The following is a 53,623-nucleotide window of genomic DNA, read 5'->3' as shown; positions in this document are numbered from 1 at the left end:
TTGGCGACTTATCTGATCGCTCATTTCACACTGAGTTCCCTTCGCAGGTGATCTACACTTCGGAACAGCTATTTAGTGCACAGTTAATTGATAAACCAGAAGTCAGATACGTTGACTACACTTTAGTCTGTGCCTCAGTTAAGCGGCTAGACAAAGGAAAGTCCATGACATTTCTGCGATATCTGGCATTGCTCCTAACCCCTTTAGCCTTCAGCTTGCCGCTATCGGCAGAGGTTGTCCATTTAGTTGCGGGAGAAAGGGAACCCTATATAGGTAAGCGCTTACAGAATCAGGGCTATGTCAGCGAAGTAGTCACGGAAGCATTTGCGCGCACAGGGATTCAGATCGATATCACCTTTTACCCATGGGCAAGAGCACTGGCGCTGGTGAAACAAGGGAAAGCAGATGGGATAGTGCCAATCTACCAGGAAGCTAACCAAGATAATCTACTGTTTTCAGCACCTTTTCCCGGCGACGCATTGGGGCTATTAAAACGTCGCGACAATCCCTTCCAATATCAAGCGACTAATGCTTTGCAATTAGAGCAACTGTTACTGCCGCTACGACACAGTACGGTCGGCATTGTAAGAGGAGGCTTGAGCCTGCCGCAACTCGGCCATTTGGTACCGACAGAATATGCAAATTCGGATCTGCAGAACATCGATAAACTTTATTATGGCCGCTTACCCTACATTTTGATCGATAAATACACCGCCGTTGACCTGATGGTTGGCCACCGACCGCATTACATCGGGGAACTGGAGTTTCTGCAGCCAGCGTTAGCTGAAAAGTCATTCCATGTTGCCTTTTTCTCAAAAGCACCACATGTCGCCACGCTGCTAGAAGCATTTAACCACGGACTAGCGCAGATGCGTTTGGATGGCACATTATCAAGACTAAGAGCCAAGAATGGACTATTGCTCGGTTCGGATCCCCTCCCCCATAAAGTAAAACTCACTATCGGCTCAGTCGACAATCCAGACATGCGTATTATGCAGCGACTCGGCAAACTCTTTGAGCAGCAGAATCCCGATATTGAGTTGAATTGGGTATTTCTGGAAGAACGTATTCTCAGGCGCAGGTTATTAGGAGATTTGGCGATTGCTGATGGTCAGTTCGATGTGATGACCATCGGTAATTTCGAGGCCCCAATATGGGCACGTCGCCACTGGTTGGTACCGCTGGAAAATTTGCCAGACAGTTATGATGTTGCCGACATCATTCCTGTTGTTAAAAATGCATTGTCGTCTCAGGGACTGCTGTATGTACTGCCGTTTTATGCTGAAAGCGCCATGACCTTTTATCGAAAAGATTTATTTGCCAAAGTGGGACTTAACATGCCGCCGAAGCCCAGTTTTACCGATATCGCAGCGTTAGCAGCTAAGCTAAATAATCCTGAAAAACAGATATATGGCATCTGTCTTCGTGGCGATGCTGGCTGGGGTGGCAATATGGCGCTGCTTACCTCATGGGTGCATGCCATGGGAGGCCGCTGGTTTGATGAACATTGGCAGCCACAACTACGAACGGCCGAATGGGTTCAAACGCTGCAGCTCTATCAGCAGCTGTTACAGCAATACGGGCAACCCCACGCCACCCGCACTGGCTTTACTGAAGTGTTACAGCTATTTGCCAAGGGGCACTGCGCAATCTGGATAGATGCAACCGTCGCCGCGGGCTATTTGTATGATCCAGAGGTCTCTAAAGTTGCGTCAGTCACCGGTTTTGCCGCACAACCCACAGGAAAGCTTCCCGCACAATGGCTGTGGGTTTGGGCGCTCGCGATACCCGATTCATCTAAAAATAAGACCATTGCTCAACGCTTTATCGCGTGGGCGACGTCCAAAGAATATATTGGGTTAGTCGGTGAACATGAAAGTTGGGTAGCAGCACCACCTGGAACGCGCATGTCGACTTATCATCGCCCCGAATACCAACAGCGAGCACCTTTTGCCAATGAGGTATTTCAAGCCATTGCACAGAGTCGGCGGGATGAACGCACACTAAAACCCGTCCCTTATAACGGTACCATTTTTGTCGGCAGCCCCGAATATGCGGCCTTTGGTACCCGAGTGGGCAATAGGGTGGCGGAAGTTGTAGATGGCAAAATCAAGATTGATCAGGCACTACAGCAGTCTCAAGATATAGTACTAAAACAGATGCAGGATTCAGGCTATCTCAACCCAAACCGCAATCCAGCGCCCGAGACAGAAAGTCAGCACCAGCCGTAGCTAAGGACAGCATCAACAATGTCCAACAACAGCGATTAGGCAGCGCATGAATTAGCATGCTCGGCATGCTTTTTATGACCGCGCGTTCAGGAAGAAAAAATACGCCGTGGCGTTCAAACTGCTTAACGCGCAGAAATAGTGATGACAGCAGCAGCTTAAAGCCACTGTAGTAAACCAAAACGAACGTACTGGCACCGAGTAGCTCCAACATTGTGGACAGTTCCATCAACAGCAGCAAATCAGAGCCAGCTAATATCAACACCAAGCCTATCGCTACAAGTTTCCAACCACGCTGATAAAGGCGACGACTCAGTGAATTTAAAAAACGGTATAATGGCCCGTTCACTTTCTGCGCTCCTTGCTTATTTATGTTGACCTTATCTTAGTCAGGATTTGCGTTCAACAACTCTGGGCGCGCGCTTTTTAGGTTTCTTCAACAAAACCATCATCAACAACATCAGTACACACAAATACATCATGATGCGGAAATCCTGCAGATAGCCCATTATTGATGCCTGCAGTGTGACCGCACTATTGAGTTTTACCAGACCGGTGGTTGATGAAATATTGGCGGCCCCCAGTTGTACCGCTTCCTGCAGCGCTTTATTAAATGGGGTAATGTACTGTGCAAACGCAGCATGATTAATCTGTACCCGTTGTGATAAGTAAGTAGTCACTGCCGATATACCAATACTGCTACCAATATTCCGCACTAAACTGTACAGTGCAGTACCTTCATTGCGATACTGCGGTGCCAGCGTGGAAAAACTAATGGTCGACAATGGGACAAAAACAAGCCCCATGCCAAAGCCTTGGATAATACCGGTATAAATGATTTCCCAACGGCTCACCTCCACGGAAAAGCAGGTCATTTGCCATAACGATAAAATCATCAATAGCAGTCCTACAGTGATCAAATAACGTAAATCTACCTTACTTGCCAATTTGCCCACTAGCATCATCCCAGCCATCGTGCCAAACCCTCTGGGAGTCAGCAGTAGCCCAACATCAATCACCGGATATCCCATCAGATTTTGTAAGTAAGGCGGCAGTAATGCCATGGTGGCTAATAGCACGATGCCGATAATAAAGATGAACAGTAAACCAATGACAAAATTTCGATCGCGGAACATTTGTGGTTCGAGAAAGGGATGTTTAGCGGTAAACATATGGACCAGAAACATATACATGGTCAACACAGCTAACGCAGCCTCAATCACGATTTCAATACTGGCAAACCAATTTTGGGACTCGCCACGATCCAGAAACATCTGCAGACTACCGATAGCAATCGCTAACAATGTAAATCCGAACAGGTCAAACTTACGACTACGATCCAGCGGTGTCTCTTTGACAAAAGACGCAATCCCCAACCAGGCCAACACGCCAAACGGAATATTGATATAAAACACCCAGCGCCAATTGTAATACTCGGTCAACCAGCCACCGAGGGAAGGCCCCAAGATAGGCCCGACCATTACCCCAACGCCCCACATCGCCATTGCCGAACCATGCTGTTCCGTAGGATAGGTATCCAACAAAACCGATTGAGACAAAGGCACCAGACTGGCGCCAAAGATCCCCTGCAACAAACGAAAAATCACGATTTGATCGAGTGATTGTGCGGCGCCACATAATGCGGACGTGAGGGTAAACCCGACGACTGACCATAAAAACAGATTCTTACGACCCATTCTGGCAGCAACAAATCCCGTCATTGGCATTGCAATAGCCGCGGCAACGATATAAGACGTTAGCACCCAGGACACCTGATCCTGAGTAGCGCCCATAGCCCCTTGCATATGTGGTAAAGCGACGTTAGCAATGGTGGTATCCAGTGCCTGAATGATAGTGGCCAGCATCACTGACACAGTGACTAGACCGCGGTTCACGCCCTGATTTTCAGAATAAGTCACGTCTGGCCCCGGGTTATAACGTCAGATGTCGAACATGCTTAGTGTCAACCGTGACTTCGGCACTTAATCCAGCTCGCAGTTGCGGTGCCCCCGGCAGCGGCTCTATCTGAATGCGGATCGGCAAGCGTTGGCTTATTTTCACCCAGTTACCTGTCGCGTTCTGGGCTGGGATAACTGAAAATTCTGAGCCAGTTGCCGGGCTTAAACTACTGACCACACCGTGCCAGGTATAGTCGGGCTGATAATCGACTTTAATCTCAACATCTTGTCCGACCTGCACATAGGTAAGGTCTTTTTCGGTGTAGTTCGCTTCAACCCACAGATGACTATCTGCTACCAGCAGCATCGCACTACTGCCCGGCGTAACGAATTCACCATCCTTTACTATATGAGTGACGATGCCACTCGATGGCGCGTAAATATCCACATGTTGAACATCGTTACGCGCCTTATCTAAGGCAGCTAACGCCTTTTTGTACTTAGCATTCGACTCTATTGGTGCATTAACGTCGCCACCTAAACCTTCTACCGCCAATTTTAACTGGGTGTAGAGAGCCTCAATCTGCAGTTTTTCCTGCTCAGTATCCTGCCTGGCCGCATCGTAGTCCGAATCTGAGATATAGTGCTGCTGCAACAGGTTTTGCTTACGTTGCTGTTCCCGTAACAGGTACTGATATTGACTCTTGGCGGCTGCAATACTGGCCAGTTTGGTTTTGACATTAGCCTTGAGCACATTGAGTAAATCCGCAGTATCTTTCAGGCTGGCTGCAGCTTCTGTTTCGGCAATCTGGTAGGACTTTGGATCGATTTGAAACAGCAATTGTCCCGCGGCTACCGGTTGATTTTCTTTCACCAGTACTTTGATCACCTTGCCAGCAACTTCACTGCTGATCATCGTCTTATCTGCTTTAACATATGCATTGTCTGTCTCGACATAGCGCCCGCCATGCAAGTAGAAAGCAACGGCGGCACCAACCCCCAGCACGGGTACAACAAACAACAAAATCAGACGTTTCATTTTGCGGCGGGAATTATTAGATATTTGATTTTCATCGATGGCGTCTGTGGCAGACATAAAAATATCCTGCTTATTCTTTTGATAAATTATTGTGGATGGTTTGCAGCACCAGAACAAAATCATCGACTTGCTGTTCTGTTAGTCCCTCCAATGCATGGCCCCAGATTTCCTGGGACACCTCCAGCACTTTATCCTGGATAGGTTTTGCTGCTGCAGTGGTATGGATCAAATGTGCTCTGCGATCTGCCGGATCGCGTTCTCTGACCAGAAATCCTGCGTCGACTAATTGGTCAATTACTCGCACCAGCGTCATTGGTTTAATATCCAGACGCTCGGCAAGCTCGACCTGCCGGATCCCTTCATGCAACGATGCACATTTAAGCGTACGCGCTTGTGCCAGTGTTAAGCAGCTCAGTTGCGAATGTTCCTGAAAAGTTCTGCGTAGCAGCCGCATTACATCGGCCATGAGGTAGCCAATACTTTGTTGTGGCATAAGGCCTCCAACCATTGCTCAAGGAGATAATGGGTGGCAAATAGTAAGCATTACTTATTATATGTCAAGCTGACTAATTCACCTGACGTGACAGTCGCGGTGAATCCGCGCAACAATCTCAATGATAATTACGGCCAGACAATCAACAGCACTGCAAGCATGTACTCAAGGTGAAATGTTAAAATTTTTCTGAGACACATTGTGGAAATTGATATCAGTGGGGATAAGTAGCAATAGTGCGATTCCCTCAGTTATTTTTATTTCAGCTGTCAACCTCAGACAATTAGTTAACATAAATAACTCATTTTTATTTACATTTTTTTCGTTCACTTTTTTATATTGCCCATTCTTTACGTTAACTAACATTTCCTGAATTGCGTTTGAAACAGCACTCTGTATTATCAATAATGATAAAAATCAATATAAAATTATATTGTTAATTAAAATATAAATTAATTTAAATGATTGTTTTTGCACTGACTTATTCGATAAAAACATGCTAATTATTGACAGTAATAATAATTTTAAGTAATTGATTTATGTTATTTTTATACAGAAAATCATTATACATAATTTAGCAAATGCAATTCCAACACAAGTAAGAATTATATTGATGAATTTTTCCTCTGCCGATCAAAATAGCCATCTATACCACGCTGCTTTTTTTAAAGAAGAGCTTAGTTTCGATCCGCTTACAAAAAGCAGAAGGCCATCATCAGAAATTGCTAAACAAGAACAACAATGGCGTAATTTCATCCATGATTTCAAATTACCGCTAACACTATTGCAAGGGGAATTAGAAGCAATTCAGGATGGTATCAGACCATTTACACCTGAAAAAATTTCCCTGTTACTGCATGAAATAGAACAGCTGAACGAATTGCTCGACAGTGTGCCCACATTGCCGCGAAAAAGCATACCAACGTCTCATCGGTTGTGTAATGCCTCGGCTACGCTACTTAGCACCTTACAACACCATGAAGCAGAGCTCACTGCCAAGGGGCTAATCCTCAAACAGGAGATTGAACCCGCCAGGTTTATTGAAGGTACGACGGCAGCTTTGTCTCGTATATTTCACAATCTTATGAGCAACAGTCTGAAATACACTGAGGCATCGGGTCTAATTCAAATATCACTGACAACCACAGCAGACAAGTTACTGCTGCAATGGCAAGATTCTGCGCCCGCCCCCCAGCAAGATGAGTTAATTAAGTTAACCCAGACGGGATTTCGAGCCAGGTTGCCGATGACACACGCAGCTAAGGGTTGTGGCTTAGGACTCGCCAGTATCAGCCAACTGGTACAACAGCTACGTGGTAGCATTGAATTTACTCACAGTGAACTCGGTGGACTGAAAGTCACGATGCAACTTCCCCTGGCTCATCGGGAGTAATAGTGAATTCTGCTCACTTGGTGTTGTTGGTTGAAGATGAACCCCGAATAGCATCACTGGTTCGAGATTACCTTAACGCAGCAGCGATACCCATGGTGTGGGTGACCGATGGTAACGATGCGCTGGCAGAATTTCAGCAGCAACCATTTGACATGGTGCTATTGGACATTAACCTGCCACATGTCAGCGGGTTAGATATATGCCGCCAAATCCGTAAAACCTCGACCGTCCCTATCATCATGTTAAGCGCGATGTGTGATGAAGCCGCTCGCCTGGAATGTTTGGCTATTGAAGCTGATGATTTTATCAGTAAGCCCTTTAGCCCAAGAGAACTGGTAGCCAAAATTCAGGCATTGTTACGAAGAACCACTGGCCAGTGGTCAATGACGCTACAGCCTTCGGTTACAGCAGCACTCATTATTGACGAGGCGGGGTATGAGGCGTGCTTATCAACGGCTGCCGTATCATTGACCAAAATCGAATTTAAATTACTGAAGACGTTGTCGCAACATCCAGGACGGATCTACTCGCGTAATCAATTAATGAACGCTATGTACGGTGATTTTCGTGTTGTCTCTGAACGAACAATTGATAGTCATATCAAAAAGCTACGTAAAAAGCTGTTACAACTTGAGCCGACTACTGAACTGATTGAATCCTGTTATGGTGCTGGCTATCGCTATCGGGGGCGAGCGCCAGAATTACGTCAAATCGACTAACTTTTTCTCAACTTTTATTATCACCGGAAACAGCATTCACAGCATATTCCACGGGAGACTCCCCAAGTAAACTGGTTGCACCGACTTCCAGTAAAGAGCCAAATGCACCTAATGCGCCGCCATAAAGAGTACTACCCGCCACTTGAGGTACAAAGCCTATCTGATCCCCGGTGAGATTTCGATAGTAGTAATTGAGTATCGGAATATGTTGCAGCGGGTTGATCACATCCAAAGCGTCCCCAAAGCTAAAGCTTTGTCCATCGGCGAAAGGCGTGATATCACTGCTATCAGTGGTGGTTGAGCCTCCTACAGAGACCGTGCCGGAACTATAAGTGGGAACTGAGCCACTAGTACTCGAAGATGTAGGTTCAGTATTCAGTTCATTAAACACATCAGCAAGGCTGTTGCTCACTTTGGACTGATAAAATGACGTTAGTAAGCCGCCAGCCAAGCCTTCCCCCAACAGTCCCATGCTATCCACTGTGCCAGAGGTAGCACTGGCAACGGTGGTTACACTTGATGAGACTTTACCTAACGCATCTTGCATTACCTGTCCAAACAGCGAATCCAATCCAGACGAAAGATCCACACTGCTGCTACTGCTGGATGCGGTAGATGCAGAGGCGTTGCTAAACCATGAAGGGATCAGGTCACTCATTTCCATAGTCAGTTCCAGAAATTATCCAGTTGCACAACATCACGGATTTGGATTCCCAGTGGCATATTGTTATTTATCGGTACCAGTTGGCTATGATCCGGATAGACTTTTACGACTTCAAATTGTACTTGTTCATCGCTGAAATTAGCGTAGTTCACGCCTTGTTCATCGACATAGTTGTATTGGTATTGCAGTTTAAACATGTCGCCAACTTTGACGCCCTGGCGTCCACCCATTGCAACTTCAAGCGTATTGGCACCGATGCGAATAATGCGGGATTTAGGGTGGGCACATTTAAGTAAATCACTCATATCCTCAACCGCAGTCTTTAGTATTCGCGTCACTTCCAGTCCGTAATCTGACTGCCAAAGCTGGTCGCTCCCAGGGGCGACACGGTCCGTTAAGGAAAAAGGCCAATAAGTACGTGAATGGTAGTTTTTTGTCATAATTGGTAAGCCAGATACTCCGTCAATCAAGTACACAGTGAGACCAAACTCTCTCACCAATTTATCACCACTGAGCAAGCTACCATCTACTTTGCCCATAGAGAGGTCGGTAATTTTTCCCATGATGATATATTGAGTACGCGACGCTTCAGACAAGTATTGCAACTGTTGTTGGTCATCATTGGACATCCGATCAGGGTCGACCGCTAACGGATGCGTCATCAAACTTTTCGCTAAAAAATCCGCTTTGGCCTTATCAAATTCAGCAAACAGTCGTTGTGAGACTTCCTGTGAAATGTCCTCTAATCCGCCATAAACAGCATACTGTTTGTCGACCAATACCAATGGCGCCATGATGATCGACTTGCTAGTCAGATGCTGGTTTTCGCAGAGTGCACCATCGTTCCAAATATCAGCACGTAGGGTCACTGTCACCCGATCATCTTTGGTGTATTCATCCAATTTTTGAATTTGGTTCACATGGCCGTTAGCGCGTACCTGAAAGGCGTTACCATTGAGGCTACCTTCGTCAACTTCGGTTAGGAGCGATACCGAGGCCCCCGCCTGCAATATGGCATCACGTAACGCAGCTCTCGCAGCCTGTTCCTTAGCATAGTCCTCATTACCATTAATAATTGGCGCAGAACCAACACCTTTATACCAAGCCGCATAAACGGGGGCAGGCAATAACATCAGCAGCAACAGCGCTCTCAGTACCACCATTTATTTTCTGTCTCCACCGGCTTATTTTCGACGGACCCCAGATCTGCCAGAACCTTGGTATCCAGAGACAGTTCGGTAGTATAAAACTCTCCCTGAACGCTTTGATTGACGACTTTTGCCCCCCGCACAACCCCCTGCACTTTGGCATCCATAGTCTTACGGCTGGTGGTTTCCCCGGTCATGCGGGTATAAGCACGTAATTGCTGGCCATAGAGTTGTTCGGCTAACCGCCGATAGGCATCCAATCGTGACGCTTCCATCGCCTGCATCAGTTTCTCTTCATAACTCGGGCCGGTCTGAGAAGCAATCGGCGCGTAGCCGGTTGCCTGCAATACTTGGGCATTATTCGGCGCAACTAACTCATAGCGCACTAGTTGTTCATGTGTGCAACCCGATAAGAGTAAAACTGTTATCAACATGAGTAATTTACGCATCAGAAAGGCCACACCGTCGGGTTATTCAATTTGTCAGTTAACCATCCCAAGCGTTGGCTATTGGCCAATTCACCATTACCTGAATATTCAATACGTGCGTTAGCGATTTTAGTTGAAGGCACAGTATTGTCTGGCAGGATATCCTTGGCGCGGATAACACCCGTTAATCTAATGAATTCTTTACCATTATTGATCAATAGCCATTTATCACCACGGATCAGTAAATTGTTATTTTTCAACACCTTCATTATGGAGACGGTTATTTCACCCTCAAAGTCATTAGACTGGCTGGAATTGCCGTCGCCTTTGAATTTCTGTTGCTGACTTAAATCAAGATTGACGTCCTTGCCGGCAATTTTGAGGTTGCCGCCGGGAACCGCAATGGGATCTAAGGTGAAATCGGTACTTTTGTTTAATTGAGTAGAACCACTTTTACTGGCCTTAGTGGACTCGGCTAACTTCACAGAAATAATGTCACCCACCCGAAAATGGGACTGTTCAACATAGAGACTTTGCGCAGCATCGACATTAAAGATAGAACCGGTAGGGATTGCATGCAGCGGTTCATCGTTCGGTTCTACAGAAGCGTAATATGGGTCGTTAGGATCCGCATCGTCCATCTGTTGCACAGGCGTGCCTGCCGGAGGGAATACCTTGGATCCGGAGCCATTGGTACCTGCAGTGTTTTGCCCACTACTAGCACATGCGCCCAGCAAGAGCGTCATCGCCAGCACGATCATCGTCTTGGTATGCATTGCCTTAAGTCCATGCAGATTTCTATTGATGCAATCGAATGAAATCTAAAGGCAGAAATTGCAAAAAAACGACAAACATTATGCAAACATTATGGAACAGCCGAAAAGTGTGAGATCACGCATAAAAAAGTCGAGTGCATTGCACTCGACTCTCTCATCCAACCGATGCTGATCCGCACACACTGGGTAAAGGTACTTAATCTAAACAGACCGCCACGCGCGGCGTTAGTTTGGTCACTAATTCATAGGCAAAAGTACCAATTTTCTCGGCAACTTCTTCTACCGGTAACTGCGGGCCCCATAAAATGGCATCATCGCCTACTTTATCGGTGGCGCCGGGACCGAGATCAACCGTCAGCATATCCATCGACACATGCCCAACGATAGGTACCCGACGACCATTCACCAGCACTGGCGTCCCCTGCAACGCGTTACGTGGATAGCCGTCACCATAACCAATCGCGATAACACCGAGACGTGTATCATGCTCTGCTCGCCAATGACCACCATAGCCCACCGTATCTCCGGCCTTATGATCACGCACCGCAATCAATTGAGAAACCAACGTCATTGCCGGGATCAATCCATGCTTCGCGCCACGATCACCGTCGACCGGAGACACACCATACAATGCGATCCCCGGACGGATCCAATCAGCCTGGCTCGATGGCCAAAATAAGGTCCCAGCAGAGTTAGCCACGGTCCGTTCACCTGGTAATCCGACAGTCAGCTCGTTGAAAATGGCCAGCTGTTTTTGGGTATAATCTTTCTCTAATTCATCAGCACAAGCAAAGTGCGTCATAAAGTTGATTGGTTTGGCAACTTGAGGACAGCGCATTAATCGCTCATAAACTTCATGAAATTGCGCGGGGGAGAAACCCAGGCGGTGCATCCCGGTGTCTAACTTCATCCATACAGTAACCGGTTTATCCAACCGACTCTGTTCCAGCATTTGCAGTTGGAATTCATGATGAACAGCGGTGTCGATGTTATGTTGCACCAGTAAAGATAGGTCTTCTTGTCTAAAAAAGCCCTCTAGTAGCAGTAACTTAGCATTGACGCCACCAGCACGCATTTCTAATGCTTCTTCCAAACGTGCCAATCCAAAACCATCGGCATCAGGTACACTATTAGCAACATTTAACAAGCCATGGCCATAGCCATTAGCTTTAACAACCGCAATCACTTTACTATGAGGAGCAACTTCTCGAAGGCGCGTTAAATTGTGCTTAAGTGCCTGACTGCTGATTTCTGCTCTGGGAAAGGGTTTCAATTAATACCTTCATTAACGAATAAATTTGGAGCGGCATCTTCCGCTCCGGAATGGTCGGGCGGAGGTTAGTCCTCGTCGAATTGTGGCCCGGCATAATTGTCAAAACGAGAATATTGTCCCTGGAAGGTCAGTCTGACCTTACCGATAGGTCCATTACGCTGTTTACCGATGATAATCTCAGCAACGCCTTTGTCTTGAGAATCTTCGTGATAAACCTCATCACGGTAGATAAACATGATCAGGTCAGCATCCTGTTCGATAGAACCGGATTCACGCAGATCCGAGTTAACCGGACGCTTATCGGAACGTTGTTCCAATGACCGGTTTAACTGTGATAACGCGATTACCGGGATTTCCAATTCCTTTGCCAATGCTTTCAATGAACGCGAAATTTCAGCGATTTCTAACGTACGGTTATCCGCCAGCGCAGGCACCTGCATCAACTGCAAGTAGTCGACCATGATCAGCGACAATCCGCCGCTTTCTCTGGCAATCCGTCGCGCCCGGCTGCGAACTTCTGTAGGCGTCAGACCGGAACTATCATCAATATACATTTTGCCTTTTTCTAGCATCAGGCCCATGGTGGACGATACTCGCGCCCAATCATCGTCGTCCAGCTTACCTGTACGGATGCGCGTCTGGTCAACCCGTCCTAACGATGCCAGCATACGCATCATGATCTGTTCTGAAGGCATCTCCAAACTGAAGATTAACACCGGCTTGTCTTCATTAAGCGCGGCATATTCACACAGATTCATGGCGAAAGTGGTTTTTCCCATAGAAGGGCGAGCTGCAACAATAATCAAATCGCCAGCCTGAAAACCCGCAGTTTTGTCATCAAGGTCGGCAAAGCCCGACGACACACCGGTCACGCCGTTATGCGGGTTATTGTAGAGTTGTTCAATTTTATCGACGGTCTTTTCAAGAATGCTTTTAATGCCCTCTGGACCTTCATTGGCATTAGCGCGCTGTTCGGCAATTTTGAAAACTTTGGTTTCTGCCAAATCCAACAATGCCCCGGAATCGCGCCCCTCTGGGTTGTAGCCAGCGTCGGCAATTTCATGCGCGACACGGATCATCTCGCGCACCACCGCCCGTTCCCGCACGATTTCAGCGTATGACAGAATATTGCCAGCACTCGGAGTGTTTTTGGCAATTTCCCCTAAGTAAGCAAAGCCTCCAGCATCTTCCAGCTCATCGGTTAATTCCAGTTGCTCAGACACTGTGATTAGATCTATCGGCTGACCACCATCGACCAACCGCTGCATTGCACTAAAAATCAGCTTGTGCGAACGAGAATAGAAATCCTCTTTCACTAACACTTCGGCCACTTTATCCCAGGCTTCCGCTTCCAGCATCAAACCACCCAACACAGATTGTTCTGCTTCTATAGAGTGGGGAGGCAACTTGAGCGCATCAACCTGCGCCTCTTTACGTTTGTCACCTCGGGCTTTGAAAGCACTTTGCTGTGGCATAAATCTGGGGATCTCCAAAGATTGTGGAAGAATGCACAAAAACTAATGGCAGTGTTATTAGCCAATTACGATTATCGACATCAAATCTCAGTCAATCCTGCCTTACACAACTCAAGCGAAGGCTCATCTTGCTAAGGGATATTGAATAGTAACGACAGAATCAACAAAGCTGATATTGCTCATTATTGTACAGCTTGATAGCAACAGTAAAAAGGAAGAATACAAACAACCTCGTCGCCCATAAAGACAAATATGATATCTATCACTGACAGACAACATCATTAACACAAAAAATATAAAACTAGCTCACACATTTACAATTTATTAATCAGTCACAAATTTACAAATTAACATAAAATTTTGTTTGTATACCCCCCCTATAAATGCAACACTAACAATGCTTTTGCAACATTTGCTAAACAACAAACCTAAAATAAAACCAAATTGTAACAAGGAAGGATAATGATGAAGAATGTTACTTTCAGGCGGACGTTGGTTGCTGCCTCAGTATCGGCTTTGTTTGCAATCTGCACTCCTGCTTTTGCTGCCAGTAACACTGACGGTTCAATCCAGGGAGCAGTTGTAACCACTGCTGACGCCCCACTGGGTAATGCTACTATTGTCATCAAAAATAAAGACACAGGATTGACTCGTAGCGTTACTACTGACTCTGCGGGTAAATACCGTATTCCCCGGCTTCCCATCGGTACATATACCGTCACAGTTTCAGCAGAAGGGTATGACGATAAGGTCATTAATGACATTGTAGTGACCATCGGAAGTAATGCTAATGTGACCTCTGTGCTCAATCAGACAGGTATGGAAAGATTATCTGTAGTCGGAAGTCGTGTTGCTGCGATCGATACCACCTCTTCTGAATCATCGCTGGTGATTGGACAAGAAGAGATTGAACGACTGCCAATGCCAAAAGATGTTACCAGTGTGGCCCTGCTGGCACCGGGTACCACCCGTGGTGATAACCGTTTTGGTAACTTTGCCTCCTTCGGTGGCGCTTCTGTTGCGGAAAACGCTTTCTATATTAACGGTCTTAACGTTACCAATTTCCGTAACGGTCTGGGCTTCTCCAATGTGCCATTCGATTTTTATGACCAGTTTGAAGTTAAAACCGGCGGTTATGGCGCCGAATTTGGTCGTTCAACCGGTGGTGTAGTAAACGCCGTGGTAAAACGCGGTAGCAATGACTGGCATTTCGGCGGTAACGTGGTATGGCGCCCCGATTCATTATCAGAAAATTCACCAAACAGCTACAACTCTGATGGCGACCTGTACATTGATAACTCCAACAGTACCTACGATAAGATTGAAGGCAACGTCTATGCTTCCGGTCCAATTATCAAAGATAAACTGTTCTTCTACGCTATGTATCAGCCGCGTAAGATTTCTCAGGACGATATCACTGAAGAAGGTACTGCTAAACAGGAAAGTACATCTGACAACCCATTCTGGGGCGTGAAACTGGACTGGAACATCGCCGAAAACCACACGTTAGAGTTCTTAGCCTTCTCAGATAAGAACAACGAAGACATCGACAGCTACAAAAATGTTGATGGCAGCTGGAACTATCTATCAACCACCACAAATAAAACCGGCGGTGACAACTATGTAGCCACCTACACTGGCCAGTTGACAGATGACTTCACTGCCAAGCTGACCTATGGGGTCAACAAGTATAATCTTTCAACCGTCAGCAACTCCTCTGGACTGTGTAACCTCATTATTGACATTCGTGACTCTGCCACTTCGCGCTATCCAGGCTGTGCCTCAACGGCTGACTACCGTCTAGAAGCTGGTAACGATGAGCGTAAAGAGTATCGTGCTGATTTTGAATGGGTGATTAACGACAGTCATACCTTGACATTCGGCTATGATCTAGAAAAGGACACCTCTTTCTCTGAGCAGTACTATTCTGGTCCGAACGGAGTCTACTGGTATTACTACAGTGTGGATGACCCAACTGTGGGAACAGATTTGGCTAATGGGGCTACCACACCAGTTGGCGTTACCGAATATGCCCGTGATCGTCAACGTACCGTAGGTGGTAGTTTTGAAACCATATCCAAAGCGATCTATGTAGAAGATACCTGGTCAGTCACTGATACAGTTACTGTAAATCTGGGGCTGCGTTGGGATTCTTTCGACAACAAAAATGCCGAAGGGGCTTCCTTTGCGAAAATCGACAACATGATCGCGCCACGAATCGGCGCTTCATGGGATATCAACGGTGACGGTGAGTCCAAACTGTTTGCTAATGTCGGCCGCTATTATCTGCCGGTAGCCAGTAACACTAACGTACGTCTGGCGGGTAACGAATATGACGTCATGAACTATTATGTACTGGAAGGGACTCAGGATGAAGTGATTAATGGTGTCTCCGTACCGACACCAATCCTCGGTGATCAAATTGGCTCTCCTATAGTTAATGCCGATGGTACTGTTCCAAATACTGATTCCATTGTGGATCAGAATCTGGATCCAATGTACCAAGATGAATACATCATTGGCTATCAGGCCATGCTCAGCGAAGACTGGTCATGGGGTATTAAGTTTACCCAGCGTAAACTGAACGGCGCTATTGACGATATGACCATCGATCAGTGGATTGAAGACACCTATGGTTATACCCCAAGCACCACTTACGTGCTTGGCAACCCTGGTGAAGACATGACCGTGAGTGTCGATACCACAGGTAATGGTGATTATGAAATGGTCACTATCCCGGGTGATGAGCTGGGATATCCTAAAGCCAAACGTACTTATAATGCGATTGACCTGAACTTCAGCCGCTCTTGGGCCGATGACTGGACTATGACCGTTAACTACACTTGGTCGCAGAGCTATGGTAACACCGAAGGTCTGGTAAAATCTGATATCGCCCAGACCGACGCTGGTCTGACTCAGGACTTCGATTTCCCGATACTGATGGATGGTGCCGATGGTTACCTGCCAAATGACCGCCGTCATATGCTGAAAATATTCGGTGCTTACAATGTGACCGAAAACCTGACAGTAGGTGCTAACGTAAGCATTGAGTCTGGCCGACCATTGAACAAGTTTGGTATTGGTTCACCATATGGTATTCCACAATATGGCGATACTTATTACACACTCAACGAAGACGGCACCTACAGCTGGAACCCTCGTGGCAGTGCTGGTCGAACCGACTGGGTGTATCGCCTGGATCTGTCAGCGTCTTATAACTGGGAAATCACTGATGACTTCAATGTTTTGCTGAAAGCAAACGTATATAACGTACTCAACTCTCATGCAAGCATTCGTAAATATGAGTTTTATGAAGAAGGCCAACCTGGTGTCCTGAATCCGGACTACGGTGCGACCACCGCTTACCAGACTCCACGTTATGTTGAGTTCAGCGCAAGTATCAAGTTCTAATCCATAGCTTCTGCTAAGAACACCGCCATCAGGCGGTGTTCTTTTTTGCGAAGTCACGGCTAATTACTGATTAACTGGACATAAAAAAACACCGCCATAAGGCGGTGTTTTTTAAGTAAAAAGCTTATTAAGCTTCAGCAACAACTGAAACTTTAACTACTGCTTTTACTTCAGAGTGCAACTGAACTTCAACTTCGAAGTCACCAGTGGTGCGCAGAGCACCCAGTGGCAGACGCACTTCAGATTTAGCCAGTTCAACGCCTGCGGCAGTCACGGCATCAGCGATGTCACGGGTACCAACAGAACCGAACAGTTTGCCTTCATCACCAGCTTTAGAAGCGATAACTACAGCTTCCAGTGCAGCAATTTTCTCAGCGCGAGCATTGGCAGCACCTAACTCAGCAGCTACTTTAGCTTCCAGTTCGGCACGGCGAGTTTCGAAAACTTTGACGTTTTCATCGTTCGCAACAACTGCTTTACCCTGAGGCAGCAAATAGTTACGAGCATAACCAGCTTTTACAGAAACCTGGTCACCCAGATTGCCCAGATTGGCAATTTTATCAAGCAGAATAACGTTCATTATCAATTCCTCTCAATTCGATTTGGATCAATGCCAGCTTACTGATGCAGATCTGTGTAAGGCAGCAGAGACAGATAACGAGCGCGCTTGATAGCACGAGCCAACTGACGCTGATACTTAGCGCTAGTGCCGGTAATACGGCTAGGAACAATTTTACCGCTTTCGGTGATGTAGTTTTTCAGCGTAGCGATATCTTTGTAATCGATCTCCGTAACACCTTCAGCAGTGAAACGGCAGAATTTACGACGACGGAAATAACGTGCCATTTTGACAGTCTCCTAAATTTTCAATTCGACATTTTCGGCGTGTAATACCAGTCGACTTTGGCCATTGCGACTCTGTTGTAGAGTCAGAAAGCCGCTGACCTGGACATCCACACCCGCTTTCAGCTTTTCTGTTACGCTATTAAAGCGTTCACCACTCATTACCACTTGGAGCAGACAGTAGACGTTTCTCGGCAATTCGGCTTCAAAACGTTGTGACTTGTGCTCCAACTGAATCACCGTATGTTCAATACCTGCAGGACTTCTAAAATGCCGACAACGTATGATCTTTCCGGATAATTCCAGATGGTTGGTGGTCACAGAAAAACTTACTCAGCGATCTCTTCAGCGTTTTCTTCATCCAGCTCAGCAGAATCTTCGTCAACAGCTCTGTCGCTGTTGGCTGCGCGACGTGAGTCACGTTCATCTTTTGCTTTGGCCATTGGAGAAACTTCGGTGATGGCAGCTTTAGTGCGCATAACCAGGCTACGCAGAACAGCGTCGTTGAAACGGAAAGCAGTTTCCAGTTCTTCGATAGACTCGGCAGTAGTCTCTACGTTCAACAGTACGTAGTGGGCTTTGTGCAGGTCCTGAATAGGATATGCCAGTTGGCGACGACCCCAGTCTTCCAAGCGATGGATCTTACCGCCTACAGCAGTGATAGTACCGGTGTAGCGTTCGATCATGCCAGGAACCTGTTCACTCTGATCGGGGTGAACTAAAAATACGATTTCGTAATGACGCATTTATTGCTCCTTACGGTTATTTAGCCTCTTTTGTGGCTCAGTCAAACCCCTACGAGGCAAGGAACGAAAATAAAGTGACTGATTTAGGCGCGAAATAGTACATAAAGGGAAGGGCAAACTCAAGCAATAACTTTGCCTGTAGACAGTTCAAGGTTATTATGTGACGCTGATTTTAAGCAGTAACAGCATTAAGACTCCCAATACAATGACAAGATTTTCCATACTCGCATTTTCTACACTTTTGTCATCGCCAACCTGGGCTCTGGTTCCGCCGGATTATCATGAACCTACTAATAAGTTTACCGCCGAAGTCGAAGCCGGTTTTCAGTTAAATACAGGTAATACGGACTCTACCAGTTTCAACGGCCGCACCAAAATGGTGTATGACACAGCAAAGACAACTCAGGAAGGCACTTTCAAAGCTTATTATGCTGCCGATTCCGAAAGTACTACCTCTGAGAAGTACGACCTACAGATGCAGTCAAACTTTAAGTTAAAAAGTGGATATGTCTTTGGTCGAGGCGAATTTGTCTGGGACAAGTTTGGCAGTTATACCGATATTTATACCATATCCAGTGGTTACGGTTTTGATGCCGTCAGTACCGGACGGACTAAACTGAGTTTGGAAGTTGGCCCTGGTTACCGTTACAACCTGCCCATTGCAACTGAAGATGAACCAAATCCGTCTTCTGAAACAGATGTGATCCTGCGTACTGCGGCTAAATTCGAGCAAAAAATTCACGAATACACCACCTTCAATGCCGACTTAACGACGGAAGTTGGTGAAAACAATAATACGGTGACGCTGGATATGGGCTATAAAAATACCCTATTTCAGGACTGGGCCTTTAAAGTCGGTTTTTACGTTAAGTACACTGAAATAGTGCCAGAAGGTAGTAAACAGACCGATACCATTACCACCTTTAACCTGCTGTACACCTTCCAATAATGGCAAGGGGATGGCAAGGCCATCCCTTTTCACTACAGCGTTACCTTTAGCTTTGGCGCTGTCTCACCGCTTCAAACAGGCACACCCCCGTTGCCACTGACACATTTAGGCTCGATACACTACCCGCCATGGGAATGGAAATTAAGGAATCACAATGTTCGCGGCTTAAACGGCGTAATCCTTTACCCTCTGCGCCCATCGCAATCGCTAATGGTCCACGCAGGTTTGCCTGATACAAAGTACCATCAGCTTCGCCAGCCGTACCCACAATCCACACGCCGCGTTCCTGCAATTGCGTCATGGTACGTGCCAGATTGGTCACCTGATACAAGGGTACGGTCTCTGCTGCGCCACAAGCTACCTTACTGACCGTTGGCGTTAATCCCGCCGAGTTATCTTTCGGCACAATCACGCCATGTACGCCGGCAGCATCGGCATTGCGCAAACAGGCGCCCAAATTATGTGGATCTGTCACTCCATCAAGAATAAGTAAAAATGGTATATCCGTCTTATCCAACAAATCCTCTAGGTCATTCTCGGTGAGGATCTTGGCAGGCCTAACACGAACCACTACCCCTTGATGCTGGGTACTCTCGGCCTTGTCATCCAGTGTTTTACGGTTTGCCTGTTGCGGCTTAATACCGACACTTTCTGCAAGTGCCAATAACGGCTGAATACGCTCGTCTTGACGACCGCTGAGCAACCACATCTCCAGAATACGTTCCGGAGCATTTTCAAATAATGAGGTAACGGCATGGATGCCAAACACCATTTCTGGTTTTTTCATCAATTTATTTCTTTCTCTTCGGCCGTTTTACGGCTTTGCTTTTATCGGACTTTACTGCTGATTTAGGTGCTGATTTTGCCGCAGATACTTTTTTACTCTTGTCCTTGCTGTTGCGACTTCGTCCCTTATTGGCTGTGAGTTTAGCGCCCTCTATATTCACCCGTTCCCTGGCGGTCATCGGTCGTTTGCCGCTACGATTGCGACCACGACTGCGTTGACCCATATCATCAACCATCAATAATTCGATCTGGCGATCATCCAGATTAACCGACGCTACTTTCACAGTTACCGGGTCACCTATCTGATAACTCTTACCTGTGTGCTCGCCGATCAAACGTTGCCGTAGCGGGTCGTATTGATAATAGTCACTGCCCAACGTGGAAATATGCACCAGACCATCAATAAACAGATCTTTCAGTCGCACGAACAAGCCAAAACTGGTCACTGAAGCCACTACCGCTTCAAATACGTCGCCGACATGATCCTGCATGAATTCGCACTTCAGCCAATCGGCAACATCTCGCGTTGCTTCATCAGCACGGCGCTCGGTATTGGAGCATTCCTCACCGAGTAAATCCAGCTCTTCCAGTTGATAATTGTAACCACCATCCGGCGTCCATTTATCCTGAACATCTGCAGCTGATGTTGCCAACAGGTAGCGAATAACCCGATGCAATACCAAATCAGGGTAACGCCGAATTGGCGAGGTAAAGTGAGCGTACTCTTCTAATGCCAAACCAAAATGACCGTCATTATCAGGCGTATAAATCGCCTGACGCATAGAGCGTAGTAACATCACTTGGATCAATTGTGCATCTGGCCGTTCCCGCACTTGCTCCATTAATGCCTGATAATCTGCGGGTTGTGGTTCTAATCCACCATTTAGTTTCAAACCACGTTCAGCAAGAAACTCTTTAAATTGCGTCAGCTTTTGTTCTGATGGTGCTTCGTGCACACGGTATAGCGTATGACCTTTATGCTTTTTCACAAATTTGGCGGCTGCAACGTTCGCCATAATCATACATTCTTCAATGATTTTATGAGCTTCGTTACGAACGCGAGGCACAATGCGGTCTATCTTACGTTGTGCGTTAAAGATGAACTGAGTCTCTTCAGTTTCAAAGCCAATCGCACCACGCGCCTGTCGTTGCTCATCCAGTGTCCGATAAAGCTCTTGTAATACCTGCAGATGCGGATAGAGATCCTGATACTGCTCAGGAACGTTTCCACTCTCCAACATGTCGGCCACTATGGTGTAGGTAAACCGCGCGTGAGAATGCATCACTGCCGGATAAAATTTGTAACCAGACAATCGCCCCGTCGCGGCGATAGTCATCTCCGCCACCATACATAAACGGTCAACACCAGGATTTAACGAACACAATCCGTTAGAGAGCTTTTCAGGCAACATCGGGATCACCTGAGAAGGGAAATACACGGAATTTCCGCGAGCACGAGCCTCAATATCGAGCACTGACTCAGTCCGCACATAGTAACTGACATCAGCGATAGCTACCCAAAGACGCCAACCACCGCCACGTTTGCGTTCAGCGTATACGGCATCGTCAAAGTCACGGGCATCTTCACCATCTATTGTCACTAACGGTAACTGCCGCAGGTCGATACGCCCTTCTTTATCAGTCTCTAGCACTTCATCAGGGATTTTCCGCAACCGCTTTTCAATCGCGACCGACCAGGTGTGGGGTAAATCATAATTTCGCAGGGCAATTTCAATCTCCATGCCCGGCGCCATATCTTTGCCCAATACTTCTGTAATCTTGCCTGCCGCTTTTACATAGCGCCCTGGACGTCGGGTTAATTCAACGACAACGACATCATTTTCACGCGCGCCATTACGATCGGCATTATCAATAAGGATTTCCTGGGTGACACGCTTGTCATCAGCGATAACGAAGCCCATGCCACAGTCCAGATGAAAACGCCCAACCAATGGCGCTGTTCGCTCTTCCAGCAAACGCACAATACGTGCTTCGGTGCGGCCACGCCCAATGGCTTTTTGCGCCAATACCCGATCACCGTGGAAATATTTGAGCATATCGCCATGGTGAATATAGAAGTCTTCACCGCCTTCATCAGGGTGAAAGAAACCGTAGCCATCTTTATGACCAATAATGGTTCCCGCAATCAGATCCATACGTTCAGGCAGGCCGTAGCATTGGCCACGGGTAAATACGAGCTGCCCATCACGCTCCATGGCGCGAAGACGGCGACGCAAAGCTTCCTGTTGTTCTTCGTCGTGGATATCTAACGCTTCCGCGATTCGATCGCGATTTAAAGGAGAGGGCTGGCTTTTTAGGTATTCGAGTATATATTCCCGACTGGGAATGGGATTGTTGTACTTCTCTTGTTCTCTCTCAAAATGAGGATCTTTAATCATTCAATTTCCATCTATTCATTAACCACTACAACTTACCTGTGTATGGTGGTTTTTCTTGCTTGTTCTACTTGACTGGCAGGCATCTTGGTTGCCAGTTTAGCCAGTAATTCACTGGCCCGTTTTTGGGTGGCGCTATCATTAAACGTCTGGTTATACAACCAATGATAGGCCATCAAATAATCTCGTGGACTACCGTAACCTTCGCCAAATAATTCCACTAACATCATTTGTGCAGGAAGATCACCGTTGGCAGCCGCTGAATAAACATATTGCACCGCACGTTGCTTATCCTGGATCAGGAATTTTCCTTCAGAATAATATTGTGCTATGCGTACCATTGCCTCAGCACTGCCCTGCTCTGCGGCGTTGCGCAGCAGTTGCATACCGTGCGCAGGATCAGCTTTGACACACACGCCATAATTCAGCATCTCGCCCCATAAATACTGATACACGGGTTCTTTGAGCACATCAGCATGAGCCTCAATATCTTGAACGATCTGGCACTTGTCGGCCTTGATACGCTGCAGATAAGTATGATTGCGGATCATATGCAGTAGTTGCGCCTGACTATAGATATCCACAGCCCGGGTCTCTGCCGTCACCGGGATACTTAGGAGCATTAATGACACCACAACCATACGCAACATAAATCTTTCCAACGCTAAGGGCACCTATTGCTTATCATCGGCAGTATAACGCAATTCTATAGGAATTCCCGAAGAGGGTTACCTATAAAAAAGGCCGCTTACGCGGCCTTTTCTGAAACTTATTCGCTGAACGGATTCACCAGAATCATCGTTTCGTTGCGATCTGGCCCAGTAGAAATAATATCCACCGGCGTTTCTAACAGCTCCTCGATGCGCTTAACATAGTTAATCGCTGCTTGAGGCAGCTGTTCCAAAGAAGTTGCACCGAACGTGTTCTCACTCCAACCAGGAAGAGTTTCATATACCGGTGTCACCTGCTCATAGCCTTCTGCCGCTAAAGGAGTCACCTTGTTAACAGTGCCATCTGGCAGTTGGTAGCCGACGCAGATTTTCACTTCTTCAAGACCATCTAACACGTCAAGCTTGGTCAAGCACAGGCCACTCAAACTGTTGATCTGAATTGCACGGCGCATGGCAACAGCATCCAACCATCCTGGACGACGTCTACGGCCAGTAGTCGCACCAAACTCATGTCCCTTGGTAGAAAGATGTTCACCAATTTCACAAGTTAATTCAGTTGGGAATGGACCACCACCCACACGAGTAGAATATGCTTTGATAATGCCCAAGACATAATCAATGTAACGTGGGCCTAAACCACTACCAGTAGCAACGCCACCTGCAGTAGTGTTGGATGATGTTACGAACGGATAGGTACCGTGGTCGATATCCAGCATGGTACCTTGAGCACCTTCGAATAGTATGGAGTCACCATTCTTACGTGCACTGTCGAGTAACTCAGTGACATCAACACACATACTCTTGAGGTAATCAGCCAGAGCTAATGAGTCTTCTAAGGTTTTCTCATAATCCACTGGCTCACACTTGTAATATTCAGTGAGGGTGAAGTTATGATATTCCATGACCTCTTTTAGCTTTTCGGCAAACTGCTTAGGATTGAATAAATCACCTAAACGCAAGCCACGACGGGAGATCTTGTCTTCATAAGCTGGGCCAATACCACGACCAGTAGTGCCGATAGCTTTATTGCCGCGCGCTTTTTCGCGAGCAACATCGAGTGCGCAATGGAATGGCAGGATCAGCGGACATGCTTCAGACAACAACAGACGTTCTTCAACAGGAACGCCTTTATCCTTCAGCATCTTGATCTCAGTCATCAGCGCTTCTGGTGATAACACAACACCATTGGCGATGACGCACTTGACGTTATCACGGAGAATACCAGATGGGATCAGATGAAGAACGGTTTTTTCACCATCGATGACCAGTGTATGACCAGCGTTATGGCCACCCTGATACCGAACCACGTATTTTGCCTGTTCTGTCAGAAGGTCGACAATCTTACCTTTTCCCTCGTCACCCCATTGAGTGCCGAGAACAACTACGTTTTTGCCCATTGTTTGCTGCAAGGTTGCGGTTAAAACAGGATTCTAACAGATTTTCGCCGCCGAGGTGCAAGTGTTTACGAAAAAATAATCAATATTGCCGCTCCGACCAGTACCAAAGCCGCGCCCAGTCGCTGCATGCTAGTCGCTGGCATTGCCGCGATTTGCTGCAGATAACTGCGCCAACGGTTGGGAAACAATAGTGGGCCGAGACCTTCCAACACCAGTACAATGCCCAAGGCCGTTAGCCAAAGTTGCCACCCCATAATAGGCTCCTCTCGTCTGAGACAGCTGTTATTTTGCCATAAAAAAACCCGGCATAACTGCCGGGTTTTTGCGAACACATAAAACGATATTAACGCTTAGAGAACTGTGGTTTACGACGTGCTTTACGCAGACCCACTTTCTTACGTTCAACCTGACGAGCATCGCGGGTAACGAAGCCAGCAGCACGTAAAGTAGGACGCAGAGTTTCGTCCAGTTCCATCAGCGCACGGGTAATACCGTGACGGATAGCGCCAGCTTGACCAGTGATGCCACCGCCTTTAACGGTTACATACAGGTCCAGTTTATCAGTCATTTCTACCAGCTCGAGAGGCTGACGAACTACCATGCGGGCAGTTTCACGACCAAAATAAACATCCAGAGGACGCTTGTTTACTACGATATTACCACTGCCTGCTTTGGCAAATACGCGGGCAGTTGAAGTTTTGCGACGGCCAGTGCCGTAGTACTGAGTTGCAGCCATTTGCTTAATCCCGTTTAGATATCAAGAACTTGAGGTTGTTGTGCAGCGTGGTTATGCTCTGCGCCAGCGTAAACTTTCAGTTTACGGAACATGGCACGACCCAGAGGGCCTTTTGGCAGCATACCTTTAACTGCTTTCTCGATGATCATTTCTGGCTTATGAGCTTGCAGCTTCTCAAAGCTGATCTGCTTAATGCCGCCCGGGAAGCCGGAATGGGAGTAGTATGTCTTGCCCAAAGCTTTATTACCGGTAACGGTCACTTTCTCAGCATTGATCACGATGATGTAATCACCAGTATCAACATGAGGAGTATATTCAGGCTTGTGTTTACCACGGAGACGCAATGCGATTTCAGTGGCGATACGGCCCAAAGTCTTACCTTCGGCATCAACAACATACCAGTCGCGAGCTACAGTTTCTGGCTTGGCAGTAAAAGTCTTCATTATTACAAAAACCCAAAGTTAAATTCTGTCACATGTTGCCGCGGATGCAGACAACACTATATACCGTTTCTATGCCCCTTCGAGCATGTCATTGGTTTTAACCGCCCAACAAAGGACGGAGTAACGTGGGCAGGCGCAGGATTATAGACAAAGCTGAACTAAAAATCATCTGCTTTTTACAGCCAACCCAATATTTTTTACACTTAAAATCAGGGGTGATGTTCCAGCAACAAGTACTCTTTGGACTGCATCTCTACCAGTCTTGAACGACAACGGCGAAATTCAAAGGTCAACTGTCCTTGAGTATAGATTTGCGACAAGGGAACTGCTGCAGAAATGATCAGTTTAACGCGTCTTTCATAAAACTCATCCACCAACGCCAGAAAGCGACGGGCTATATCATCGCCAGTCTGTTGTGCGCCCATCTGTTCGACCCCGCGAACTAATACAGTATGAAACTGATGCGCCAACACCATATAATCCCGCTGACTTCTGGGGCCGTCGCAAAGCGCTCTAAAATCTGCCAGCAATACGCCTTGGCTACGCAGCTGCACGGGAATATGCCGCCCTTCCACATCCAGTGGTGCCGCAGTGATTTCTGTGCCATCGGTCAACTGACTGAAATAGGACCGCAAATTGTGCTCAGCTTGCTGGTCTAATGGAAAATGATAAATCTCTGCCTGTTCCAGCGTGCGCAACCGGTAATCAATGCCAGAATCCACATTGAGCACCTGACAATGCTGCTTGATTTGCGCAATGGCTGGCAAGAAACGGGCTCGCTGCAATCCGTTTTTATAAAGCTCATCTGGGATAATGTTGGAAGTTGCGACTAATACCATGCCCTTTTCAAACAGCGCCGTAAAAAGTGTACCGAGGAGCATCGCATCAGTAATGTCCGAGACGAAGAACTCATCAAAGCAGATCACCCGATACTGTTTTGCCATGCGTTCAGCAATGACCAGCAATGGATCACGAGTCCCTTTTAAACCGCCTAAATCCTGATGCACTCTTGCCATAAAATGATGAAAATGGGCGCGCAGTTTGCGATCATCCGGCAGCGACTCAAAGAAAATATCCATCAGATACGTCTTACCCCGGCCAACTCCGCCCCAGAGATATAATCCTTGCACCGGCTGCGGTTTGCCTCGGCCAATCCAACGTCGCCACCCTCTTTTTGCTGGCTTTTGCAGCAAATCATAGACCCGTTGTAACGCTCTCACGGCTCTTTCTTGAGCGGCATCATAGCTAAAATCTTCGCGAGTAAGATCTTGTTGATAATGTTCCCACGGCGTTATTTGTGACACTTGAAATCTTCTCTTTATGCCCTATGTGAAAAACATAGCCGGTAAAAAATAGGGCAAATGTTAACACGTCAACGCGAACCCGGTACAGATGGCCTCTGACATCATGGGTTTAGTCTATTGTTTTAATGAATTTTTTTATGAAAACCCCCAATAAAAATCGCCTTGATATAATTAATCTTTGTTAATGACTCGAACTTTTCAAAACAGCAGTCAGTCGGATTAAGTACAGATAGCTCACTGAGCTTTTTTAACGAATTCGCCGCCATATGGCAGAGCAAAACATCTGACTGATTCCGGATGAGGAGCAATAAATAGATGAAAACCAAATTATCACTGATTTCCGCCGCCCTGTTGGGGGCAAGCCTGATGCTAACACCTGTAGTCTCTCAGGCATCAATCCCTCAGGCGGTTGATGGTCAGAATGTGCCGAGCCTGGCCCCGATGCTGGAGAAAGTCACTCCCGCAGTCGTATCAGTTGCAGTTTCCGGCACCCATGTATCGCGCCAACGAGTACCGGATATTTTCCGCTATTTCTTCGGTCCTAATGCACCACAGGAACAAGTTCAGGAACAGCCCTTCCGCGGTCTGGGTTCCGGAGTGATCATTGACGCAGACAAAGGTTATATTGTGACCAACAACCATGTGGTTGATGGTGCTGATGAAATCAAGGTCGGGCTGCATGACGGTCGTGAATTCACCGCCAAACTGCTGGGCACTGATAAAGAATCAGATGTAGCGTTATTGCAGATTAAAGCAGATGACCTGACCGCCATCAAAACTGCTGATTCAGATGCGCTGCGTGTTGGTGACTTTGCGGTAGCTATTGGCAACCCCTTTGGTCTGGGACAAACCGTAACCTCCGGTATCGTCAGTGCCCTTGGCCGCAGCGGTCTGGGGATCGAAATGCTGGAAAACTTCATCCAGACCGATGCGGCGATCAACAGCGGTAACTCTGGCGGCGCATTGGTAAACCTTAAGGGTGAGCTGATTGGGATTAACACCGCGATTGTGGGACCGAATGGCGGCAACGTCGGAATTGGGTTTGCGATTCCAGCAAACATGGTACACAACCTAGTGAATCAGATTATCGAACATGGTGAGGTACGCCGTGGGGTTCTCGGGGTCATGGGTCGTGATCTGGATAGTAAATTAGCCGAAGGCTTTGGTCTGAAGTCACAACATGGTGGCTTTGTTAACGAAGTTGTCGCCGATAGCCCGGCAGCTAAAGCCGGTATCAAAGCCGGTGACGTGATAGTCAGCCTTGACGGTCGTCCAGTGAAGACCTTCCAGGAACTGCGAGCCAAGATTGGCACCATGGGCGCGGGTACTCAGGTGCAACTTGGTATCATCCGCGATGGTGACACCAAGACAGTTAAGGTAACGCTGGGTGATGCCAGCGAAATGAAAGAAGCCTCCGCTGGCGATGTGCATCCGATGTTGGAAGGCGCAACCCTTGAAAATGGCGATAAGGGGGTGGCCATTACCGCGATTGCCCAAGGCTCGCCGGCCGCGATGAGTGGACTACAGAAAGATGATGTCATCATCGGCGTAAACCGCACACGTATCGATAATCTGAAGCAGCTAAAAGAAGCGCTGAAAGATCAGAATAATGGCGGCGTTGCACTGAAGATCCGTCGTGGTAACAGCTTGCTATACTTGGTGCTGCGTGGTTAAGTGATCGCTGGATAAATGATGGAGTCGCGCTTGCGACTCCATTTTTTTATCCGGTCCACAGCTTTACTGCGTCTGACACTATTATGTGAGCGATACTTTACAAAACATGTTAATCTGGCTCGAAATTTTTCCATTTAACGCCAACACGGACCGCCAACAATAATGTTTAAATCATCACTGATTTACCTAGCTAAAGCCGTCGCGTTCGGCCTGGTAATGGCTGCTGTGTTTATCCTGTTTACTCACTTTACCGGTAATCAGAATGGCGGATTACTGCAGTTTGGTAACGGCAGTAGTGAATTATCCTTTGCTTCGGCAGTGCGCAAAGCCGCCCCAGCAGTAGTTAACATTTACAGCCTCAGCGTTAACCAAGATCAGCCGTTAAATTCCAGCAAGCTACAGGGATTAGGCTCAGGGGTGATAATGAGCAAAGAAGGCTACATCATCACCAACTACCATGTGATTAACAAAGCCGATGAAATTGTGGTTGCCGTACAAGATGGCCGCAAATTCAGTGCTGATGTTGTCGGTATGGACCCAGAAACCGACCTCGCAGTACTCAAAATTGAGGGAGAAAATCTGCCCGTGGTGCCGATCAACCTCAAGCATTCCCCCAGAGTCGGTGACGTGGTGCTCGCTATCGGTAACCCCTATAACCTCGGGCAGACTATTACGCAAGGGATCATCAGTGCGACGGGCCGCAGTGGTTTAAGCAGCCGTTATCTCGATTTTCTGCAGACAGACGCGGCCATTAACGCCGGTAACTCGGGCGGTGCCTTGATAGACACCACCGGCAGTCTGATCGGTATTAATACTGCGGCCTATCAACTCACCAACGATGACAAAGCAGGTCATGGCATTAACTTCGCCATTCCTATTGAGCTGGCCTATAAAGTGATGGGCAAATTGATCAAAGACGGCCGGGTAATCCGAGGCGCACTGGGTATTTCCGGTGAACCCGTCAATCAAGTTATCGCTCAGATCCTAAATCTGCCCGATCTTAAAGGGATCTTCGTGACCAATCTGGATGCTGGCGGTCCGGCAGCGAAAGCAGGTCTGAAACCACGTGATGTCATCATCAAGTATCAGAATGAAGATGTCACCGGTGTTGAAATGATGATGGATCGCATTGCCGAAACCAAACCGGGGACCAAAGTAGATGTGCAGATTATCCGCGACGGCAAAACCATGGACATCCCCGTTATCATGGGTGAAAAGACTTCCCGAGATAACTGAGCGGCGATCGTCAAATAAAAACACCGGGCAATGCCCGGTGTTTTTATTTGAATGACCCTAACAGCTTAGTGACGCCAATCCTGCGGTTCTTCATCATCAGCTTCGTCGTCTTCTAGCTCTTCGTCACCCATGAAATAGGTGCCCCAACCGTCATAATCAACCTTGTGCTTGGCCGCCAATGCCAACAGTTGTTCACAAGCCTGATCCAGCAGCGCGACATCAAGAGAATGGTAGGCAATTGCATCAAAGCAAAACAGCACATCACCATCGTCTAACTCAACTTCTTCAGCATCGTTGACTTCAAAACCTAATTTAAACGCATCTACCGCAGCCTTTTCCAGACGATCAAAATCACTGGAAGAGAAATGATGCTCAATGGTGTACTCGGCATCAGCGTCAGAACCGTCATCCAGCAACGACTCTACAATATCGCGGTTTTCCTGCTTCTGGGCTTGCAGTTGTTGTTGAATACTCATAATTATCTCCAGTTGGCGCAATGCCGCTGATTATACTTCAGGATGATTAAGATCAGCAGCCATCATTTGTGCTGCTTCTGCATTTAATTGCGCCAGTTTACTCGCCATGCGCTGATGCACGTCAGCCGCAAATTCGCGGATCTGCCCGGAGCCGATCCCCTCGGTACCAATCGGTTCCAGCAGTTCGATAATCACCACACCGTTATTACGTTGACCAAGACGAATATGGTTCTGACTTGATGCGATGATTGGCACAATTGGAACTCCGGTTGCCACTGCGGTATGAAACGCCCCCATCTTAAACGGCAATAACCCACGACCACGACTGCGAGTCCCTTCCGGGAACACCCACAGTGAGAGCTTTTTCTGCTTAATCTTATGGGCTGCTTTTTTCAAGGTTGCCATTGCCCTTGAGCGATTCTTACGATCGATCAGTAAGTTACCTGACAACCAATAGATAATGCCAAATAAGGGGATCCACAGCAGGCTCTTCTTACCCAGCGATACAGTTCCTTTGGGAACGACATTCGCCAGAGTAAACAGATCATAGCTATTCTGATGATTCGCCAGAAAGATACAGGGCTGAAACTGGTTACGTTCAACGTGTCTGATGACAAGCCGAATGCCCAGCAACGGAGTGACTGCGGCGAAACAGCGTGCTAATACATAGACATTGTCCCGGTGTAAGGGGCGCAATACACATAGCACAACACTAAAACAGAACAGCAATACCAGCAGTAACACCAACAGCAAGCTTCTGAAGATTAACAGCACTATCTCGCTCCTCACAGGAAGGGGCGCCAGTATACCATCAAGCCGAGAACTCTCAACGCGCGGTTCAAACCAGCTCTTTGGGGCCTAATTTATGAAATACTAAAATAAATATTGGAACCCGCATTGAATGCAGCGTAAGGTGGACAGCAGCCTGAAGAGTCACGCCATGGCTTAAGCGCTGAAGTACACTCACCCTATGCAACTTCAGATAGGCTTAAGTTCAACTTAAGCCGTCATCGATAGACTTTTTCCGGGTTTAATGACTGTATCAGAGGACTTGATTATGCTGGCATTTATCCGTAATAACCTAGGAATTATCCTGTTTGCCATTCTGTTTTTCGGCGTGGTATTTGGCGGTATTTATTACGTGGAACATTCTCTCGAATCACAGGAACGAGTTGTTAACTGATCAGCGATATTTATGTCGTTGTTCACTATCATCAGGCTTCGGTGGCATCTCGGTTACTTTCAGTTGATCCATTAGGTGAGACACTAACAAGGTAATCATGGCCAGAATGACCACTGGAATACCCAGATGCCGGGTCTGGGGCCACCACCAAACGACAACACCGGAGATCAGCAGCAGATAAAAACTCAGCATTTTTAGCTTCAGCACCCATGGGGTACGACCGAGCCATACCTGACAATGTGGACACTGGATTTCGGCGCTAAGGCCGTTACCGCGCTGTGTGATATGGTCGAGAAGAATACTCTTCCCGCAATGTGAACAGATCACGACTTACCTTTTCTTTTACCAAGGGGCGCTTATTCTAACAAAGAAGCACAGCCACACCATCAACTTTGTCACCCCACTGATTTAACATACAATTTCCTTACGTCTGCCTTCATCCTGCTTTATGCTGCATCAAACGAACGTCATAAAATGCAAGTGGAGAGCCCATGTTAAGACAATTCATTCTAGCTGCTGCACTGATGGTGGCAGTGCCAGCATTGAGCGAGGAGGCGCATGAACTCCAGACGCTACAGCAGCTGCAACAGGGTTTAAGCCAAAGTATCCAGGAGTTGCAACAGGCAAAAGGTGAATTGAAAGCGGTCACCGAATATCACATCAAACAGCAAACACAAGCCTTGCGAGATGAACTTAAGTCACTGATGGATGAGGATAATGCCTCCACAGCACAGCTGTTGCCGCTGATTGATCAACAACAAAAGCAGTTACAAGCGTTTGACCGTTATTTTGACAAAGAGCTTGCGGCGTTAGCGCAACAACTTGGTCAGGGCAATGATGCCAAGCTGATGTTAGCAATAAGCCGCCGGGGACTTGAAAAGGATGCAATATTCCGCGATCAGCTGGAACTGTTGCAATGGGAACAAAGCCTTGGCGCCGATACCAGCAAGTCTCGGGAACAACTTAAGCAACAGCTGCTAAAGCGTGCGCAGCGCCTACAAAGCCTCATCAGCTACAACCAACAGCAGATCACGCAACAAAATAACGAAATCAGTGTTGCCGGCGCCGATGCCAGTAATGAGCAGAAGGCCGCATTGGCCCAGCTCAAGGAACGGCTGAATAACAACAGTGACGGGCTCAGAAGCGATATCGCCATGCTAGACGAACTCGATGCCGATACTGCAGAACTAAAACAAACCCTATTCTCTGTTTCAGGCAACATCACTCAGGATGTACTCAACGTCGGCTTTATTTCCAATCTGTTTCAACACTGGTTGGAAACCGCAGAATCCAAACTTATCGATGGCGGCCCAGAAATTGCATTTAAGCTGCTAATTTTCCTTTTAATTCTTTTCTGCGCCCACTTATTGGCACGATTAGCCGAACGCTTGGTACGCAAAGCGGTCGGCACTTCCAAACTAAACTTCAGCATGTTACTGCAAGACTTCTTTACCGGGTTATCCGGTAAGGTGGTGATGACACTTGGACTGCTGATCGCCTTGTCACAGTTAGGTTTTGAACTTGGCCCATTGTTGGCGGGCTTTGGTATTGCCGGGGTGATTATCGGGTTTGCATTGCAGGATACATTATCGAATTTTGCCTCGGGGATGATGATCCTCATCTATCGTCCTTTCGACGTCGGCGATTTGATCGTCGCCGCCGGAGTCACTGGCAGAGTCAGCCATATGAGCTTGGTATCCACCACCATTAAAACGCTCGATAATCAGCGGCTGATCGTGCCTAACAACAAAATCTGGGGCGATACCATCAACAATATCACCGCCGAGCAGTATCGCCGCATCGACATGACCTTTGGCATCAGCTACAGCGACGATATAGAACAGGCAGAAAACGTGCTGAAGCAGATTGTCAAAAATCATCCCAAAGTACTGACTTTCCCAGAATCCAATGTCAGATTACATCTGCTGAACGAGTCTTCTGTCGATTTTATCGTACGGCCTTGGGTGGCTCCGGATGATTACTGGGAAGTTTATTGGGATATCACCCGCGCCGTGAAAATGCGTTTCGATCAGGAAGGGATCAGCATCCCATTCCCACAACGGGATGTGCATTTTTATCGCGGCTAACCATAAAAAAAGTGACAGCATCATGCTGTCACTTTTTTATGCGGATACCATTGCATTCAGAACGCCTTAGTCGTCATGCACGGGTCGCCGCGCCGGGAATACTTTGCGTACCAGGATAAAGAACAACGGCACCAAGAAAATCGCCAAAACCGTTGCGGTAATGGTACCGCCGACAATCCCGGTACCTATCGACATACGGCTTGCAGCTCCGGCACCTGTTGAAATCGCCAACGGCAACGTACCGAAAATAAAGGCCAATGAGGTCATCAGAATCGGTCGTAAGCGCAATTTAGCCCCTTCCAATGCGGCATCAAATGCTGATTTACCGCGTTCATAGGCAACTTCCGCGAATTCAACAATCAAAATGGCATTTTTGGATGACAGCCCAATGGTGGTCAACAACGCCACCTGGAAGAAAATGTCATTTTCCAACCCACGCAACATGGCCGCCGCCGCCGCACCGATCACCCCGAGAGGGATCACCATAATCACCGACATCGGCACGGTCCAGCTCTCATACAAGGCTGCCAGACATAAGAACACCACCAGAATGGAAATACTGTACAGCAAGGTAGACTGGCTGCCGGCGATCTGCTCCTGGTAGGACAAACCACTCCAGGCGTAAGACGTTGCCCCTTCGGGTAACACCTGCTTCGCCAGTTTGACAATTTCATCCATGGCATCGCCGGAACTGACGCCGTTAGCAGCACCCTGAATTTCAATAGAAGCGTTGCCGTTAAACCGAGTCAGACTTTGCGGCCCGGAGCCCCAGACAACATCACTGAATGACGAGAATGGTGTCATCGACACGTCGCCCTGACTGTCACTGCCTCTGACGAACCAGAATCTCAGGTCATCCGGCTGCGAGCGATAGTTAGCATCGCCTTGAACATAGACCTTCTTAACACGGTTATTATCAATGAAATCATTGACATAGCTGCCTGCCCACGCCGTACTGAGGGTGCTGTTAACGTCCGACAAGCTCAGACCCAACGCTGCCGCTTTAGCGGTATCAATATGTACTTTGAGCTCCGGGGTGTCACTGAGTGTGCCCTCACGTAACGAGGTCAAAAACGGATCTTTACGCGCAGCAGCTAATAATGTTTTGGAGTATTCGGTTAACTGTGAACGTTCAACGCCCACATTAGCGAGTAACTCATAGGAGAAACCGCTACTACGTCCTAAACCGCGCACGGGTGGTGGTGCCATCGCAAATACGCGGGCATCGCGGATCGTCGTAAAATAACGGTTGGCACGAGCGGCGATAGCCTGCGCACTATTTTGCTCACCAGGACGCTCGTCCCAGTTCTTAAACGCGAGGAATGCCATCCCGGCATTCTGACCGGAACCGCTAAAACTAAAGCCAGAGATGGTAAAAATGGTTTTTAGATTGGCTTTTTCTTCAGTCAGAAAATAATGTTGGATCTGTTTCGCAACCTCTCGCGCACGTTTCACAGACGCACCAGTCGGCAAGTTATACTGCACCATCAAAATGCCCTGGTCTTCATTGGGTAGAAAACCTTTGGGCAAGTGGGTCATCATTGCCGCCAAACCGGCAATGATTAACAGGTACACCATCATCCAGCGTATTGGACGACGCAGCACACTTGCGACCTGATGACCGTAGCGTTCGCTGAAGCGATCAAAAGTGCGGTTAAACCATATAAACAATCCCCGAGAAGGCTTCTCATGATCAATGGGCTGCAACAAGCTGGCACACAAAGTCGGACTAAGGGTCAAGGCCACGATTACAGACAACAACATGGAAGACACAATCGTCACAGAGAACTGACGGTAGATTACCCCGGTGGAACCGCTAAAAAAGGCCATCGGCAGGAACACTGCAGATAGCACCACTGCGATACCGATCAGCGCCGAGCTAATCTCTTTCATGGATTTTATGGTAGCAGCCCGCGGCGATAGCTTCTCTTCACGCATCAGACGTTCAACGTTTTCCACCACCACAATTGCGTCATCCACCAGCAGACCAATGGATAACACCATGCCAAACATGGTCAGAGTGTTAATGGTAAAGCCAAAAGCTTCCAATACGCCAAAGGTACCCAGCAATACTACAGGTACGGCAATTGCCGGGATCAATGTGGCGCGCCAGTTCTGCAGGAATATCCACATCACCACCACGACCAATAGCACGGCTTCAAACAGCGTTTTCACCACTTCTTCAATGGAGACACGAATAAAATCCGTACTGTCACGGGGGAAAGCGATTTGGTAGCCTTCCGGCAATTCCTTATTGAAATTGGCGATGGTCTTTTTAACTAATTCAGCAGTGGTCAACGCGTTGGCACCGGGCGCCAGCATAATCGCCATACCGGAAGCCGGGTGTCCATTGACCCGAGGTTGGCTACTGTAATTTTCACTACCCAATTCTACTCGAGCGACATCTTTGAGCTTAACATCCGCGCCACTATCACTGTGCTTAACAATGATATTTTCAAACTGTTCCGGAGTCTGCATCATTGACTGCGCCGTGACCGTCGCATTCAGTTCCTGATCGGCGAGAGACGGCAACTGACCAATGCCCCCGGCAGCCACCTGCGCGTTCTGGACTTTTAATGCTGAAACAATATCCGAAGGGATTAGGTCATACGCGGCCAACTTGGTGGGATCCAACCAGATCCGCATAGCATGTTGGCCACCAAACACCCGAGTATCGCCAACACCAGGCAAACGTGCGATAGGGTCTTGCATGTTCGATACGATAAAGTCCGCCACATCATATGAACTGGCTTTATCCGTGGTATCAAACATCGAGAAAACCAGCAGGAAGTCGCTTTGTGATTTGGTCACATTGACCCCTTGTGACTGCACCGCGGTGGGCAATCGCGACGTCACTTGCTGCACTTTGTTCTGAACCTGAACCTGAGCCGTATCTGGATCAGTTCCCTGCTCAAAAACCACAGAAATTCTGCTCTGACCGGTACTTGAGGTAGAGGAAAAATACAGTAAGCCATCGAGACCAGTGAGCTGCTGCTCCAACACTTGCGTCACGCTGTTTTCGACGGTTTGTGGATCGGCACCGGTATAATTTGCAGCGATATTGATGGTGGGGGGCGCGACATCGGGATATTGCGCCACCGGCAGGGATACAATTGAAAATACCCCCGTCAGCATAATAATAATGGCAATAACCCAGGCAAAGACCGGACGGTCAATAAAAAAACGAGCCAACATAATTAATGTCCTTCCTGGCTACCGGTTTCTAATGTCACGGTTTCTGCTTTTACCGATTGTCCCAGTTGGACTTTATTTGACCCTTCAACGACCAGCAAATCACCCGCTTCCAGCCCTGAAGTAATTACCCATTGATCGCCAATGGCCTGCTCCGTGGTGACGAGCTTTTTAGCTAATTTGCCATCTTTGCCCACTACTAATGCATATGCCTGTCCCTGATTGTCGCGCGCGATACCGCGCTGCGGCACCTTAATCCCTTGTTTATCAACAGCCACTTGCAACTTAGCTCTCACAAACATGCCAGGGAGCAGCACATCCTCCGGATTGGCGAACTCAGCCCGCAAGACAACCGAACCAGTGGACCGATCGACCGACACTTCACGCATCTTCAGCTTACCTTTATCAGCATATTCACTGCCATCTTCCAGGATCAGACTGACCTCTGCATTGCCCTTTTCCACGCCAGCCCGTGACAGAATTTTGCGCAGCTGCAACATATCCTTGCTGGATTCATTCAGATCGACATAGATAGGATCTAAAGTATTGATAGTGGTTAAAGCTGTACTTTGAGCGGCACTCACCAGTGCGCCGGGAGTAACGTTAGAAATGCCGATATAACCACTGATCGGTGCGGTGATTTTGGTTCGTTCTAGGTCAATGCGGGCACTTTTCAGTGCCGCCCGATACCCGGCTACGCTGGCATCGGCTTCCATAAAGGCTGCATGTGCATCTTCAGCATCCTGATGTGAAACGCTTTTTTCTTTCAATAATGCTTGGTAGCGAGTGTCTTTCAATCTGGCAGCTTCCAGCGTTGCCATTGCCGTACGCAGATTAGCGTCAGCTTTATCATATGCGGCTTCGTAAGTCGCAGCGTCTATCTGATACAACACATCGCCGGCATTGACTTTAGCGCCTTCAGTAAACTGGCGTTGCTGAATAATCCCGCCTACCTGAGGACGCACTTCTGCGCTCAGCGAGGCCACGGTTCGGCCTTGCAAAGTAATCGTTAGCGGAAAAGATTGCTGAATCACTTTAACTACGCCAACCGTCGCTTCGGTTTCGGTAGCTTTTTGTTGTTCCTGACAGGCGGTCAGCAAACCGGCAGTTGTAAGGACGCCGAGAGACATAATTATTGTTTTTATCATGGGGTGGGTTCTTATCAGACGACTTAAACAGACTGCACGATAAAGCAAGAGTGATTTATCGCCAAGTCTCAAACAGGGGAAAATCGGTAAATCTGCGATAATAATTATTTCAAAGTGTTAACACATTCATAATAACAAAGCGAAATTAGACGCTGTAAAACATGTTAATTATTGAAATTTAATAGATAATCATTAAATAAATGATAATCTTCGCAACTGCTCTATAAACCGCAGATATTACCGTCGTCATCCACATCAATATGCAGGTATCCCGGATTCAGTCCGAGTCCCGGCATGGTCATCACATTACCCGCTAACGCGGTGACAAATCCGGCGCCCGCATTTAACTTGAGTTCGTTTATCGGCACCGTAAAACCGCGGGGAACCCCTTTAAGCTTGGCATCATGACTGATAGACATCGGCGTTTTCGCCATACACACAGGTAACGAGCCGGCACCAAGCTGTTTGATTTCCTGCAATTGCTGTTGTGCTTTCGCTGACAGCGAAAACCCTGCGGCGCCATAGCCCAGCTCCGTGAGCGTCGCCAGACTCTGCTCTAATCCAGCATCAGGGTCGTACAGATAGTGGAATTGCGCGGGTTGCTGCAGCGCAGTCAATACCGCTTCAGCCAGCGCGGTCGCACCCGCCGCGCCTTTAGCAAAGGCTTCGCTGACAACACAGTCACTCGCCCCCGCAGTAATTGCAGCCTGTTGCAGCCAGGCTAACTCTTGCTCGCAATCCTGAGGAAAACGATTGATCGCCACGACCACTGGCACACCATAACGACGAATATTGGCTAGATGCCATGCCAGATTGGCAAATCCCTGCTGCAATGCCGTTAAGTCTGCCGCATTGATATCCTGCTGATGTACCTCTGCATGACTTTTTAACGCTTTCAAGGTGACCACCAGCACCGCACAATCCGGTTGATGTCCAGAGGCTCTCACCTTGATATTACAGAATTTTTCAAAGCCCATATCTGAACCGAAACCGCCTTCGGTCACCACATAATCAGCGAGTTTCAGTGCAACTTCATCGGCAATAATAGAGGAATTGCCATGGGCAATGTTGGCAAAAGGTCCTGCATGGATCAGGCAAGGTGCGCCATTAAGTGTTTGCATTAATGTCGGCTCAATCGCCTGACGCATTACCGCCGTCATAGCGCCAGCGACGCCTAACATCTCGGCAGTGATGGGGGCACCAGATTTATCGTAGGCCAGCAGTAACCGTCCGATACGCTGACGCATATCTTTGAGATCACAACTCAGCGCCAATACTGCCATCAATTCAGATGCCGCAGTAATTGCAAAACTGGCGGAGTGCTGAGGACCATTATTACGCCCCAGTCCCACTTCAATCTGCCTTAATGCGCGATCGTTATGATCCGTCACCCGCGGCCACAACAACCGTTCGGGATCGATATGCAACGGCGACAACCCACTCTGACGTTGAAACTCCTCTGCGCCGAGGCGGGTCTCGTGATGCAGACGCGCATCCAGCGCTGCCGCCGCGAGATTATGCGCGCTACTCACGGCATGAATATCGCCCGTCAGGTGTAGATTTAACTCCTCCATCGGCACCACTTGGGCGTAACCACCGCCGGCAGCACCGCCTTTCACCCCAAATACCGGCCCCATGCTCGGCTGACGTAAACAGACACAGACTTTTTTATTGAGCGCATGCAGCGCCTGCGTTAACCCGATACTGGTAACCGTTTTACCTTCACCATAAGGTGTGGGGTTGATGGCTGTGACCACGATAAATTTGCCGCTGGGCTTATTGGCCAGCCGCGGTAATACGTTGAGCTGCACCTTGGCCTTGGCATCACCGAGCGTATGATATTCCTGCGAGGTCAGCCCTAACGACTGGGCCACTTCGCCGATGGGGCGTCTGTGACTTTGACGGGAAATTTCAATATCAGACAACATGTAGGGGTTCCTGCTCTTTGGCGGGTTTTATTATGAGCGCGCATACTAGAGCAATCCGTGCTCCGGTAAAAGTGATATACAGTTTCAGAAGAAAATTACACAATCCATATCAAAAAACAGCGGTCTTTACTGGCAACTGCCTTAGTCCAAAAAGGTTACCTGACCAATCAGATGGGGCCGACGCCCTTTTTGATCACGTAATTCGAAGCGAATGCCCGTCTCGGAAGTTTCCGCATTAAAACTTACCCGTGCAGGCATAAACAATGGCAACTTAAATTCCACATCAATGGCGACGGGACGGTCACGGATTTGTGGCATTAGCTCAGCGACACAGCGCGCTTTCGACCACATACCATGTGCTAACACTCGGTCAAAACCAAAGCGCTTTGATAACAATGGGTGTAGATGAATGAGATTGTAATCACCGGAAGCTCTGGCGTAACGACGGCCAAGATCTTCACCCAGTTCCCAGAACACCGGTTGTTGCCAATCCATATCGGAACCCTTGGGTGGCCGAGCCCGGCGGCCTGGCTTGTCCATGCGGTACAGGTAAACAGAAGACGCTTCCCACACCAACGCTTCACCGTTGTATATCTTGGAGACTAATTCAAACTCCAGTCCAGAATCAGTTTCACGACTAGCACCAACAGAACAATCAATATCCAGACACTCATCTACTGCAACGGCCCGATAGCAACGGATCTGGTTGCGTAAATGGATCAGCCCTAATAACGGGAAGGTAATCGCGTCATGAGTAAAGATAGTGGCATGCAATCGAAACGCCGCGACATACAGATAGGTGGGAGGCAGGAATTGTCCATCAAACGCATAGCCGCACACGTCAGCATACTCTGCTACTTTAACCGCAGATAACTGTACTTGACGGGCACTCACCTGAAGATGTGGCAAAGGCTGCTGATCCCAGCCTGGCTTGCGCCCAAAGAAAATCTTGCGATATAAGGAAAACAACGAGGGCATTGCCCGCAATTCCAAACAGGATTCCATCACCAACGTCTACCACTCCTATTTCACACAGATGAGTATTATAACCATACTTTGCTTCAGGTCTTAGTACGAATTCACGTTCAGCAACGGTAACCAGTGCCAATGATCTTTGAGTATGAGACACTATGCACTTTCCACACCCTAAGTTATTCCGTCGTGCAGGACAAGAACTTCGATAAACTGGCGCAAAAATTTGCCCATAACATTTACGGCACCACCAAAGGTGATATCCGGATGGCAGTGCTTTGGCGTGATTTGCAGGAGCAACTACCATTATTGGGCCAAAAGCCCCTGCGTATTCTGGATGCTGGCGGCGGCTTTGGTTATTTCAGTTTGAAGCTCGCACAGCTGGGTCATCAGGTAGTGCTATGTGATATCTCAGAAGCGATGTTACAGCAAGCACAGCAATTGATTGATGCAGAGCCATCCGCTGTGGATATTTCACTGGTTCACGCGCCCATTCAAGAGTTGAAAGCGGAAGAGCTGGGCCAGTTTGATCTCATTCTCTGTCATGCTGTCGCTGAATGGCTAGCGGACGCCAAGGATACCTTGCAACAATTGCTGACGCTGTTGCAACCCAGCGGTTTGTTCTCGCTGATGTTTTACAACAAGGAAGCGATGCGCTTCCATGCACTCACCGCCGGTAATTTTGACTATGTGCGCAACGGCCTTAAATCCAAAAAGAAAAATCGTCTGAGCCCAGAACATCCGCTGGAAATCCCGACGGTCCGGCAATGGTTCGATGAGTGGTCATTGACGTTACGGTGCGCATCCGGTGTGCGTGTCATTCACGACTATATGAACAAACGGATGCCTGATAACTATGATGAACGCCAGTTGATCGATATTGAACTCGAATACTCCCGGCGTGAACCTTATCTGTCGTTAGGACGTTATATCCATTTTATCGGCCACAAACACTGATTAGTTTGCACTAATATCGCATGGTTGCTGCCAGCAATTACGTATGTTAGCGCCTACCTGTCGCAGATACTGCAGCAAGCTGCGATCTCCGGCAAGATGACCGCTACCAACGGCCACAAACAGTGGCTGCGATTGCTGTGCTAACAGTTGCTGCAAACGCTCAGCCATCTGGCGATTACGCTGCCAGAGCATTTTGTCCAGCATCTGGTCTCCACCTTCGGTTTCCAGCTGTTGGCGCATTAATTTAGCAATGGTGGCTTCATCACCACGGCGCCAGGCATCTACCAAAGCCTGAATATCCGTATCCGGAGCTTCAATACTGTCTCTGACCATTGCCCACTGAATATCCATATCAAAACTAGACAACATCGCCAGTTGGCTGCGAGTACTCTCTAATTCCAACAACGGCCGCGCACCATTAAGAGTCAATAGTTGCTGCTCAACACCAAATTGGGGCGACAACCCCATTTGAGTAAAACGCAACATACTGATTTGAATTGATTGTAGCCAAGGTGAAAACTGCGCAAGCTGCTGACAGATCCCTAATGGCTGACAGTATGCATCCAATAGCTTGCGGGTCGGGGCATCAGCCTCAGCAGGTTGCATCCCATATTGCGCAACCCATTGAGAGATTTTGGGATCACGAACATCAGCCTCAAGTACCAACGCAGAGGATTGCTGAAAGGCGCGCATTATCGGTGGTGGCAGCGGGTAAAAGTTGGCCTTCCCCACATGAAAAGAACCCAGAATCCAAGCCGTCTTTCCCTGTAACTCCACTTGGTAAAATAATGGCGTCAAAGGCGGTGCAGCGGCATACGCTGTGTTCAAAAATAGGGCAAAACCCCATAGCAATCCTATCCAGCGGCTTGTTGACACCATTGGGGTTCCTTATAATTCCCATAAATTTACTAAAGGGATCCGTTATGCCATATACCAAGGTCATAGCGCAACTGAAGACCAACTTGCAGCTCGCTTACCGGCAGGCAGTAGATGCTGATAACGGTCTTGATCAGCTGCAACAACAAGGGCATGCAAAATTTGCCCAGATTTTCACTGATGAACAGGGATTTAGCACCTCCAGTACGCGTTTTTTACCCTATGTACAGGAATTGGCTGAAGCGGTGGCAGAACTGGAAGAGGACAAAGCACCGTCTCAGGACGATCTGGAACATGTGGTCAAGCAACTCGCCATTTTATTGCAAACATTGTCCTTGTTTAAGGAACAGCGTCGTCAGTAATTACTTAGGCCATTTTTGAAGCCGTTCGCCAAGTGCCACTGTTTTTCACTGAAATGCTAAAAGTAACCGCGCCCGGTGCAATGACGGTTATCCGAGCCTTTGAGCGAATATTTGCGCTAATCCGGCATAATCACAGACGAGTGTTGGTGTACTAGCAAAGAAACAGGCAAAACTCATCTTTTGATGAATTTTGCCTGTTACAGAGATGAATTGCGGTTTGCCCGAGGCAATTACAATTTGGGAGCGACGGTTTTATTAAACCAGTCTTTGAGCATACCTTCTTCATATCTGAAGGTCGTATTATCGTTGGCGTAGATACGATTCATAAACATAAGATCATGCAATTTCTCAGATCCCACCATAATCACCTGATCACCATCCAGCACCCGGTAAGTGAAGTTAATTTGTGGTGGATAGATATCTTTGACAACACGAATTTCACTGACGGCGGCTTTACCAAAGGTCGGACGTAAATCCCCGGCCAAATCGACATCAGTCACCACTAACTCAAGCTTTTCTTTATCTTTCATAACTTTGCTTGAAGCCTGATCAAGTGCCTTAGTCAAACTTTCAAACATTCGTTGTTGAAACCGTTTCTGCAGTTCTGAAGCCGTGCGTATATCGCGATACTTATCCGGGTTCTGCCATTCAATTTTAACTTTTCCAACAGTCGTTATCGGGTTCGCCGCAGCCGCGTCAGCCGCTTCTTCTGTTGCGACAGCACAACCGGTACTCATAACACCGAGCATGCCTGCAAATAACAGATAGCCAATTTTCATGTTTGCCTCCTTGTCGGCAGCAGGAGATCGCCGCAGATCGTCGATCTAACGAGAACCCGGTGACCCTCTGATGTTACGAATTACTCAAAACTTATTCCAAAAGATTGGATATTACATTTAACCCCTAGTTCCAAGATTAAGTAAACTTTATCATTTTTTACAGCGTTCCTTGCGTATACTTATCTGGAGAAGCTTCTGTGAAACTATCCGCACCGATTATTTTGACCATTGCGCTCTTTGCTGCATTTGCCAGTGCAATTTTCTGGATTAACCAAAATTCCCAGGAAACGATCCCCGACACCTGGACCGCATTTGTCTATCACCACGGTTTTGGTTCAGCTAACTATCTCAAAAAGGAAGGATTTACGAGCTATCAACAATGTCGGGAATACGCGACAACTCAATCAGCGAAATATGAAAATTCGCCTTGGGAATGTGGAGGTGGTTGTCGCTTTGATTCTCGACGCCAGGGATATGTGTGCGAAGAGATGCGCAATCACTGATGGCGGCGCTTAAGATAAAGACAGCATGTTTCCTAACGACCGCTGGCACCATTCATATTAGTTAAACCAAGCGAAGTGACGCAGTTACAAGACGTCCACAGCAAAAATGGAAAATTCACTTTCATTAGCCTGCGCCTTGTGGCAAGTTAACATGGCTATAACAATATCTACGGAAAGAAAAGAGAAGAGAGTATAAAAATGAATAAAACTGAACTCATTGCCAACATGGCAGAGAAAGCTGAACTTACAAAAGCTGAAGCCACTCTGGCACTTAAGTCCTTAGAATCTGCAGTAACAGAAGCACTCAAAGCCGGTGATAAAGTATCTATTGTGGGGTTTGGCTCTTTTGAAACATCAACTCGCGCTGCCAGAACAGGTCGTAATCCTCTGACAGGTCAGGAAATTCAAATTGCTGAAGCCACTGTGCCTAAATTCAAAGCTGGCAAAGCATTAAAAGACAGCGTGAACTGAAATTCAGTTTGCCAATAAAAACGCCTCTTTATGAGGCGTTTTTATTAGGTTAGCCATCAATCATACTGCACCAATTCTGTGCATATGGTGCCAAATTGATGCACACAATTGTTCGTATATACGGCATGAATTCGTTAAGTTTATGTAAAAAATAAAGATTTACTTTTGGCACGGCTTTAGCTCTACACTCCACGGATTTACTCAACAAAATGAAAAGCCGACGTTCCGGCCAATTTCCGGATCTCCGGCAACTTTAAAAAAGGGAAAAGGGGATGAGAATGAAAAAAACACTGCTGTCGTTGGGAACACTAGCTGGTCTAATGTTAATCGCACCAATGAGTCAGGCAACCGTAACCGGAAATATCGGTGCTACCTCAAACTATTTGTGGCGTGGTGTTACTCAGACTGCTAATGGTGCAGCCGTACAGGGTGGCATTGATTACGCTCACGAGTCTGGTTTTTACATCGGTACTTGGGGTTCTAACGTCGACTTTGGTGATGATGGCGACACCACTTACGAGATGGACATCTATGGCGGCTTCTCAAATTCCATCAATGATGACTGGAGCTACGATGTTGGTTATCTGTACTACGGATATCCAGACGCTTCCGGTTCCATCGATTTTGGTGAACTCTACGGCTCACTGACCTGGAAATGGTTGGAATTCGGTGTGGCTAAATTCGTTACCGCTGGTAGCGATGTTGCTGCCGATGGCCTGGATGACAAAGATTACACTTACTACCACGTTGCTGCCAGCTACCCTCTGGCTGACAGTATTACACTGGGCGCTTATTACGCTTACTCTACCGGTGACGTTATCACCAGCTGGTATGGTGTAGATAACTACTCTGAATACAACGTATCTGTCACCAAAGATACCAGTATCGGCGCCGTGTCCTTCAAATTAGCAGATACCGATCTGCCAGGCGACGATGTCAAATTCGTACTGGGTTATACTTACGAATTTGAATTCTAATATTTTCAATGAATTAAAATAAAAACGACGATAAATAATAATAACAATTTAATGAGATCAAGGTGCTGCCAGGAAGGCCACTTTTATGATCTTTGATAGACTTTCAGCCGTGCCTGAATCTTGACCCGTCATCCGCTATGCGGATGGCGGGTTTTGTTCTATATCGCCAGTAAAAGAGATTGTCGCCTAGTGATCAACGGACTCGGCCTTCAACAGAGGTTCGATATGCTGTTGATAAAATGCTGCGGCTGGCATCGGTTTGCAGTAGATATAACCCTGTAACAGATAACAGCCATGATCTCGGCAAAAATTGGCCTGAGCTTCAGTTTCCACACCTTCAGCCACCGACATCACATCAAAGCCGTTAGCAAAGTTAATCAATGCCGCCAACAACCGTCTGGAGCGCTCATCTTGCTCAATACCACAAACAAAACTTTTATCAATTTTCAGGATATTGATCGGAAAGTCTTTAATATGCTCCAATGATGAAAAGCCAGTACCGAAATCATCCAGCGACAATGTCACCCCCATTGCCGCAACCTGTTCCAGTACTTTTGCGAGTTTTGCAGGTTCTTCAATCAACGCGTTTTCAGTAATCTCCAACTCCAATAACGCTGGCGCTAACCCACTCTCAGCGATCGCGTACTGCACCTGCGCTAATAACTTATCGCGCAGATTTTGTGAGGCCGATAAATTCACGGCAACGGTCAGCTTGCGCGCAGTCCCCTGCAAAAGTTGTTGCCACTGCTGTGTTTGCTTGCAAGCCGTTAGCAATACCCATTCACAAATAGCATCCATCATCCCTAGTGCTTCGGCGACAGGTAAAAAGCAATCCGGAGCTATCAGGCCATCCTGCGGATGTTGCCAGCGTATCAGCGCTTCCATGCCTTCCAGTTCACCACTGCCAGCATTAAATTTCCCCTGATAAAATAATTGAAACTGCTGTTGCTCCAGCGCTGACCGTAAGCCGGTTGCGATATAGTGACGTTGGCGAACAGCGGCATCTAATGCTTCTGAATAAAATTGCAGTTGGCTGCGGCCCAATTGTTTGGCTTTATGAAGTGCAATATCGGCACACTTAAGCAGTTGATAACTGTCGGAAGCTTTATCGCCATAACTGGCGATACCGGCACATGCCCCAATAAATAACGGTTGTTTATCGATATAAAACACCGGACGCAAAACGTCTAACAGCTCATTCGCCAATTGCGCTGCACCGTGTAACACTTCGATACCGGATAACAACACCACAAACTCGTCACCGCCAATTCGAGCCAATTGATATTGCGCAGGGACCATCTGCTGTAACCGCTCGGCTACTTGGACTAATAAACGATCCCCCATCTGATGCCCGTGGGTATCATTAACTTCTTTGAAATCGTCCAGATCTAACAAGATTAACGCGAGTTCAGTATTGCGGGTACGGGCATTGGCCAACTGTTGACTCAGACTAATCTCAAATCCGTAACGATTGAGCAATTCGGTCAAAGAGTCATGTTCAGCCAGATCACGCAAACGCTCATGGGTTCTTTGCAGTGCTCGGCTCATGCTGGCACGTTGTTTCGCTAGACGAATGGCACGAGTTAACCTTCGGGTGTTTACCTCATCTTTCAACAAGAAGTCCTGAGCGCCCATCTCGATACAACGGTCAGCGAGATTTTCATCCTCATAGCGGGAAATCATCACAACTGCCGTGGTATCGCTTACGGCGGCATGCAGATTGTGTAACAGCGCCAAGCCATCAGCATCTGGTAACCGATAGTCCAGAAGGATGCCGTCAAAGCGTTGTTGACGAACGCAGGCTAAACCCTCTCGGGCGCAGTTAGCTTCAACAACACTGAAGTGGGTATCTGAACCAGCGAGCGCTCTGACAATGGCAGTTCTGTCGATTTCATCGTCATCAATCAGCAACAGGTCCATAGTCATCACCTCCCGTCTCACATGGCAATACCACAATCCGCCAATAATTTTCCAACATATTGAAAATACTTAAAAACTCATCTTTAATGTGGTGTTTTACCATGTAGCCGGCCACATGATGTTCATATGCCGCGACCTTATCTTCATCTGCCGCTGAGGTGGTCAGCACAAAAACCACTGACTGCGACAGCCCCTTCTCATGACGCAATTCTTCAAGAAACTCTATGCCATTCATTCGTGGCATATTGAGATCCAGCAAAATCAGGTAAGGACACTTCACTCGTTGCTGGCGCAGCAACTCAAGCGCTTCGACACCATCCCGTGCGCGGACTAATGGATTGAGTAAGCGCAATTGCGTCATCGCCCGCGCCACCGCCATATGATCAATATCGTCGTCATCAATTAGCAGGATAGAAACGTCTTTATATGGCAAAGTGGTCATTGGTGCGCCTTCATCACCTTGGGCCAGGTAAAGTAAAATCGGCACCCGCGCCCCTCGGATTTGAGCCAGACTCGGCCACCAACGCCCTCTACGCACTTCTTCACTAGAGATAGGCCTAATCCACTCCCTTCCACCTCATCCCGAGGACGTAATGTCTGAAAAATTGCAAAAGCCTTATCGTGAAACTCTGGCAAAATTCCCGGGCCATCATCTTCTACGCAAAAGCAAAACTGCTGTTCACGTTCTTCGCAACTTACCTTGATCACACCTTGGTGTTTATCGTGATGCTTAATAGCATTGCTAAACAGATTGCGGAAAATTAGCTCAAGCGGCACTCTGGCAGTGACAATGTCCGGCATACTTGTCGTCATCTCCAAGTGAAAATCCGGTTGCAAATTCACCAAAGAAAACACTTCCTGCACCAATTTAGCCGTATCGGTCGCAGCTAGCTGCACATCTTTTCTGCCTACGCGTGAGAATGCTAACAACCCCTCAAGCAACAACTCCATTCGCTGCACCCGACTGCGGATCAACTGCAAGTATTTCTGAACTGAATCACTGGCATTGTCAGCCAAATCCTCTGTCAGCCAGTCAGAGAGCTGCTCAATTCCTCTAAGGGGTGATTTGAGATCGTGAGAAGCGATATAAGCAAAACTGTCCAGCTCCTTATTTATTCGCTCTAATTCTGCGGTATGGCGCGATTTTTCGAGCTCAGCTTGTTTCCTGATGGAAATGTCATTGATAGTGGCTAACACTGCGGCACCATCACTGAACATGATGGGAGTCAGGCCGATTTCAACCGCAATTAATCCACCATCACTACTCTGCCCGTAAAGGTCATCCCGGCGCGACATGTTCTTGGCGATAGGCTGTTGAAAATACTCCGCCATGTAGTAACTATGCTGACCTCGTTGCGCTTCTGGTAACAGCATATTGATGCTTTGCCCTAACATTTCTTCGCGCGAATACTTGAATAGCTGTTCTGCATGGGCATTAACCAAGGTAATGAAGCCTTCTTGATTGACTATTATCAACGCGGAAGGTGAAGCTTCTATCACTAGACGGAAGCGCTCTTCGTTTGCCAACAACTCGCGCGAAAACTGCATTTCCTTGAAGCGGGCTTTGCTGTTATGCAATAGGAAATAAAACAGCAATACCCAAAACACACCGCCAAAAGCTATTAACAACGCACGTTGAAGCGATTCCGTGGAAGAGATAAAACTACTACTGCTACGTGTCACCAATGTCCACTGATGACCGCCAATATCTAACGGAACTTCACTGTGATAGAAAACCTCTGTTGGTCGTTGCCGACTGTGAAACATCAGCGAACTGTCATCATTTGGAAACCCGTCGTAAATCTCTAATTGCAATGCAGAGAAATGGTCGCCGGCAATGCCATCCATCAGATTATTCATTCGAAATGGCGCATAGATCATTCCCTGCGCGATACGCTGGCCATTGTCTGCTACTTGATATAATGGCAGGTACATGACAAATCCGGATTGCTGATCCTGACCCGTTTCCTGCACTAGGGTAATTTTTCCGGAAATGGAGGGTTCGCCGGTCGCTATGGCACGATCGATAGCGTTACGCCTCACCGGCTCAGCATACATGTCGTAACCTAAAGCGCGGCGATTACGCCAATCAAACGGCTCCAGATAGATAATGACGAGGTAGCGTGGTCGCGCGCCAGAGGGATAGACCTCATAATCGGACACCCCTTCTGTATGCGCGGCAGCTTCTATCCCCTGAATTTCGCCCTGTGTAATGAATTGACTGTACCCCAACCCTTGAATACCAGGATAAAACTCATTAAGACGAGCATTAAGCACGTAATGGTGCCATTCCTCACGGGTGACACCATTACTCGAAGACATAAATAGCCCTAGCCCGCCCCGTAACACCTGCTCATAGGTGCGCATACGCTCGCTGATGGCATTTTTTAATAGCCGGGTTTGAAACTCAAAGCGTTCCTGTCCACGTTGTTCAATATAAAAATTAAACAGGTAGCCGCCGATCAGAATGAACACCAACGCAAAAGCCATCACCAGCCATACCGACAGTGGAATAGAGAACTCCGGAAATTCCTGTTCCAATTTTTGGGGATCCGTAATTGCGTAATCCTTTACCATGCGCAGCTATCATCCTTTAGGGAGCAACAGATCAAGTCTGGTAGTTAACTAAAAAAAATCAAGATTTCACACAGTTGAGAACTGACGTTCACCGGCCAATGGCAGTAGATTCACAAATTGCTGGCACGATCGCACTTTAGTATTCATCGCATTGCTAAATTAGCATCAAAAGGAAAACAGTGATTGCCAGAGAGCAATAAAAATCTTTTGCTGTACCGATGAAATTTTTTTGCTTTGCAGCCGCATGATTTTTGGCTAGAAATCTCACATATATCAGTCATACAGGAGTTCTTTATGGCCCATATAGTTGATGTAGTGCCCGACGATGCAGAAATCGAAGCAATGACCGTCCCTAAAAACCGTCAGGCAGAAAGAGTGCTTAAGCACCGGCGCGAAGTGAAACGCCGTCTTGAGGATTATCTGGAACGAATGCAGTTGCGCAAAGCGCTAGGGCTGGATGACGACGAAGAATTTTAACAAAACAGGGCATCAGCCCTGTTTTCCTTTCAAATTGTGATTTTGCTGAGTCAGCAGCATCTCTGCTTTAGCACCTAGGTACACATACAGCCCCAGAGCAATCAGCAAGCCCACAACCGCCAGCATCATCATAATCGCCCCCTGAATATACTGCACTTCACCTAACGATGCTTTAAACATAGTGAGCAATGCTTCGATTGAGATCGCAATCAAGATGGTGGAGACAAAGCGCGTGATCGTCCGGCGTGTCGAGCTATGACGGAAAATATCTTTATGCATCAGCACCTCTTCTTCAAGAATGGTTTTGCCCAAATCGAAGACTGCCAACGCCAGGGTGATGAAAATGATGATACCGAATGGTTTAAGTGAATCATGTTGTAAATCAGCCTCTAACGTCAATAAGTGCCAGATATCTCGGGCAGCAATTAACATTAACACCGCTACGATAATAAATAGCCCCAGCACCAAGAGTGCATAAACTGCTTTGAATAATGGGGTGACCTTACGTCTGGTACTGTCACCCATCATGAATTCAATCAACCGTGTCAGATTGATATCAACCACCACATAGCCCTTTTGTCCGGAGGACAATGTCAGTGCCAGCGATGCAGAGAGGCACAATAAACCAGAAGCATTTGATAAATATGGCTGAGTAATTTGAACGCCGGTTTTGTCTCTGACATTCAGATAGTAAGGACGTTGACTACGATCTGGGCTCTCGCCAACCGACAATAACTTCACTTGTTGGTTGACCAATGCCAGATTAGGACTGATCTGGCGCCCGGCTTTATCGAGCAAGTACATCAGTTCTACAAACGGATAACGTGCCGCCACCTCACTGAAAATCTTGATGGCTTTGCCAGTGTCTTCAAACAACTGAGTATCGGACATTCCTGTCAGTATCGATTCCAACAGTTCATGTACCAGCGGCTCATATTCATGGTAACGCTCTATCACACTGAGGTAGCTCATGCTTGCCATCATCTGGTCCTTGCAACCCAAACCTCATAAACATTAAGCAGCTTTAATGCCAATAATAAAAATCATTTAAATCAATACATTAAAAATAATTATTCTCATTTATTTGACACAATGTTAAGCAGGCGCACCAAAAGTAAGCAGGAGTGATTAGATTCCACCCTCTATATTCTTAACGTTAATTTAACATTTAACAGATCGGCATGCGCGGCGGAAAACATTCAACATGTTGTTATTTTGACAAAAAATATTATTTTGACGTTTTACACACTGTAGCTACCTCAATTTTAAATTAAACAAAAAATATACTATTTTTTAATTGATTTTTAACTTTATATTAATTATTCATTACATTCAGTTGTAAAAACTGAATAACTATGACCCTGAGGAAGGATCCTTTCCAATGAAGATAAAAGCTCTATCGGCAGCATTGATCGCTGCCAGCATGTTATCCCCCGTGGCATTTGCTGCGTCGGTAATTCACGTGGCACCAGGCTCAGCTAAAGCGAAATCACTGGCACCCTCGGCTACCCCGGGTAAAGCACTGGGACTATCTGATAGCCAAAGTTTTAAAGGCAGTCAGGTAGCCGTCGGCAAGTTAACAAAATCAAGAATCCGCCAGTTCTACAAAGGCATTGAGGTTTTTGGAGTCTCCATGGCGGCAGATGTCAGCCCTATGGGGGTTTACTCCAATTTCTCTGGGAAGTATGTCAAAGGGTTGGACGCAGAGGTGACCGATGTAACACCCGCATTCAATGACCAACAGGCCATTGCACTGGCACTTAAAGCGAACCATCTTGATACTGCGGAACGCAACACTGCCAAATTGTATATCTGGTTGGACGACACACAACAAGCCCACTTGGCTTACCTGGTTGATGTATTTGTGGCTGCGCCAACACCCAGTCGCCCGATGACCGTTATTGATGCGAAAAGTGGTGCCGTGCTGAAACAATGGCAGCAACTGACGTTTGCACAACAGGCAACCGGTCCTGGTGGTAATGAGAAAACCGGAGAATACTTTTACGGTACAGACTATGGCTATCTGGTTGTTAACGATAGCTGCCAGATGGATAACACTAACGTCACCACGCTGAACATGAACAACCGCACTAGCGGCAGTGGCACCGTAGTGCAGTTTACTTGTCCAGACAATCCGGAAAATTATATCAATGGCGCCTACTCCGCCGAAAACGATGCGCACTATTTTGGTGGTGTGATCTTTGATATGTATTCCGACTGGTTCAATACCTCACCATTGACCTTTAAACTGCAGATGCGGGTGCATTATGGCCGTAACTATGAAAATGCATTCTGGGATGGTACCGGGATGACTTTCGGTGACGGCGCTACGACCTTCTATCCACTGGTCAGCCTCGACGTGTCTGCACATGAAGTCTCCCACGGCTTTACTGAGCAGAACTCCAACCTGACCTATTCTGGCGAAAGCGGCGGTATTAACGAAGCCTTCTCCGATATGGCCGGTGAAGCCGCCGAATTTTATATGAAAGGCGGTAATGACTGGATGGTAGGTGCAGAGATTTTCAAAGGCACTGGCGCATTACGCTACATGGATCAGCCAAGTCGTGATGGAACCTCCATCGACAGCGCTAATGATTATTATGATGGACTGG

The 53,623-nt window shown here is 47.4% G+C and carries 51 protein-coding genes (1 of these 51 running past the window's edge); 16 read left to right on the top strand and 35 right to left on the bottom strand.

Annotation, left to right across the window (positions count from 1 at the left end):
• Positions 1–2,231 (top strand): extracellular solute-binding protein (locus PY479_RS10875; protein ID WP_275483768.1); only part of this gene is annotated, 2,231 nt, incomplete at its 5' end.
• Here PY479_RS10875 and PY479_RS10870 read toward each other — a convergent pair.
• Genes PY479_RS10870 through PY479_RS10855 form a run of 4 tightly spaced genes read right to left on the bottom strand, consistent with a single transcriptional unit; the run spans position 2,179 to position 5,658 of the window.
• A complete protein-coding gene (locus tag PY479_RS10870; RefSeq protein WP_275483767.1) occupies positions 2,179–2,577 on the bottom strand; it encodes a hypothetical protein in 399 nt (132 codons plus the stop codon). The two genes, PY479_RS10875 and PY479_RS10870, sit on opposite strands and share 53 nt — an antisense overlap.
• Positions 2,578–2,617: 40 nt before the next feature.
• The gene (locus tag PY479_RS10865; RefSeq protein WP_267459539.1) at positions 2,618–4,147 is read right to left on the bottom strand and encodes a DHA2 family efflux MFS transporter permease subunit; all 1,530 of its coding nucleotides are present in this window, start codon (positions 4,145–4,147) and stop codon (positions 2,618–2,620) included.
• A gap of 13 nt (positions 4,148–4,160) precedes the next feature.
• Entirely contained in the window at positions 4,161–5,222 is a 1,062-nt protein-coding gene (locus PY479_RS10860) for an HlyD family secretion protein (RefSeq protein WP_275483766.1), read from the bottom strand.
• A gap of 13 nt (positions 5,223–5,235) precedes the next feature.
• Positions 5,236–5,658 (bottom strand): MarR family transcriptional regulator, encoded by a 423-nt coding sequence (locus tag PY479_RS10855; protein ID WP_212595329.1) that lies wholly within the window; start codon positions 5,656–5,658, stop codon positions 5,236–5,238.
• A 613-nt stretch (positions 5,659–6,271) separates the two neighbouring features.
• On the opposite strand from PY479_RS10855, the gene PY479_RS10850 reads away from it, so the two are divergent.
• Both PY479_RS10850 and PY479_RS10845 read left to right on the top strand, forming a co-directional pair.
• Positions 6,272–7,051, top strand: coding sequence for an ATP-binding protein (locus tag PY479_RS10850; protein WP_275483765.1), 780 nt, complete (start codon positions 6,272–6,274; stop codon positions 7,049–7,051).
• A gap of 2 nt (positions 7,052–7,053) precedes the next feature.
• Positions 7,054–7,770 (top strand): response regulator, encoded by a 717-nt coding sequence (locus PY479_RS10845; protein WP_275483764.1) that lies wholly within the window; start codon positions 7,054–7,056, stop codon positions 7,768–7,770.
• 7 nt (positions 7,771–7,777) lie between these two features.
• On the opposite strand, the gene PY479_RS10840 is transcribed toward PY479_RS10845, so the two are convergent.
• The 6 genes from PY479_RS10840 to dnaB all read right to left on the bottom strand — a co-directional run bounded on the left by PY479_RS10840 (position 7,778) and on the right by dnaB (position 13,534).
• A complete protein-coding gene (locus PY479_RS10840) occupies positions 7,778–8,434 on the bottom strand; it encodes a hypothetical protein (RefSeq protein WP_212595327.1) in 657 nt (218 codons plus the stop codon).
• 2 nt (positions 8,435–8,436) lie between these two features.
• Positions 8,437–9,597: a flagellar assembly protein T N-terminal domain-containing protein gene (locus PY479_RS10835; protein ID WP_212595326.1), complete on the bottom strand. Its 1,161-nt coding sequence runs from the start codon at positions 9,595–9,597 to the stop codon at positions 8,437–8,439.
• Positions 9,585–10,031 (bottom strand): LPP20 family lipoprotein, encoded by a 447-nt coding sequence (locus PY479_RS10830; RefSeq protein ID WP_212595325.1) that lies wholly within the window; start codon positions 10,029–10,031, stop codon positions 9,585–9,587. The genes PY479_RS10835 and PY479_RS10830 overlap by 13 nt, the downstream gene beginning before the upstream one ends.
• Positions 10,031–10,786, bottom strand: a complete 756-nt coding sequence (locus PY479_RS10825; RefSeq protein WP_212595324.1) for a flagellar basal body L-ring protein FlgH — start codon at positions 10,784–10,786, stop codon at positions 10,031–10,033. The genes PY479_RS10830 and PY479_RS10825 overlap by 1 nt, the downstream gene beginning before the upstream one ends.
• A gap of 196 nt (positions 10,787–10,982) precedes the next feature.
• Positions 10,983–12,059, bottom strand: a complete 1,077-nt coding sequence (alr, locus tag PY479_RS10820; RefSeq protein ID WP_212595323.1) for an alanine racemase — start codon at positions 12,057–12,059, stop codon at positions 10,983–10,985.
• 65 nt (positions 12,060–12,124) lie between these two features.
• On the bottom strand, positions 12,125–13,534 hold the full coding sequence (dnaB, locus tag PY479_RS10815; protein WP_212595322.1) for a replicative DNA helicase: 1,410 nt from the start codon (positions 13,532–13,534) through the stop codon (positions 12,125–12,127).
• A 462-nt stretch (positions 13,535–13,996) separates the two neighbouring features.
• Here dnaB and PY479_RS10810 point away from each other — a divergent pair, with 462 nt between their 5' ends.
• Positions 13,997–16,945: a TonB-dependent receptor gene (locus PY479_RS10810; protein WP_275483763.1), complete on the top strand. Its 2,949-nt coding sequence runs from the start codon at positions 13,997–13,999 to the stop codon at positions 16,943–16,945.
• Positions 16,946–17,072: 127 nt separating this feature from the next.
• Here PY479_RS10810 and rplI read toward each other — a convergent pair whose 3' ends face one another.
• Genes rplI through rpsF form a run of 4 tightly spaced genes read right to left on the bottom strand, consistent with a single transcriptional unit; the run spans position 17,073 to position 18,534 of the window.
• On the bottom strand, positions 17,073–17,525 hold the full coding sequence (gene rplI / locus PY479_RS10805) for a 50S ribosomal protein L9 (protein ID WP_212595319.1): 453 nt from the start codon (positions 17,523–17,525) through the stop codon (positions 17,073–17,075).
• Positions 17,526–17,563: 38 nt separating this feature from the next.
• Positions 17,564–17,791, bottom strand: coding sequence for a 30S ribosomal protein S18 (gene rpsR / locus PY479_RS10800; RefSeq protein WP_025009344.1), 228 nt, complete (start codon positions 17,789–17,791; stop codon positions 17,564–17,566).
• Between the two features lie 12 nt (positions 17,792–17,803).
• Complete coding sequence (gene priB / locus PY479_RS10795; protein ID WP_212595318.1) at positions 17,804–18,109, bottom strand: primosomal replication protein N; 306 nt, start codon at positions 18,107–18,109, stop codon at positions 17,804–17,806.
• A gap of 8 nt (positions 18,110–18,117) precedes the next feature.
• Positions 18,118–18,534, bottom strand: a complete 417-nt coding sequence (gene rpsF, locus PY479_RS10790) for a 30S ribosomal protein S6 (protein WP_212595317.1) — start codon at positions 18,532–18,534, stop codon at positions 18,118–18,120.
• A 205-nt stretch (positions 18,535–18,739) separates the two neighbouring features.
• Here rpsF and PY479_RS10785 point away from each other — a divergent pair, with 205 nt between their 5' ends.
• On the top strand, positions 18,740–19,483 hold the full coding sequence (locus PY479_RS10785) for a DUF481 domain-containing protein (protein WP_275483762.1): 744 nt from the start codon (positions 18,740–18,742) through the stop codon (positions 19,481–19,483).
• 46 nt (positions 19,484–19,529) lie between these two features.
• Here the strand turns inward: PY479_RS10785 and rlmB are convergent, their stop codons facing one another.
• From rlmB to zapE, 8 genes are all read right to left on the bottom strand, one after another.
• Positions 19,530–20,270: a 23S rRNA (guanosine(2251)-2'-O)-methyltransferase RlmB gene (gene rlmB, locus PY479_RS10780; protein ID WP_212595315.1), complete on the bottom strand. Its 741-nt coding sequence runs from the start codon at positions 20,268–20,270 to the stop codon at positions 19,530–19,532.
• A 4-nt stretch (positions 20,271–20,274) separates the two neighbouring features.
• On the bottom strand, positions 20,275–22,668 hold the full coding sequence (gene rnr / locus PY479_RS10775) for a ribonuclease R (protein ID WP_212595314.1): 2,394 nt from the start codon (positions 22,666–22,668) through the stop codon (positions 20,275–20,277).
• A 32-nt stretch (positions 22,669–22,700) separates the two neighbouring features.
• Complete coding sequence (locus tag PY479_RS10770) at positions 22,701–23,315, bottom strand: SEL1-like repeat protein (RefSeq protein ID WP_212595313.1); 615 nt, start codon at positions 23,313–23,315, stop codon at positions 22,701–22,703.
• Positions 23,316–23,434: 119 nt separating this feature from the next.
• Positions 23,435–24,733 (bottom strand): adenylosuccinate synthase, encoded by a 1,299-nt coding sequence (locus PY479_RS10765; protein ID WP_275483761.1) that lies wholly within the window; start codon positions 24,731–24,733, stop codon positions 23,435–23,437.
• A gap of 65 nt (positions 24,734–24,798) precedes the next feature.
• Positions 24,799–24,987 carry a DUF2065 domain-containing protein gene (locus tag PY479_RS10760; protein ID WP_212595311.1) on the bottom strand — a complete coding sequence of 63 codons (189 nt, stop codon included), beginning with the start codon at positions 24,985–24,987 and terminating at the stop codon, positions 24,799–24,801.
• 89 nt (positions 24,988–25,076) lie between these two features.
• Positions 25,077–25,469 carry a 30S ribosomal protein S9 gene (gene rpsI, locus PY479_RS10755; RefSeq protein ID WP_212595310.1) on the bottom strand — a complete coding sequence of 131 codons (393 nt, stop codon included), beginning with the start codon at positions 25,467–25,469 and terminating at the stop codon, positions 25,077–25,079.
• 14 nt (positions 25,470–25,483) lie between these two features.
• The gene (gene rplM, locus PY479_RS10750; protein ID WP_212595309.1) at positions 25,484–25,912 is read right to left on the bottom strand and encodes a 50S ribosomal protein L13; all 429 of its coding nucleotides are present in this window, start codon (positions 25,910–25,912) and stop codon (positions 25,484–25,486) included.
• 209 nt (positions 25,913–26,121) lie between these two features.
• Complete coding sequence (gene zapE, locus PY479_RS10745) at positions 26,122–27,216, bottom strand: cell division protein ZapE (RefSeq protein WP_212595308.1); 1,095 nt, start codon at positions 27,214–27,216, stop codon at positions 26,122–26,124.
• 315 nt (positions 27,217–27,531) lie between these two features.
• On the opposite strand from zapE, the gene PY479_RS10740 reads away from it, so the two are divergent.
• Positions 27,532–28,890, top strand: a complete 1,359-nt coding sequence (locus PY479_RS10740; RefSeq protein ID WP_275483760.1) for a DegQ family serine endoprotease — start codon at positions 27,532–27,534, stop codon at positions 28,888–28,890.
• A gap of 159 nt (positions 28,891–29,049) precedes the next feature.
• Positions 29,050–30,126, top strand: coding sequence for an outer membrane-stress sensor serine endopeptidase DegS (degS, locus tag PY479_RS10735; RefSeq protein WP_212596490.1), 1,077 nt, complete (start codon positions 29,050–29,052; stop codon positions 30,124–30,126).
• Between the two features lie 65 nt (positions 30,127–30,191).
• Here the strand turns inward: degS and rraB are convergent, their stop codons facing one another.
• The gene (gene rraB, locus PY479_RS10730; RefSeq protein ID WP_212595306.1) at positions 30,192–30,602 is read right to left on the bottom strand and encodes a ribonuclease E inhibitor RraB; all 411 of its coding nucleotides are present in this window, start codon (positions 30,600–30,602) and stop codon (positions 30,192–30,194) included.
• 30 nt (positions 30,603–30,632) lie between these two features.
• Complete coding sequence (locus tag PY479_RS10725; protein WP_275483759.1) at positions 30,633–31,376, bottom strand: 1-acylglycerol-3-phosphate O-acyltransferase; 744 nt, start codon at positions 31,374–31,376, stop codon at positions 30,633–30,635.
• A 283-nt stretch (positions 31,377–31,659) separates the two neighbouring features.
• Between PY479_RS10725 and PY479_RS10720 the strand changes: the two genes are divergently transcribed.
• Entirely contained in the window at positions 31,660–31,785 is a 126-nt protein-coding gene (locus tag PY479_RS10720; RefSeq protein ID WP_267459536.1) for a hypothetical protein, read from the top strand.
• Here the strand turns inward: PY479_RS10720 and PY479_RS10715 are convergent, their stop codons facing one another.
• The gene (locus tag PY479_RS10715; protein ID WP_275483758.1) at positions 31,786–32,112 is read right to left on the bottom strand and encodes a hypothetical protein; all 327 of its coding nucleotides are present in this window, start codon (positions 32,110–32,112) and stop codon (positions 31,786–31,788) included.
• Between the two features lie 164 nt (positions 32,113–32,276).
• Here PY479_RS10715 and PY479_RS10710 point away from each other — a divergent pair, with 164 nt between their 5' ends.
• Positions 32,277–33,872, top strand: a complete 1,596-nt coding sequence (locus PY479_RS10710) for a mechanosensitive ion channel domain-containing protein (RefSeq protein ID WP_275483757.1) — start codon at positions 32,277–32,279, stop codon at positions 33,870–33,872.
• A 66-nt stretch (positions 33,873–33,938) separates the two neighbouring features.
• On the opposite strand, the gene PY479_RS10705 is transcribed toward PY479_RS10710, so the two are convergent.
• From PY479_RS10705 to PY479_RS10690, 4 genes are all read right to left on the bottom strand, one after another.
• Entirely contained in the window at positions 33,939–37,067 is a 3,129-nt protein-coding gene (locus PY479_RS10705; protein WP_275483756.1) for an efflux RND transporter permease subunit, read from the bottom strand.
• Between the two features lie 2 nt (positions 37,068–37,069).
• Positions 37,070–38,212, bottom strand: coding sequence for an efflux RND transporter periplasmic adaptor subunit (locus tag PY479_RS10700; protein ID WP_275483755.1), 1,143 nt, complete (start codon positions 38,210–38,212; stop codon positions 37,070–37,072).
• A 221-nt stretch (positions 38,213–38,433) separates the two neighbouring features.
• A complete protein-coding gene (locus PY479_RS10695) occupies positions 38,434–40,140 on the bottom strand; it encodes a formate--tetrahydrofolate ligase (RefSeq protein WP_275483753.1) in 1,707 nt (568 codons plus the stop codon).
• A 141-nt stretch (positions 40,141–40,281) separates the two neighbouring features.
• A complete protein-coding gene (locus tag PY479_RS10690) occupies positions 40,282–41,118 on the bottom strand; it encodes a MaoC/PaaZ C-terminal domain-containing protein (RefSeq protein WP_212596489.1) in 837 nt (278 codons plus the stop codon).
• A gap of 183 nt (positions 41,119–41,301) precedes the next feature.
• Between PY479_RS10690 and PY479_RS10685 the strand changes: the two genes are divergently transcribed.
• Positions 41,302–42,069 carry a methyltransferase domain-containing protein gene (locus PY479_RS10685; RefSeq protein WP_275483770.1) on the top strand — a complete coding sequence of 256 codons (768 nt, stop codon included), beginning with the start codon at positions 41,302–41,304 and terminating at the stop codon, positions 42,067–42,069.
• On the opposite strand, the gene PY479_RS10680 is transcribed toward PY479_RS10685, so the two are convergent.
• On the bottom strand, positions 42,070–42,948 hold the full coding sequence (locus tag PY479_RS10680; protein WP_275483751.1) for a TraB/GumN family protein: 879 nt from the start codon (positions 42,946–42,948) through the stop codon (positions 42,070–42,072). It abuts the gene before it with no gap.
• A gap of 44 nt (positions 42,949–42,992) precedes the next feature.
• Here PY479_RS10680 and PY479_RS10675 point away from each other — a divergent pair, with 44 nt between their 5' ends.
• Entirely contained in the window at positions 42,993–43,307 is a 315-nt protein-coding gene (locus tag PY479_RS10675; RefSeq protein WP_275483750.1) for a prephenate dehydrogenase, read from the top strand.
• Positions 43,308–43,537: 230 nt separating this feature from the next.
• On the opposite strand, the gene PY479_RS10670 is transcribed toward PY479_RS10675, so the two are convergent.
• Positions 43,538–44,086: a DUF3016 domain-containing protein gene (locus PY479_RS10670; RefSeq protein ID WP_275483748.1), complete on the bottom strand. Its 549-nt coding sequence runs from the start codon at positions 44,084–44,086 to the stop codon at positions 43,538–43,540.
• Positions 44,087–44,283: 197 nt separating this feature from the next.
• Here PY479_RS10670 and PY479_RS10665 point away from each other — a divergent pair, with 197 nt between their 5' ends.
• The 3 genes from PY479_RS10665 to PY479_RS10655 all read left to right on the top strand — a co-directional run bounded on the left by PY479_RS10665 (position 44,284) and on the right by PY479_RS10655 (position 46,037).
• Positions 44,284–44,589, top strand: a complete 306-nt coding sequence (locus PY479_RS10665; protein ID WP_212595296.1) for a hypothetical protein — start codon at positions 44,284–44,286, stop codon at positions 44,587–44,589.
• Between the two features lie 198 nt (positions 44,590–44,787).
• Positions 44,788–45,060, top strand: coding sequence for an HU family DNA-binding protein (locus PY479_RS10660; RefSeq protein WP_212595295.1), 273 nt, complete (start codon positions 44,788–44,790; stop codon positions 45,058–45,060).
• A 278-nt stretch (positions 45,061–45,338) separates the two neighbouring features.
• On the top strand, positions 45,339–46,037 hold the full coding sequence (locus PY479_RS10655) for a TorF family putative porin (protein WP_212595294.1): 699 nt from the start codon (positions 45,339–45,341) through the stop codon (positions 46,035–46,037).
• Positions 46,038–46,223: 186 nt separating this feature from the next.
• Here PY479_RS10655 and PY479_RS10650 read toward each other — a convergent pair whose 3' ends face one another.
• Genes PY479_RS10650 through PY479_RS10640 form a run of 3 tightly spaced genes read right to left on the bottom strand, consistent with a single transcriptional unit; the run spans position 46,224 to position 50,534 of the window.
• Complete coding sequence (locus PY479_RS10650) at positions 46,224–47,957, bottom strand: GGDEF domain-containing response regulator (RefSeq protein ID WP_275483746.1); 1,734 nt, start codon at positions 47,955–47,957, stop codon at positions 46,224–46,226.
• A complete protein-coding gene (locus PY479_RS10645) occupies positions 47,938–48,399 on the bottom strand; it encodes a response regulator (RefSeq protein ID WP_212596487.1) in 462 nt (153 codons plus the stop codon). The genes PY479_RS10650 and PY479_RS10645 overlap by 20 nt, the downstream gene beginning before the upstream one ends.
• Positions 48,396–50,534 carry a CHASE domain-containing protein gene (locus tag PY479_RS10640; protein WP_275483745.1) on the bottom strand — a complete coding sequence of 713 codons (2,139 nt, stop codon included), beginning with the start codon at positions 50,532–50,534 and terminating at the stop codon, positions 48,396–48,398. The genes PY479_RS10645 and PY479_RS10640 overlap by 4 nt, the downstream gene beginning before the upstream one ends.
• A 294-nt stretch (positions 50,535–50,828) precedes the next feature.
• Between PY479_RS10640 and PY479_RS10635 the strand changes: the two genes are divergently transcribed.
• Complete coding sequence (locus tag PY479_RS10635) at positions 50,829–51,011, top strand: hypothetical protein (protein WP_212595292.1); 183 nt, start codon at positions 50,829–50,831, stop codon at positions 51,009–51,011.
• Positions 51,012–51,023: 12 nt separating this feature from the next.
• Here the strand turns inward: PY479_RS10635 and PY479_RS10630 are convergent, their stop codons facing one another.
• Positions 51,024–51,992: a PDC sensor domain-containing protein gene (locus PY479_RS10630; protein WP_275483769.1), complete on the bottom strand. Its 969-nt coding sequence runs from the start codon at positions 51,990–51,992 to the stop codon at positions 51,024–51,026.
• A gap of 400 nt (positions 51,993–52,392) precedes the next feature.
• Between PY479_RS10630 and PY479_RS10625 the strand changes: the two genes are divergently transcribed.
• Positions 52,393–53,623, top strand: the 5' portion of a protein-coding gene (locus PY479_RS10625; protein WP_275483744.1) for a M4 family metallopeptidase. The gene runs 575 nt beyond the window's last position; the window shows 1,231 of its 1,806 coding nt (coding positions 1–1,231); its start codon is at positions 52,393–52,395; its stop codon lies beyond the right edge, outside the window.

This window comes from Shewanella sp. A32 (genome assembly GCF_029167175.1).
GTDB classification, from domain to species: domain Bacteria; phylum Pseudomonadota; class Gammaproteobacteria; order Enterobacterales; family Shewanellaceae; genus Shewanella; species Shewanella yunxiaonensis.
Note: the sequence above shows the minus strand (reverse complement) of the source record. Positions and strands in the feature narration are given on the sequence as shown.

Excerpts from the sequence above, each read along its gene's own strand:
- PY479_RS10860 (WP_275483766.1), bottom strand. The coding sequence starts at position 5,222 with ATGTCTGCCACAGACGCCATCGATGAAAATCAAATATCTAATAATTCC.
- PY479_RS10855 (WP_212595329.1), bottom strand. The coding sequence starts at position 5,658 with ATGCCACAACAAAGTATTGGCTACCTCATGGCCGATGTAATGCGGCTG.
- PY479_RS10850 (WP_275483765.1), top strand. The coding sequence starts at position 6,272 with ATGAATTTTTCCTCTGCCGATCAAAATAGCCATCTATACCACGCTGCT.
- PY479_RS10840 (WP_212595327.1), bottom strand. The coding sequence starts at position 8,434 with ATGGAAATGAGTGACCTGATCCCTTCATGGTTTAGCAACGCCTCTGCA.
- PY479_RS10835 (WP_212595326.1), bottom strand. The coding sequence starts at position 9,597 with ATGGTGGTACTGAGAGCGCTGTTGCTGCTGATGTTATTGCCTGCCCCC.
- PY479_RS10830 (WP_212595325.1), bottom strand. The coding sequence starts at position 10,031 with ATGCGTAAATTACTCATGTTGATAACAGTTTTACTCTTATCGGGTTGC.
- PY479_RS10825 (WP_212595324.1), bottom strand. The coding sequence starts at position 10,786 with ATGCATACCAAGACGATGATCGTGCTGGCGATGACGCTCTTGCTGGGC.
- dnaB (WP_212595322.1), bottom strand. The coding sequence starts at position 13,534 with ATGCCACAGCAAAGTGCTTTCAAAGCCCGAGGTGACAAACGTAAAGAG.
- PY479_RS10810 (WP_275483763.1), top strand. The coding sequence starts at position 13,997 with ATGATGAAGAATGTTACTTTCAGGCGGACGTTGGTTGCTGCCTCAGTA.
- rplI (WP_212595319.1), bottom strand. The coding sequence starts at position 17,525 with ATGAACGTTATTCTGCTTGATAAAATTGCCAATCTGGGCAATCTGGGT.
- rpsR (WP_025009344.1), bottom strand. The coding sequence starts at position 17,791 with ATGGCACGTTATTTCCGTCGTCGTAAATTCTGCCGTTTCACTGCTGAA.
- rpsF (WP_212595317.1), bottom strand. The coding sequence starts at position 18,534 with ATGCGTCATTACGAAATCGTATTTTTAGTTCACCCCGATCAGAGTGAA.
- PY479_RS10785 (WP_275483762.1), top strand. The coding sequence starts at position 18,740 with ATGACAAGATTTTCCATACTCGCATTTTCTACACTTTTGTCATCGCCA.
- rlmB (WP_212595315.1), bottom strand. The coding sequence starts at position 20,270 with ATGAAAAAACCAGAAATGGTGTTTGGCATCCATGCCGTTACCTCATTA.
- rnr (WP_212595314.1), bottom strand. The coding sequence starts at position 22,668 with ATGATTAAAGATCCTCATTTTGAGAGAGAACAAGAGAAGTACAACAAT.
- PY479_RS10770 (WP_212595313.1), bottom strand. The coding sequence starts at position 23,315 with ATGTTGCGTATGGTTGTGGTGTCATTAATGCTCCTAAGTATCCCGGTG.
- PY479_RS10765 (WP_275483761.1), bottom strand. The coding sequence starts at position 24,733 with ATGGGCAAAAACGTAGTTGTTCTCGGCACTCAATGGGGTGACGAGGGA.
- PY479_RS10760 (WP_212595311.1), bottom strand. The coding sequence starts at position 24,987 with ATGGGGTGGCAACTTTGGCTAACGGCCTTGGGCATTGTACTGGTGTTG.
- rpsI (WP_212595310.1), bottom strand. The coding sequence starts at position 25,469 with ATGGCTGCAACTCAGTACTACGGCACTGGCCGTCGCAAAACTTCAACT.
- rplM (WP_212595309.1), bottom strand. The coding sequence starts at position 25,912 with ATGAAGACTTTTACTGCCAAGCCAGAAACTGTAGCTCGCGACTGGTAT.
- PY479_RS10740 (WP_275483760.1), top strand. The coding sequence starts at position 27,532 with ATGAAAACCAAATTATCACTGATTTCCGCCGCCCTGTTGGGGGCAAGC.
- rraB (WP_212595306.1), bottom strand. The coding sequence starts at position 30,602 with ATGAGTATTCAACAACAACTGCAAGCCCAGAAGCAGGAAAACCGCGAT.
- PY479_RS10720 (WP_267459536.1), top strand. The coding sequence starts at position 31,660 with ATGCTGGCATTTATCCGTAATAACCTAGGAATTATCCTGTTTGCCATT.
- PY479_RS10710 (WP_275483757.1), top strand. The coding sequence starts at position 32,277 with ATGTTAAGACAATTCATTCTAGCTGCTGCACTGATGGTGGCAGTGCCA.
- PY479_RS10705 (WP_275483756.1), bottom strand. The coding sequence starts at position 37,067 with ATGTTGGCTCGTTTTTTTATTGACCGTCCGGTCTTTGCCTGGGTTATT.
- PY479_RS10700 (WP_275483755.1), bottom strand. The coding sequence starts at position 38,212 with ATGATAAAAACAATAATTATGTCTCTCGGCGTCCTTACAACTGCCGGT.
- PY479_RS10695 (WP_275483753.1), bottom strand. The coding sequence starts at position 40,140 with ATGTTGTCTGATATTGAAATTTCCCGTCAAAGTCACAGACGCCCCATC.
- PY479_RS10690 (WP_212596489.1), bottom strand. The coding sequence starts at position 41,118 with ATGCCCTCGTTGTTTTCCTTATATCGCAAGATTTTCTTTGGGCGCAAG.
- PY479_RS10680 (WP_275483751.1), bottom strand. The coding sequence starts at position 42,948 with ATGGTGTCAACAAGCCGCTGGATAGGATTGCTATGGGGTTTTGCCCTA.
- PY479_RS10675 (WP_275483750.1), top strand. The coding sequence starts at position 42,993 with ATGCCATATACCAAGGTCATAGCGCAACTGAAGACCAACTTGCAGCTC.
- PY479_RS10670 (WP_275483748.1), bottom strand. The coding sequence starts at position 44,086 with ATGAAAATTGGCTATCTGTTATTTGCAGGCATGCTCGGTGTTATGAGT.
- PY479_RS10660 (WP_212595295.1), top strand. The coding sequence starts at position 44,788 with ATGAATAAAACTGAACTCATTGCCAACATGGCAGAGAAAGCTGAACTT.
- PY479_RS10655 (WP_212595294.1), top strand. The coding sequence starts at position 45,339 with ATGAAAAAAACACTGCTGTCGTTGGGAACACTAGCTGGTCTAATGTTA.
- PY479_RS10650 (WP_275483746.1), bottom strand. The coding sequence starts at position 47,957 with ATGGACCTGTTGCTGATTGATGACGATGAAATCGACAGAACTGCCATT.
- PY479_RS10645 (WP_212596487.1), bottom strand. The coding sequence starts at position 48,399 with ATGACCACTTTGCCATATAAAGACGTTTCTATCCTGCTAATTGATGAC.
- PY479_RS10640 (WP_275483745.1), bottom strand. The coding sequence starts at position 50,534 with ATGGTAAAGGATTACGCAATTACGGATCCCCAAAAATTGGAACAGGAA.
- PY479_RS10635 (WP_212595292.1), top strand. The coding sequence starts at position 50,829 with ATGGCCCATATAGTTGATGTAGTGCCCGACGATGCAGAAATCGAAGCA.
- PY479_RS10630 (WP_275483769.1), bottom strand. The coding sequence starts at position 51,992 with ATGGCAAGCATGAGCTACCTCAGTGTGATAGAGCGTTACCATGAATAT.